This window comes from Corynebacterium glyciniphilum AJ 3170 (assembly GCF_007673095.1).
Lineage (GTDB): Bacteria > Actinomycetota > Actinomycetes > Mycobacteriales > Mycobacteriaceae > Corynebacterium.
On record NZ_VDYZ01000007.1, the window covers coordinates 1 to 57,399 of the forward strand.

At 66.6% G+C, this 57,399-nt stretch carries 54 protein-coding genes (1 of these 54 only partly in view); 32 read left to right on the top strand and 22 right to left on the bottom strand.

The window, feature by feature from the left end; translation table 11 throughout:
• Positions 1-282, bottom strand: a 282-nt coding sequence (locus FS507_RS07915) for a superoxide dismutase (RefSeq protein WP_145942254.1), incomplete at its 3' end; no start/stop codon positions are given.
• Positions 283-507: 225 nt separating this feature from the next.
• On the opposite strand from FS507_RS07915, the gene FS507_RS07920 reads away from it, so the two are divergent.
• Positions 508-1,473: an L-lactate dehydrogenase gene (locus tag FS507_RS07920; protein ID WP_145942255.1), complete on the top strand. Its 966-nt coding sequence runs from the start codon at positions 508-510 to the stop codon at positions 1,471-1,473.
• Between the two features lies 1 nt (position 1,474).
• On the opposite strand, the gene FS507_RS07925 is transcribed toward FS507_RS07920, so the two are convergent.
• A complete protein-coding gene (locus FS507_RS07925; protein WP_260853227.1) occupies positions 1,475-2,419 on the bottom strand; it encodes a patatin-like phospholipase family protein in 945 nt (314 codons plus the stop codon).
• 53 nt (positions 2,420-2,472) lie between these two features.
• On the opposite strand from FS507_RS07925, the gene FS507_RS07930 reads away from it, so the two are divergent.
• The 3 genes from FS507_RS07930 to tpx all read left to right on the top strand — a co-directional run bounded on the left by FS507_RS07930 (position 2,473) and on the right by tpx (position 4,739).
• Positions 2,473-3,255, top strand: a complete 783-nt coding sequence (locus FS507_RS07930) for a glycerophosphodiester phosphodiesterase (protein WP_145942256.1) — start codon at positions 2,473-2,475, stop codon at positions 3,253-3,255.
• Between the two features lie 68 nt (positions 3,256-3,323).
• Positions 3,324-4,214 carry a DUF5926 family protein gene (locus FS507_RS07935; protein ID WP_145942402.1) on the top strand — a complete coding sequence of 297 codons (891 nt, stop codon included), beginning with the start codon at positions 3,324-3,326 and terminating at the stop codon, positions 4,212-4,214.
• A 27-nt stretch (positions 4,215-4,241) separates the two neighbouring features.
• Positions 4,242-4,739, top strand: a complete 498-nt coding sequence (gene tpx / locus FS507_RS07940; RefSeq protein ID WP_075814929.1) for a thiol peroxidase — start codon at positions 4,242-4,244, stop codon at positions 4,737-4,739.
• 30 nt (positions 4,740-4,769) lie between these two features.
• Here the strand turns inward: tpx and FS507_RS07945 are convergent, their stop codons facing one another.
• The gene (locus FS507_RS07945; RefSeq protein WP_145942257.1) at positions 4,770-6,092 is read right to left on the bottom strand and encodes an LCP family protein; all 1,323 of its coding nucleotides are present in this window, start codon (positions 6,090-6,092) and stop codon (positions 4,770-4,772) included.
• Positions 6,093-6,147: 55 nt separating this feature from the next.
• On the opposite strand from FS507_RS07945, the gene FS507_RS07950 reads away from it, so the two are divergent.
• Together FS507_RS07950 and FS507_RS07955 are read left to right on the top strand one after the other, a co-directional pair.
• Positions 6,148-6,555, top strand: a complete 408-nt coding sequence (locus tag FS507_RS07950; RefSeq protein ID WP_186314609.1) for an SdpI family protein — start codon at positions 6,148-6,150, stop codon at positions 6,553-6,555.
• Between the two features lie 87 nt (positions 6,556-6,642).
• Positions 6,643-7,722 carry an ABC transporter substrate-binding protein gene (locus tag FS507_RS07955; protein ID WP_145942259.1) on the top strand — a complete coding sequence of 360 codons (1,080 nt, stop codon included), beginning with the start codon at positions 6,643-6,645 and terminating at the stop codon, positions 7,720-7,722.
• A gap of 8 nt (positions 7,723-7,730) precedes the next feature.
• On the opposite strand, the gene FS507_RS07960 is transcribed toward FS507_RS07955, so the two are convergent.
• The 3 genes from FS507_RS07960 to FS507_RS07970 all read right to left on the bottom strand — a co-directional run bounded on the left by FS507_RS07960 (position 7,731) and on the right by FS507_RS07970 (position 9,884).
• The gene (locus FS507_RS07960) at positions 7,731-8,195 is read right to left on the bottom strand and encodes a hypothetical protein (protein WP_145942260.1); all 465 of its coding nucleotides are present in this window, start codon (positions 8,193-8,195) and stop codon (positions 7,731-7,733) included.
• 267 nt (positions 8,196-8,462) lie between these two features.
• Positions 8,463-8,939 carry a hypothetical protein gene (locus FS507_RS07965; protein WP_145942261.1) on the bottom strand — a complete coding sequence of 159 codons (477 nt, stop codon included), beginning with the start codon at positions 8,937-8,939 and terminating at the stop codon, positions 8,463-8,465.
• A gap of 78 nt (positions 8,940-9,017) precedes the next feature.
• Positions 9,018-9,884: a GDSL-type esterase/lipase family protein gene (locus tag FS507_RS07970; RefSeq protein WP_145942262.1), complete on the bottom strand. Its 867-nt coding sequence runs from the start codon at positions 9,882-9,884 to the stop codon at positions 9,018-9,020.
• 401 nt (positions 9,885-10,285) lie between these two features.
• Between FS507_RS07970 and FS507_RS07975 the strand changes: the two genes are divergently transcribed.
• The gene (locus FS507_RS07975) at positions 10,286-11,932 is read left to right on the top strand and encodes an AMP-binding protein (protein ID WP_260853228.1); all 1,647 of its coding nucleotides are present in this window, start codon (positions 10,286-10,288) and stop codon (positions 11,930-11,932) included.
• Positions 11,933-11,954: 22 nt separating this feature from the next.
• Here the strand turns inward: FS507_RS07975 and FS507_RS07980 are convergent, their stop codons facing one another.
• Both FS507_RS07980 and FS507_RS07985 read right to left on the bottom strand, forming a co-directional pair.
• Positions 11,955-12,716: a CPBP family intramembrane glutamic endopeptidase gene (locus FS507_RS07980; RefSeq protein ID WP_145942264.1), complete on the bottom strand. Its 762-nt coding sequence runs from the start codon at positions 12,714-12,716 to the stop codon at positions 11,955-11,957.
• Positions 12,713-14,152, bottom strand: coding sequence for an amidase family protein (locus tag FS507_RS07985; protein ID WP_145942265.1), 1,440 nt, complete (start codon positions 14,150-14,152; stop codon positions 12,713-12,715). Before FS507_RS07985 ends, FS507_RS07980 begins: the two co-directional genes overlap by 4 nt.
• A 36-nt stretch (positions 14,153-14,188) precedes the next feature.
• On the opposite strand from FS507_RS07985, the gene pheA reads away from it, so the two are divergent.
• Complete coding sequence (pheA, locus tag FS507_RS07990; RefSeq protein WP_145942266.1) at positions 14,189-15,151, top strand: prephenate dehydratase; 963 nt, start codon at positions 14,189-14,191, stop codon at positions 15,149-15,151.
• Entirely contained in the window at positions 15,148-16,056 is a 909-nt protein-coding gene (locus tag FS507_RS07995) for a histidine phosphatase family protein (protein WP_145942267.1), read from the top strand. Before pheA ends, FS507_RS07995 begins: the two co-directional genes overlap by 4 nt.
• Here the strand turns inward: FS507_RS07995 and FS507_RS08000 are convergent.
• Both FS507_RS08000 and FS507_RS08005 read right to left on the bottom strand, forming a co-directional pair.
• Entirely contained in the window at positions 16,053-16,400 is a 348-nt protein-coding gene (locus FS507_RS08000) for a metallopeptidase family protein (protein WP_145942268.1), read from the bottom strand. The two genes, FS507_RS07995 and FS507_RS08000, sit on opposite strands and share 4 nt — an antisense overlap.
• The gene (locus FS507_RS08005) at positions 16,397-17,464 is read right to left on the bottom strand and encodes a septum formation family protein (protein WP_145942269.1); all 1,068 of its coding nucleotides are present in this window, start codon (positions 17,462-17,464) and stop codon (positions 16,397-16,399) included. The genes FS507_RS08000 and FS507_RS08005 overlap by 4 nt, the downstream gene beginning before the upstream one ends.
• A 140-nt stretch (positions 17,465-17,604) precedes the next feature.
• Between FS507_RS08005 and serS the strand changes: the two genes are divergently transcribed.
• Genes serS through FS507_RS08020 form a run of 3 tightly spaced genes read left to right on the top strand, consistent with a single transcriptional unit; the run spans position 17,605 to position 20,718 of the window.
• On the top strand, positions 17,605-18,873 hold the full coding sequence (gene serS / locus FS507_RS08010) for a serine--tRNA ligase (protein WP_145942270.1): 1,269 nt from the start codon (positions 17,605-17,607) through the stop codon (positions 18,871-18,873).
• 33 nt (positions 18,874-18,906) lie between these two features.
• Positions 18,907-19,818, top strand: coding sequence for a lysophospholipid acyltransferase family protein (locus FS507_RS08015; protein ID WP_145942271.1), 912 nt, complete (start codon positions 18,907-18,909; stop codon positions 19,816-19,818).
• Positions 19,819-20,718: an HAD family hydrolase gene (locus tag FS507_RS08020; RefSeq protein WP_145942272.1), complete on the top strand. Its 900-nt coding sequence runs from the start codon at positions 19,819-19,821 to the stop codon at positions 20,716-20,718.
• A gap of 114 nt (positions 20,719-20,832) precedes the next feature.
• On the opposite strand, the gene FS507_RS08025 is transcribed toward FS507_RS08020, so the two are convergent.
• The gene (locus FS507_RS08025; RefSeq protein WP_260853229.1) at positions 20,833-22,620 is read right to left on the bottom strand and encodes an RNA-binding domain-containing protein; all 1,788 of its coding nucleotides are present in this window, start codon (positions 22,618-22,620) and stop codon (positions 20,833-20,835) included.
• A 262-nt stretch (positions 22,621-22,882) separates the two neighbouring features.
• On the opposite strand from FS507_RS08025, the gene fabG reads away from it, so the two are divergent.
• Together fabG and FS507_RS08035 are read left to right on the top strand one after the other, a co-directional pair.
• A complete protein-coding gene (gene fabG / locus FS507_RS08030) occupies positions 22,883-23,635 on the top strand; it encodes a 3-oxoacyl-ACP reductase FabG (protein WP_145942273.1) in 753 nt (250 codons plus the stop codon).
• Between the two features lie 4 nt (positions 23,636-23,639).
• Entirely contained in the window at positions 23,640-24,092 is a 453-nt protein-coding gene (locus FS507_RS08035) for a MaoC family dehydratase (protein ID WP_260853230.1), read from the top strand.
• 19 nt (positions 24,093-24,111) lie between these two features.
• Here FS507_RS08035 and FS507_RS08040 read toward each other — a convergent pair whose 3' ends face one another.
• A complete protein-coding gene (locus FS507_RS08040) occupies positions 24,112-25,149 on the bottom strand; it encodes a zinc-binding alcohol dehydrogenase family protein (protein ID WP_260853231.1) in 1,038 nt (345 codons plus the stop codon).
• 70 nt (positions 25,150-25,219) lie between these two features.
• Between FS507_RS08040 and glf the strand changes: the two genes are divergently transcribed.
• Positions 25,220-26,395 carry a UDP-galactopyranose mutase gene (gene glf / locus FS507_RS08045; RefSeq protein ID WP_145942275.1) on the top strand — a complete coding sequence of 392 codons (1,176 nt, stop codon included), beginning with the start codon at positions 25,220-25,222 and terminating at the stop codon, positions 26,393-26,395.
• A gap of 118 nt (positions 26,396-26,513) precedes the next feature.
• On the opposite strand, the gene FS507_RS08050 is transcribed toward glf, so the two are convergent.
• The 5 genes from FS507_RS08050 to FS507_RS08070 form a co-directional block, all read right to left on the bottom strand.
• The gene (locus FS507_RS08050; RefSeq protein WP_145942276.1) at positions 26,514-27,176 is read right to left on the bottom strand and encodes a hypothetical protein; all 663 of its coding nucleotides are present in this window, start codon (positions 27,174-27,176) and stop codon (positions 26,514-26,516) included.
• 56 nt (positions 27,177-27,232) lie between these two features.
• Complete coding sequence (locus FS507_RS08055; protein WP_145942277.1) at positions 27,233-28,579, bottom strand: sensor histidine kinase; 1,347 nt, start codon at positions 28,577-28,579, stop codon at positions 27,233-27,235.
• Between the two features lie 3 nt (positions 28,580-28,582).
• A complete protein-coding gene (locus FS507_RS08060; RefSeq protein WP_145942278.1) occupies positions 28,583-29,260 on the bottom strand; it encodes a response regulator transcription factor in 678 nt (225 codons plus the stop codon).
• A gap of 147 nt (positions 29,261-29,407) precedes the next feature.
• A complete protein-coding gene (locus FS507_RS08065) occupies positions 29,408-30,391 on the bottom strand; it encodes an NADPH:quinone oxidoreductase family protein (RefSeq protein WP_145942279.1) in 984 nt (327 codons plus the stop codon).
• Positions 30,391-31,218, bottom strand: coding sequence for an SDR family NAD(P)-dependent oxidoreductase (locus FS507_RS08070; protein WP_145942280.1), 828 nt, complete (start codon positions 31,216-31,218; stop codon positions 30,391-30,393). Before FS507_RS08070 ends, FS507_RS08065 begins: the two co-directional genes overlap by 1 nt.
• A 262-nt stretch (positions 31,219-31,480) precedes the next feature.
• Between FS507_RS08070 and FS507_RS08075 the strand changes: the two genes are divergently transcribed.
• A complete protein-coding gene (locus tag FS507_RS08075) occupies positions 31,481-32,095 on the top strand; it encodes a TetR/AcrR family transcriptional regulator (RefSeq protein WP_145942281.1) in 615 nt (204 codons plus the stop codon).
• Positions 32,096-32,118: 23 nt separating this feature from the next.
• On the opposite strand, the gene FS507_RS08080 is transcribed toward FS507_RS08075, so the two are convergent.
• Positions 32,119-32,547, bottom strand: coding sequence for a VOC family protein (locus tag FS507_RS08080; RefSeq protein WP_145942282.1), 429 nt, complete (start codon positions 32,545-32,547; stop codon positions 32,119-32,121).
• 114 nt (positions 32,548-32,661) lie between these two features.
• Between FS507_RS08080 and FS507_RS08085 the strand changes: the two genes are divergently transcribed.
• A complete protein-coding gene (locus FS507_RS08085) occupies positions 32,662-34,374 on the top strand; it encodes a long-chain-fatty-acid--CoA ligase (RefSeq protein ID WP_145942283.1) in 1,713 nt (570 codons plus the stop codon).
• Positions 34,375-34,544: 170 nt separating this feature from the next.
• Here the strand turns inward: FS507_RS08085 and FS507_RS08090 are convergent, their stop codons facing one another.
• Positions 34,545-36,293, bottom strand: coding sequence for an ABC transporter ATP-binding protein (locus FS507_RS08090; protein WP_145942284.1), 1,749 nt, complete (start codon positions 36,291-36,293; stop codon positions 34,545-34,547).
• Positions 36,290-37,924 carry an ABC transporter transmembrane domain-containing protein gene (locus FS507_RS08095; protein WP_145942285.1) on the bottom strand — a complete coding sequence of 545 codons (1,635 nt, stop codon included), beginning with the start codon at positions 37,922-37,924 and terminating at the stop codon, positions 36,290-36,292. Before FS507_RS08095 ends, FS507_RS08090 begins: the two co-directional genes overlap by 4 nt.
• Before the next feature lie 199 nt (positions 37,925-38,123).
• Here FS507_RS08095 and FS507_RS08100 point away from each other — a divergent pair, with 199 nt between their 5' ends.
• The gene (locus FS507_RS08100) at positions 38,124-39,101 is read left to right on the top strand and encodes an ABC transporter substrate-binding protein (RefSeq protein ID WP_260853232.1); all 978 of its coding nucleotides are present in this window, start codon (positions 38,124-38,126) and stop codon (positions 39,099-39,101) included.
• 39 nt (positions 39,102-39,140) lie between these two features.
• Complete coding sequence (locus FS507_RS08105) at positions 39,141-40,214, top strand: ABC transporter substrate-binding protein (RefSeq protein ID WP_260853233.1); 1,074 nt, start codon at positions 39,141-39,143, stop codon at positions 40,212-40,214.
• Between the two features lie 25 nt (positions 40,215-40,239).
• Here FS507_RS08105 and FS507_RS08110 read toward each other — a convergent pair whose 3' ends face one another.
• Positions 40,240-41,238, bottom strand: coding sequence for an ABC transporter substrate-binding protein (locus tag FS507_RS08110; RefSeq protein WP_145942288.1), 999 nt, complete (start codon positions 41,236-41,238; stop codon positions 40,240-40,242).
• Positions 41,239-41,445: 207 nt separating this feature from the next.
• Here FS507_RS08110 and FS507_RS08115 point away from each other — a divergent pair, with 207 nt between their 5' ends.
• The 5 genes from FS507_RS08115 to FS507_RS08135 all read left to right on the top strand — a co-directional run bounded on the left by FS507_RS08115 (position 41,446) and on the right by FS507_RS08135 (position 45,966).
• Positions 41,446-42,339 (top strand): siderophore-interacting protein, encoded by an 894-nt coding sequence (locus FS507_RS08115; protein ID WP_145942289.1) that lies wholly within the window; start codon positions 41,446-41,448, stop codon positions 42,337-42,339.
• Positions 42,336-43,136, top strand: coding sequence for a helix-turn-helix domain-containing protein (locus FS507_RS08120; protein ID WP_260853234.1), 801 nt, complete (start codon positions 42,336-42,338; stop codon positions 43,134-43,136). Before FS507_RS08115 ends, FS507_RS08120 begins: the two co-directional genes overlap by 4 nt.
• Positions 43,133-43,936, top strand: coding sequence for an AraC family transcriptional regulator (locus FS507_RS08125; RefSeq protein ID WP_145942290.1), 804 nt, complete (start codon positions 43,133-43,135; stop codon positions 43,934-43,936). The genes FS507_RS08120 and FS507_RS08125 overlap by 4 nt, the downstream gene beginning before the upstream one ends.
• A gap of 10 nt (positions 43,937-43,946) precedes the next feature.
• Positions 43,947-44,927, top strand: a complete 981-nt coding sequence (locus FS507_RS08130) for an ABC transporter substrate-binding protein (RefSeq protein WP_260853235.1) — start codon at positions 43,947-43,949, stop codon at positions 44,925-44,927.
• 106 nt (positions 44,928-45,033) lie between these two features.
• Complete coding sequence (locus FS507_RS08135; RefSeq protein ID WP_145942291.1) at positions 45,034-45,966, top strand: NAD-dependent epimerase/dehydratase family protein; 933 nt, start codon at positions 45,034-45,036, stop codon at positions 45,964-45,966.
• A 21-nt stretch (positions 45,967-45,987) separates the two neighbouring features.
• Here the strand turns inward: FS507_RS08135 and FS507_RS08140 are convergent, their stop codons facing one another.
• Complete coding sequence (locus FS507_RS08140) at positions 45,988-47,766, bottom strand: acyl-CoA dehydrogenase (protein WP_145942292.1); 1,779 nt, start codon at positions 47,764-47,766, stop codon at positions 45,988-45,990.
• Positions 47,767-48,109: 343 nt separating this feature from the next.
• On the opposite strand from FS507_RS08140, the gene FS507_RS08145 reads away from it, so the two are divergent.
• From FS507_RS08145 to FS507_RS08180, 8 genes are all read left to right on the top strand, one after another.
• Positions 48,110-50,185: a glycosyltransferase gene (locus tag FS507_RS08145; protein WP_145942293.1), complete on the top strand. Its 2,076-nt coding sequence runs from the start codon at positions 48,110-48,112 to the stop codon at positions 50,183-50,185.
• The gene (locus tag FS507_RS08150) at positions 50,185-50,712 is read left to right on the top strand and encodes a phosphatase PAP2 family protein (RefSeq protein ID WP_145942294.1); all 528 of its coding nucleotides are present in this window, start codon (positions 50,185-50,187) and stop codon (positions 50,710-50,712) included. The genes FS507_RS08145 and FS507_RS08150 overlap by 1 nt, the downstream gene beginning before the upstream one ends.
• Positions 50,709-51,809 (top strand): decaprenyl-phosphate phosphoribosyltransferase, encoded by a 1,101-nt coding sequence (locus FS507_RS08155; RefSeq protein WP_145942295.1) that lies wholly within the window; start codon positions 50,709-50,711, stop codon positions 51,807-51,809. The genes FS507_RS08150 and FS507_RS08155 overlap by 4 nt, the downstream gene beginning before the upstream one ends.
• Before the next feature lie 140 nt (positions 51,810-51,949).
• Entirely contained in the window at positions 51,950-52,999 is a 1,050-nt protein-coding gene (locus FS507_RS08160; RefSeq protein WP_145942296.1) for an alpha/beta hydrolase, read from the top strand.
• A gap of 83 nt (positions 53,000-53,082) precedes the next feature.
• Positions 53,083-53,787 (top strand): PAQR family membrane homeostasis protein TrhA, encoded by a 705-nt coding sequence (trhA, locus tag FS507_RS08165; RefSeq protein WP_145942297.1) that lies wholly within the window; start codon positions 53,083-53,085, stop codon positions 53,785-53,787.
• Positions 53,788-54,058: 271 nt separating this feature from the next.
• Positions 54,059-56,032: an alpha/beta hydrolase-fold protein gene (locus FS507_RS08170; RefSeq protein WP_145942407.1), complete on the top strand. Its 1,974-nt coding sequence runs from the start codon at positions 54,059-54,061 to the stop codon at positions 56,030-56,032.
• Complete coding sequence (locus FS507_RS08175; RefSeq protein WP_145942298.1) at positions 56,029-56,556, top strand: DUF732 domain-containing protein; 528 nt, start codon at positions 56,029-56,031, stop codon at positions 56,554-56,556. Before FS507_RS08170 ends, FS507_RS08175 begins: the two co-directional genes overlap by 4 nt.
• A 133-nt stretch (positions 56,557-56,689) precedes the next feature.
• On the top strand, positions 56,690-57,399 hold the 5' portion of the coding sequence (locus tag FS507_RS08180; protein WP_145942299.1) for a cutinase family protein. The gene runs 220 nt beyond the window's last position; the window shows 710 of its 930 coding nt (coding positions 1-710); it begins with the start codon at positions 56,690-56,692; its stop codon lies off the right edge, out of view.

Sequence of the window (57,399 nt, forward strand, 5' to 3'; positions counted from 1 at the left end):
ACCGGTGGGCTCGCCGCCGCCGTTGGGGGAGAGGTTCTTCCAGAAGATGGAGTGGTTGGTGTGTCCGCCCAGGTTGAACGCGAGGTTCTTGGACAGCGCGCGGATCTGGTCGGGGTTGGTGCCTTCCTCGCGGGCCTTTTCGAGGGCGTCGAGGGCGGTGTTGGCGCCGGCGACGTAGGTGGCGTGGTGCTTGTCGTGGTGCAGCTGCATGATCTCGGCGGAGATGTGCGGCTCGAGGGCGTCGTAGTCGTAGGGGAGGTCGGGAAGCTCGTAGACAGCCATGTTCTCGATCCTTTCGTTGTCGGTAATCGTTTGTCCGTCCACCAGTGTGGTCAGTTTCCGTGCACCTCGCAATGATTTACCTATTGAATTAAGGAGTTCAATGGATTGAACATATGAATGGGTCCGCTAAAAGACATCCCACCTGCGGTGTTCCGTCTCTCGGCGTACGCTGGGGATTGATTCACCGTGGCCCACGCACGCCGACCGACACCCACAGGAGCAGCCATGAGAGCCAGCGCAGGTACGAGGATCGTTCTGATCGGGGCGGGGGACGTGGGCGTGGCCTACGCCTACGCACTGGTGAACCAGGGGCTCTGTGACCACCTCGTCATCATCGACGTGGACGAGCGTAAGACCTGGGGACACGTCCAGGATCTCAACCACGCGGTGCCCTGGTCTGGTCACGGGACACGCGTCACCCAGGGTGACTACTCCGACTGCGCCGACGCGTCCATCGTCTGCATCTGCGCCGGAGCCGCACAGAAACCCGGGGAGACCCGACTGGACCTCGTCGGCAAGAACGTGTCCATTTTCCAGGACATCGTCGGCAGAGTCCGCGACTCCGGCTTCGACGGTATCTACCTGGTGGCGTCCAACCCTGTCGACATCCTCTCGTACGCCACGTGGAGGATCTCCGGGGTTCCCTCGAACCAGGTCATCGGCTCCGGCACCATTCTCGACACCGCCCGGTTCCGGTCCGCCCTCGGGGAGTACTTCCAGGTCTCCCCGACCTCGGTCCACGCCTACGTCATCGGCGAGCACGGGGACACCGAGCTTCCGGTCCTGTCCGCCGGTTCTGTCGCAGGCGTACCGTTGCCTGTCCGGTTGGCGCAGTCCCCGGACGGTGGGGAGAGCGTCAGTGAGATCTTCCGGCGCACCCGCGACGCCGCCTACGAGATCATCAACGCGAAAGGGTCCACGAGTTTCGGCATCGGCGTCGGGATGGCCAGGATCACCCGGGCCGTCCTACGTAACGAGGATGTCGTCCTGCCGGTGTCAGCGCTGGTCGACGGCCAGTACGGTCGGGACGACGATCCCGCGATCTACATCGGTACCCCGGCCGTGATCAACCGTCGGGGTATCCGGGAGGTCATCGAGCTCGGTCTGGACGACACCGAGCAGGGGCAGTTCGACACCTCGGCGGACACGCTGCAGCAGGTCATGGATGATGCGGGAGTCTTCCGGCTCTAGCTCAGACCCGTAGGAAACGCCGGATCAGCGGCATCTCCTCGCGGGCCTGGGCCAGCCCCGCCTCATAGGTCTCCGCCAGCTCGTTGAGCTTGCGGGTGCCGTTACCCAGGGGCATCCGGTGCGGGGCGAAGATGTACGCCTTGCCCCGCCTCTCCTGCTCGAAGATCCAGTCCCGGGTCCGGTTGTACCGGGCGTGCCGGTCCAGCATCGACTGTGCCAGGGCCGGGTACTGGGGAAACGCCCGCTTCACGAACCAGGTGAACTTCGAGGCGCTCTTGCGGTAGGAGCGGGTGCGTGTCATCACCACGAGGAACCGGTCGAAGCCCTCCATCTCGATCGCGGAGTCGACCGGGATGCCTCCGGTGGAGCCGAACGCGCCGTCGAAGTAGACCTCGGTGCCGATCTTCGTCGGCGGCATGACGATCGGCAGCGACGCCGACGCACGCGCATGCCGCAGGAAGTCGTCCAGGCCGTGCATGTCCTCACGTGACCAGTGCACCGTTTCGCCGCTGCGGCCGTTGAACCCGGAGATACGGAAGTTCCCCGGGCTGGCGGTGATCGCGTCCCAGTCCGGCACCATGCTCCGGTCCTCGACCTGGGCGTCGGGGCCGAAGATGTAGCGCGCATTGAAGAACCCGTCGCCACGGAGGAACGGCCGGATCCCGCCGAAGAGCGGGTCTCCGGGGAAGACGGTGAAGTAGTCGCGTGCCAGCCGGGTGTCCTGCGAGAGGTAGGTGGCCACGTGCACGGCCGACGCGGAGTTGCCGTAGGCCCAGTCGAACTGGATGCCTTCCTCGAGCAGTGCCTGGACCATCGCCGAGGAGAATGCGGCGCGCATCGCCCCACCCTCGAACACCAGCGCGGTGTCGCTGACCGACCTGCTCGGGACGTCCCGTGCCGGGCCCCCGTGCAGAGGGGGTCGGACACCTGCCGGAAAATCTGCCACGGGGAGTCATACTACAGTGCATCGGTCCGCGCCATCGGCCGGATCGGGTAACAATGGGGGACGTGAAGATCATCGCGCACCGCGGGGCGAGCGGTTACCGGCCCGAACTGACCCTCGACGCCTATGAACTCGCCGTCGAGCAGCGGGCGGACGGCATCGAGTGTGATATTCGACTCACCGCCGACGGGGTCCCCGTGGTCATCCACGACGCCACGGTCGACCGCACGTCCGACGGTGCCGGGACCGTCGCGACGATGCCGTTGGCGCAACTCCGGGAATTCAACGTGGGAACAGCGGAACGCCCCCAGCGTATTCCGACGCTGCAGGAACTGCTCGGGTTCATCCAGGACGTACAGACCAGCGACTACCGGCCCGAGCTCTTCATCGAGACCAAACGGCTCGGCAGTGCAGGGGAGCGGGACGGACGTCTGGAGGCGGCGATGAACCGCGAACTGCATGCCGCCGGTCTGGCGGACGGTGGCCCGGGTGGCCCGGGCAGCCTGGTCCACCTGATCTCCTTCGACCACGGCTCCCTGGCCCGCTTCTCCGCCCTGAACCCGCAGATCCCCCGGATCTACCTGCGGAAGGAGTACTTTCTGTGGCGCATGCTGAAGCATGTCGAGCCGATGGGCGTCGCCCCGTCGCAGGGATTCTCGATGTACCGCGCACGGCAGGCACCGCAGCAGGTCGTCGGTGCCGGTGACCGTACCTACGTCTTCACCGCCAACCGGCGGGACGATCTCCTCTGGCTGCATCGCCACGGTGTCAGGTGGGCCGCCACCGACTACCCCGACCGCGCCCGACGGGTGATCGACGGCGCCGTGAGTCTTCCCTGACCGCTAGACTGTGGGCCGTGGCTAAGAAGAACAGGAAGAACAAGAACCAGGACGATCTGCCCGAGGGCATGAGCCGTCGCCAGGCGAAGCTCGCCAAGCGTGCCGCCGAGCGTGCCGCGCTGGAGCGCGACCCCCGCCCCTACGACGGGTTCTCCGCTGAGACCGACCTGATCGCGCTGCAGGAGTTCGTCCCCTCCGCGTACTTCACCGCGGAGACGGAGAAGGACGCCGGCTTCACCCGCACGGTGACGATCTGCACCGTCCTCCCCGGGGCGGCGGCAGCGCTCGTCCGGGCCGACGAGGAGGGCGGCGAGGCACTGGTCGCCCTGCAGACCCAGCACCGCGGTGACAACCCCAACCGGGACCTGGCCTTCGCCCTGAACTGGGCCAGGGAGGCGGCACCGGGCAGCAGCCTGGAGGTCGCCGTCGCCGACGGTTCCGAGCCGGCCCTGTCCTCCCTCCTGGTCGCCGACCAGACGCCGACGATCGAGGTGCGGGACGACTTCAACTGGTGGCTCACCGAGGACCAGCGCGACAATCCGCAGGTTGTCGCCTCCCTCGACCAGGCCAACGCCTCGGTCCTGCCCAGCGCGCGCGTGGACGCCGGGATCACCGGATCCGCCTGGTGGATCGACCCGGGAGAGAAGGCACACATCCGCTGGGTCCGGCCGGAGACGGAGGCGCAGCTGCTCCCCGCACTCGCCCGCGTCCACGCCGCAGGCCAGCTGAACCTCGGCGAGGACACGCGCTTCGCCGGAGTCTTCCGCACCCACGGCATCCTCGTCCCCGTGTTCGACCTGGACAACACCATGGACGCCAGCGAGTTCGCGGCGCCGTTGCAGGAACTGGACGCCCGGATCGCCACCGCGCTGTCCGAGATCGCGGACGGTGGATCCCTCACCGCGGAGGAGCAGAAGTCGCGTCAGACGATCATCGCCCGCGAGGTCACGATCCGCTGATCGGCAATCTGTGCCACCATGGGTGGCATGGCTGATACCGCATTCCAAGGAACCCCTGCCCACACCGTCGGTGACCTGCCCGCAGTCGGCGAGCAGGCACCCAACTTCACCACCGTGTCCGCCGAGCTCAAGGACGTCAACGGCGACTCGCTCCGCGGCAAGCGTGTGGTGCTGAACATCTTCCCCTCGGTCGACACCGGTGTCTGCGCCGCGTCCGAGCGGGAGTTCAACAAACGGGCCACCGACCTGGAGAACACCGCCGTCGTCTCCGTCTCGAAGGACCTCCCTTTCGCACTGGGACGGTTCTGCGCCGCCGAGGGCATCGAGAACGTGGAGGCCACCTCCGCCTTCCGGTCCTCCTTCGGTGAGGACTTCGGTGTGACTCTCACCGACTCCCCGCTCGCCGGTCTGTTGGGCCGCTCGGTGGTTGTCCTGGACACCGACGGCACCGTCCTGCACTCACAGCTGGTCCCGGAGATCACCACCGAGCCCGACTACGACGCCGCGCTCGCCGTCCTGAACTGACCGCAACCGGCCGGTGCCGACCGGCTTAAATCAGCGCAGCTCGCTGAAGAGCTCCTCGGCGGCGCCGTCGTCCCAGAGGACCACACTTCCCGCGTCCGTGTCGGCGAATCCGCCGACGGGGACGGTCTGCTGGTCCGCGCCGCGGATCATGCCGAGCGCGAGGCGCGCGAGGTGCCACACATGGTCGCTCTCGTCCACGGTCAGCGCGTCGGAGAACGCGTTGATCAGGGGAAGGGCCCGGAAAGGGTTGGCGAGGGTGCCGAACGAACCCACCTTCGAGACCACGGCGTTGAGGAACTCACGCTGGCGTTCCACCCGGTCCAGGTCACCGTTGGCTGAGGTGTACCGGGTGCGCACGTAGCCCAGAGCCGTCGGCCCGTCCATTTCCTGGCAGCCCGCCTCGACATTCAGTCCCGCCATCGGGTCGTCGATGGCTTCGGTCGGGCACAGTTCCACTCCGCCGACCGCGTCGACGATCTTCCCGAAGCCACCGAACCCGATCTCCATGTAGTGGTCCATGCGCATTCCGGTGGACCCCTCGACGGTCTGCTGCAGGAGCTGCGGGCCACCGAGGGAGAACGCGGAGTTGATCTTCCCCTCGCCGTAGCCGGGGATCGACACATAGGAGTCGCGGGGGATGGACACCATGGTCGGCTTACCACCGAAGGTGGGGACGTGGACGACGATGATCGTGTCCGTCCTGGCTCCGCCGTCTGAGAGGTCACCGGCGGCGTAGCGTTCGCCGTCCTCCTCACTCATCCCGGCACGGGAATCGGAGCCCACGAGCAGCCAGTTCGTCCCTGACGTATTGCCGATGCGGCCCTCGTAGTCGGTGAGTGCGTCGACCCGGTTGAGGTTCGAGTCGACCCACCATGCGGTGCCACCGGCGACCAGGATGACCACCAGGAGCAGCGCGCCGATGATCCGTAGGGGACGGATCCGCCGACGCTTGCGCGGCCGCCGGGACCGCGGCGGCGGACCGGACGGTTGCTCGAACGGTTGCCTGGGTGGTTGCTCGGGCGGCGGCTGCTGCCGGTACGGCCGTTGCGGCTCGTACTCCTGTCGGGGCGGCTGGTACGGGGCGGCCTGCGGTGGCTGTTCCGGTTGCCGGCGGTACTGCGGCGGCTGGGCCTGATTCTGCGGTCGGGCATGGTCCTGGCCAGCCGCCCGGTGCCGTGGTTCTGCCCTGTGCTCCCCTCCGTAGGCGCGGGTGGCGTCCTGCGGCGGCGGGACCGCACCCGAGGAACGACGGGGCACGGGACGCCCGTAACGGTCAAGGATCGGCCGACCGTGCCTGTCACGGGCGACAGGGTCTCCGGAGCGGCCGTCATTGTCGGGCGGGGTTGGTGACATGGGGACATACTACGGGCTGGACGGGTGGAAAACGGAGTCCCGTAGGATGCTGATCATGAGTGATGCATTGATGGCAGTGGCGTTTCCGGCGGTCATGGCGGTGGTTCTGTCCATGGTCATCTCGCAGGTGACGAAGGCTGCTGCGCGAGGCGACCTGCCACGATCCGGGGCGGTGGGGATCCGGACGTCCGCCACGAAGGCCAGTGACAACGCGTGGACGGCGGGCCACGAGGCGGCGGCTCCGATGGCCAGGTCGGTGACGTTGGGAACGTCCGTGCTGGCGGTGGTGATCATCATCCTGTCGTTCATCTTCGAGGGCGCGTGGGTGACCGCGCTGGGGATCGTCCCCTTTGTGGTTGTCATTGTCAGCCTCGTCCCCCTGGTACGTTCCGCGAACCGTGCCGCCCGCGCTGCTGAGGCGGGGAAGAAGACGAAGAAGACAGGGAAGAAGCGTAAAGGGTGAGAACCGCCTCCATCAGAAGTCAGGGGAGCCTTTCCTGGGTGTACGATAAGTCGGTCGACGTTTCCCTGACCGAGGAGAAGTATCCCCATGACTGTCACGATGGCGCCCGGACGTGGTGTCTGGCGGAGTAGAGACCGGCGATCCCGGGTGCGGACATCACTTGCCGCTCTCGTCGCCACCATGTCGTTGGTGTCCGCAGCCTGTTCCTCAGGTGACGGGGGAGGTGACTCCTCCACCGTCGATGAGGGTTTCACGCCGGTGACGTTCACCTCGCCCTGGGGCGACAGCACCCCGGAGGCCCGTCCGGAACGCATTGCCGCGGTGGGCTACAAGGACACCGACATCGTCGCTTCGATGGGTGAGTCTCCGGTGATTGTGCCCGCGAACACCGTTAAACAGGAGACGTGGACCCTTGACGCGTTGAGCGGGGATCCGGAGGCGACCTTCGAGTACACCGAAAGCGGGATGCCTCCGATGGAGGAACTCGCGGCGGCGGAGCCGGACCTGATCATCGCCAGTCAGCTCGACCTGAAGGATGTCTACGACCAGTTGTCGGACATCGCGCCGGTCATTTCCGCAGAGACCCAGGACGATGTCGCGGGCAACTGGCAGCAGACCCTCATCAACCTGGGCGAGGCGCTCGGCGAGGAGGAGCGGGCGGACGAGGTCGTCCAACAGACGGAGGACACCGTGGCCGCCGTCCGCAAGAAGTACCCCGAGTTCGCGGGTAAGACCGTGTCATTGATCCAGTACTTCGGGCTCGACGAAATGAGACTGCTCAACCCTGCCGGTGGCGATGCGGCGGCATTGTTCAGTGAGATGGGCTTCGAGGAAGACCCGGCGACCACGGAGCTTCAGGGTGTGCAGCTCGGCGGGGAACGGGTCGACGACCTGGCCGCCGATGTCGTCATTGTCCTCGACAATTCTGACGGGCGGATCGGCGAGCTCCAGGACAGTGCGGTGTTCCGTAGCATCCCCGCCGTCCGGGACGGCCACAGTCTGGTGATCACCAATAACGCCTTCACGGAGGGGAACGAGCCTTCGTTCGAGGCCAACGGTAAACACTATGAGGGCAACCTGGCCTGGGCCGTCGCCTACCCGGGGCCGCTCTCGTCGCAATGGGCGGTGGAGACGCTGACGCCGCTGTTGGCGGACACGGTCGGCTGACCGGGGGGCTATTCTCCGGCGACCGGAGTAAGTTCTCCGCTGCCACTATCGGTCCACCGTCGGGTACCGCTGGTGAACGGTCCTGCCTCGTGCTCCCGGAACCACCAGGTCTCGTCCGGCGACCAACCGGCCATCATTGTCTCTGCAGGTGCCGGATACTGCGCGCCGTCGGGAAGGGTGCCCACCGGAACTGTGCGGGTGGCTGTTCGCAGGTATCCGGCGACCGTCAGATGGACGGCATCCCACTTCTCCGCGACTGTGGACCAGTCCGGCACTGTCCATCGGCCGTCGCGTCCGGTGACTTTGAACCACTCTCTCCGTAGCGTGTACGTCTGATCGAGAGGGAATTCGTCGCACAGCCTGACCCAGTCCTCAGGTTCATTGACTTCGTAGATACGGGGATTCGGCGGCGGTGCGTACGGGAAAGCATGGGCTGTACTGCCGAACCGGTCCTCCTGGAGCGGAACTCCCACCGGCATCTCTGTACCGGGGAAGGTCCTGGTCGAGGGGAGCGCTGGCGCGGGAGGCGTTGTCCACCACGCTCCGCCGGAGCCGGAGAGGGGCGCCTCGGTTGCCGACCGACGGTACTTCTCCTCCGTCCTTTCCTGGTCGATTCGCCAGGTCGTGAGCTTCTCGAGGGTATCACCGTCACTGAGTCCACGGCGTTGTGCGCTCGGCGCGGGTTCACTGCTGTTGCCCCAGTAGACGAACCACTGGTCGTCAAGGTCGGCCGGGGTAGATCACCAGCGGGTATGCGGGGATCCCGCGATGAGGGAGACTGCATTCTCCAATGCCTCGCGCACGGGGGCAGTGCCGGCGAGGACATCCTGGCCCACGGGGTTCTGCCAGTACGCGGCGGATTCGACAGACGTGGTGAGCGCGGCCAGTAGCAGAGCGGGGTCCGGGGAGAGCAAGGTTGTACGGCGGATCTGCTCGGCAGCCTGTTCCGGGGTGATTCTGGAATCCGGGTCCGGTGGGGAACCAGGGGCCTCGTAGATTCGTGACGGGCTGTCGGGGGCAGCAGACGACCGGAACGCGTATGTCCGAGCCTCCGGAACAGGGGCCAGGTACTCGGCGGCCTGGCGGACCATACCCCACAGTGATTGCCCTGTTCCCTGGTTGTCGCGCCCCTGGCGTTCCTCGCAGGCGAGAACATACTCCAGCACCATCCGTCGGCCTGGGGGGCCCTGCAGCAACGTCGTTCCGTCCAGATTCATGTGTCCCAGCGTAAGCAACCGGGGCCCGACGGTCAGAAGAAGACCGTCGGGCCCCGGTTGCGGGGACACGGGGAAGTGTCAGGCGTTCGCGGCGGCGCGTCCCATGGCACGCAGACCGGTGTCGGTCATGTGCAGCGGGAGGTTACGACGCTCGGAGGTGGTGTCGATCAGGCCGACGACCCACCGGTCGTTCGAGCACATCTCGTGGCCGCGGCTCGGCCCCTTGAGGTCGACGAAGCTGCCGCCGGCACCGGTGGCTCCGTCACGCAGGGCACGTTCCAGAGCCCACTCGACGTCGGAGACCTGAATCAGGGCGCTCGGCAGCTGCACGTTCGGGATGACGTTGATCGGGCAGACCTGGCCGGCACCGTTGGTGATGTGCGGGAAGCCCAGCACCTTCACATTGGCGTTGGGCGCGAGGCGCTTGACGTGGGAGACGGTGCGGTTCACCGAGTCACGCAGCTGGCGCTCGATCTGCGGGACCGGCAGCTTGTCGCCGAGGATGTAGGGGTAGGTGTCGTTGGCGCCCGCCCAGATGACGACCTCGTCAGTGCCGGCGTCCAGTGCGCCGCCGCGGTTGGCCCGGTCTGCCTGCTCGGTGACGTGCATGCCACCGGTGCGGTAGGAACCGCCGGCACAGGAGTAGTTGTCGACGTGCTTGCCGGACGCCTGGGCGTAGGAGTTGGCGAACCGGTTGTCCGTGCCGCAGCCCGAACCGCTGAGGATCGGGTCGGGCAGGGGGAGGCCCTTGCCCGCAGCCCAGTTGTAGATGTCCGGGTTGGCGACGATGGAGTCGCCGAGGACGACCGTGTTGTTGGGTGCGGCCTGGCTTTCCGGTGCTGAGAGCAGCGTCCCGGACAGGGCGGCGACCGTGGCTACGGCGGCGGCTGCGATTCCGGCGATGCGGCGGCCTGCCCGCGATGCCGTGCGGTGTCGTGCGCTCATTACTGAGGTTCCTCTCCTGAAACGTGTCATGTGTCCCGACGTGTCCCCGACAAGCCGAAGACGGATTCGGTCTCCTGAACCGTTTCCTGGGACAACGACGTTACATTAACGTGACTTTATCCACTAATCATCCAAAATGTAACCCCTGTGGCTAAAGTTGCAATTGTTACGTATGTGACTGAGGGTGTCAGTCCGTGCCCGGGGCTGCCGGGTAACGCCAGGCCGCCTCGGCCCGGTATGGTAGGCGAAAGTAGTTTGACGACCCCGGCTCTGGCGCGCCGCCCCGACGTCCGCCCCTCGTCATGCCGCGCGTACGTTTCACGGGGGAGCACGAGACGACCACGTACGAGACCATCGAGACTACCGAGACCACCAACGACAGACTCAGAAAAGGAGCGACAGTGTTTGAACAGCTGTCCTATGACCTCAAAGGCGCCGTAAAAGGCGCCAAGGCCTTCGTGAACACAGGATTCCTCAAGGGATCCACCCCTGCCGGCGGTCTCGGGGTGGCTAAAGCGCTGGGACGCTACGGCACCAGTCTCGCCGGCCTTCTCGAGGGGACCACCGCCCGGTTCCCCTCCCGACTGGCGCTTGTCGACGACGACGGAGAGCTGACCTACCAGGAACTCACCAACTACTCCCGGCTCACCGCACACACCCTGGCCAGCCACGGCATCACCTCGGACAGCCGCGTCGGCATCATGGCCCGCAACGGGCGCGGATTCCTCTTCCCCCTGGCAGCCAAGGGGTACCTCGGATACACCGTCTTCCTGCTGAATGTCGGTGCCAGCAAGCACCAGATCGCCGAGATCGTCAAGGAGCACAAGCTCGACGTCATCTTCTACGACTCCGAGTTCGACGACCGGTTCCCCGAGGACCTCACCGACTTCGGCGCCACCCTCATCCACGCGGACGCCGCAGAGGGGCACCGCACCGACATCGACTACCCGACGATCGAGGACTTCTGGGCCAACCCCGGCCCCCACAACGACGCATTCCCGTCCCGCCCCACCCAGGGTGGCGTCATCCTGATGTCCTCCGGCACCAGCGGGACCCCCAAGGCGGTCCAGCACACCGAGCCCAGTTTCCCGGTCGGTGTGCTCGGGCCTGTCCTCAAGGGACTGAACGTCAAGGCCGGGGACCGGCTTCAGCTCACGGCGAGCCTCTTCCATGTCCTCGGCTGGGGCGCCGCAGTCCTGGCCATCACCGCCGGCTGCACGCTGGTGACCCAGCGCGTGTTCAAGCCGGAGGTCGTGCTGCAGCAGGTGCAGGACTACAAGTGCACCGGCATGCTCAGCTCCGCTGTCTTCCTCAAGGACGTCCTGGCCGTGGATGACGGGTCCTACGACCTGTCGTCGATGACGTGGATCCTCAACGCCGGCAACGCGATGAGCGAAGACCTCGTGCGCGGCCTGCAGGAGCGCTACGGCAACATCCTGTCCAGCGGCTACGGTTCCACTGAGGGCCTGCTGGTGGCCTACGCCACCCCGGAGGACCTCGCAGAGGATCCGCTCACCGCCGGACACCGGGTGTGGAACGGTCGCCTGGAACTGCTCGACCCGGACACCGGTAAGCAGGTGGCTCCCGGTGAGGTCGGCATCATCCACGCCCACAACGCCATGTCCATGAAGGGGTACCTCGGTAACCGGGACAAGCCCGACTACCGCGACGGCATGCTGGACCTGGGCGACAAGGGTGTCATCGACCCGGAGACCGGTCGCCTGCGCGTGCTGGGGCGCAACAACGACATGATCATCGTCGGCGGCGAGAACATCTGGCCGACCTCCGTGTCCGACATCATCGACCGGGTGGACGGCGTTGCCGAGTCCTACTGCGTCGGGGTGGAGGACGACGAGAAGTTCCAGCGCGTCAAGGCCTATGTCGTCACCGACGGCTCCGCAGACCTGAGTGAGGACGACATCCGCACCCACGTGCGGGAGAACTTCATGGCCCCGGCCGTGCCGCGCGACGTCGTCCTGATGGACCAGCCGCTGCCGCGCAACCCGATCGGCAAGGTCGTCAAGCGTGAACTGGAGGCCTTCGGCTGAGCGATGCCCCTCACCGGCGGTCTCACAGTCCCGGCGTGGACCCCAGTATCTGGTAGCCCACGAACGCCACAGTGTCGATCAGGCCGTGTGCGATGATCAACGGCCAGACACGGCCTGTGCGGTAGAAGAACCAGACGAAGACCAGCCCCATCGCCATGTTCCCCAGTCCGGCGGAGTACCCCTGGTAGAGGTGGTAGCTTCCGCGCAGCACCGCCGAGGCCAGGAACACCCACATCCACGGCACCCGGAGTTGGCGTAGCCGGCAGCACAGCCATGCCACCACGAGGATCTCCTCGGCGAATCCGTTCGCCCACGAGTTCAGGATCAGCAGCAGCAGATCCTGGACGCTGCGGTCCAGTCCGGTCGGGATGACCTCCTTGGACAGTCCCAGCTGTACCGCTCCGACATAGAAGACCAGTCCCGGAACGCCGATCAGCGCTGCCAGGCCGGCTCCGGGCAGTGCGTCACGCCACCGGGGGCGGAGGTGCACCCCGGACGCGCCGGGCCGTCCCACCAGAGTCGGCGGCACATGCCGCAGCAACAGGAACAGCGCCAGCCCGCCCCAGGCGACGAGCACCCCGGTGGAGATCAGCTGGAATGCAGGATCGAGCCAGGTCAGCGCCGACTGACGGGCGTTGAGGGTGGTGCTCTGCTCATTGAGGCCCTCCGGCATCGTGGCGGCCTCGAGAAGCCGCAACGCCGAGCGGGCCCCGGAGGCGCCGAAAGTGACGGCGAGGACGATGACCAGCTCCCACCGGAGCGCACGTCGGTCGGACCGGTTCATCGCCCGTCCCTGGAGGAGTCCTCGATCAACGACTCGACCAACGCCTCAAGGTCGCCGGGGCCGGCGACGGTCACGGCATCGAGAACGGAAGGGTCAGCATCCACCAACCGCCCCACAGTCTCCTGCAGGTGCTGTGCCAGGCCCAGGAGCTCGGCGGCGGAGACCCGGTCGGCGACGGCGCCCAGGTGGACCGAGACCGGCCACCGTCCGGGTGCGACGTCGGGTGTCACCAGGGGGACGGAGAGCCCCGCCCATCCGGTGAGGTTCCAGAGCGTGGCCCAGGGTGTCCAGGCGGTCTGCGCCAGGAAGTCCGTGGCGGGGTCGTTGACATCCGGCCCTGAATAGCGGGAAAAGGCACCGATGCCGGGTGGCGCGCACGCCAGCATCGGAGTCACGACCACGTCCACTGGTCCGTCGGTGTCGTCGTCCCACGCCGTGAGGACGTCCCCCGGCAGCGACGAGACCGCCTCTGTGGCGTCCGCTATCTCAGCGGGGGTGAGGTCCAGGCCCCGCCGCCTCAACCACGTCGGCATCGTCGTCGCAGGATCAGGCAGGTCACGGCACCGGACCGCCATGATCCGCGAGTACATGTCGAAGTGTTCCACCGGGTACGGGGCCGCCACCGGGCGGACACCGCTGACGGCGGGGTGGGTGACCAGCAGGGACGCGGCAGCCGCCGTGGCGTTGGCCACCGTCGGCTCCACTGCGGTGGCGGTGTGGAACGGACGGTTGGTGTGCCCCAGCCGTAGCGGCCGTGTCGGCGCGGACGGTGTTGACAGCGCAGAGATTCCGTAGGCGCGGGCCGTGAGGTCGAGATCGCGTGCGATGAATCCCTGCGCCGCCGGATTCGGCAGCCCACCGTCGTCCACGGTGTGTGCGGGTTTCAGCCCGGGCAGGCCCACTGCCGCTGCAGGCACGCGGATCGACCCGCCACCGTCGCTGGCGTGGGCGACGTCGACGATCCCGCGTGCCACGGCCACCGCAGCGCCGGACGAGGAGCCGCCGGACGTCATCCGTCGGTCGATCGGGTTCACCGGACCGGGACCGTGCGCGGGCTCGGTGTAGACCGTCGCCCCGAATTCGGCGGTGACACTGGCACCGACCAGCCTGGCGCCTTCCTCCAGAAGTCGCGTCACGGCGGTGTCGTCGGACTCCGCCACCACGGCATGTCCGACGGAACCGAAGGTCGTGACCTCACCGGCCACCCGGTTGAGGTCCTTGACCAGGACGTCCAGTCCCCGCAGCGGGCCGTGCTCCCGACGGTCCTCGTGAACCCGGTCGTAGATCCTGGCCACTCCCAGTTCCTCCGGGGTCAACCCGGTGCGCGCGCTCAGCCGGGTGAGTCGCAGCGACACGGCCTCGGTGCTGTTGGCGCTGCCGGTACTGCCGGTGTCTGGGGTGCCGGCAGTGCCTTCCCTGGGTGGTGGGGGATTCATGTCGGACACACTACCGGCGCCCGGTAGGTTGGTGTCATGAGTGACATCGAGACGGTGGCCTATCTCGGCCCACGTGGAACCTTCACCGAACAGGCCGTCCTGAACATGACGGCCGCCGGCCACCTGCCGGAGGATGTCGCCCACCGCACGGTGGCCTCCCCTGCGGAGGCCCTGGACCTGGTCCGGCAGGGTGAGGTCGACCGGGCCGTCGTCGCCCTGGAGAGCAGCGTGGACGGGCCGGTCACACAGACCTTCGACTCGCTGGCCGACGGAGCACCGGTGCAGATCCTGCGGGAACATGACGTCCCCGTCGTCTTCTCGATCCTCGTACGCCCCGGCACCCGGCTCGAGGACGTCCGGACCTTCACCACCCACCCCGTCGCACAGGCCCAGGTGCGACGGTGGGCGGCCGAACACCTCCCCCACGCGGAGTTCATCCCCGCAAGTTCCAACGGTGCCGCAGCTGCCGCTGTCGCCGCCGGCGAGGCGGACGCTGCGGCAGCACCGGCACGTGCCGGTGCCCTCCACGAGCTGGATGCCGTCGCAGAGGGTATCGCCGACGTGGCCGGGGCACACACCCGGTTCGTCCTGGTGGGCCTGCCCCAGGAGCCCACCGCCCGCACCGGACACGACCGCACCGCCATTGTCCTGCAGGTTCCCAATGTGCCGGCGTCACTGGTGATGGCCCTGATGGAACTGGCCACCCGCCGCGTCGACATGTCACGCATCGAGTCGCGCCCGACCCGGGAGAAGGCGGGAACCTACAACTTCCACGTGGAACTTGTCGGGCACCTGCAGGACGACGCCGTCGCCGAGGCCCTGGCGGGCCTGCACCGCTACTGCGACCGCATCCGGTTCCTCGGGTCCTGGCCACAGGAAGGGTGGGTCGGCGGTGTCGACGGTCCCGACGGCTCCGTGCCGCCCGACTACGCCGCCTCCTGGGACTGGATCCAGGGGCTGAGAGGCCTGGGGGATATGAGGGACGGTGGTCAGCCGTGAGTCGGCTGCTGCTGATCCGACACGGGCAGACCACGTCGAATGTCAGCCACGCCCTCGACACCAACCTGCCGGGGGCCGCGCTGACCGACCTCGGCTGGTCACAGGCCCGAGCCGCGGGGGAACGTCTGGCCGGAGAACGTACCGGGAATGCCCCGTTGGCGATGGTGTCGTCACAGGCGTTGCGTGCCCGCCAGACCGCGGCCGGAATCGCCCTCGGCGGCAGTGGTCGAGGTCTGCACCTGGAACGCACCGCGCCGGGCAGTGATTTCGCCGACGCCCTGGCGCAACTCGCGGAGCTCGAGGTCACCGACGGTCTCGACCACGCGGAGGTGGGGCCGGAGGAGTCCACGACAGCGGGCGCGCCGGCCGCTCTCGGAGGCGGCACGGGGACTCGCCCCACGCTGACCGACGGCGCTGCGGCAGCGCTGCACCGGCCGCTTCCCCTGGTGATGCCGGGTGCGGTGCCGGGGATCTCCGAGATCCCCGCCGGACAGTACGAGATGAGGGTGGATCCGGACGCGCACTACGGATACCACCGCACCTTCGCCGAATGGTTGGGCGGGTCGATGGACCTGCCCGTGCCCGGTGCATCCACCGGGCGTGAGGTTGTCGGACGGTACCTCGGCACACTGCTGCCGGTGCTGTCCACCGCCCAACGTGCCGGGTCGGATCTGGCGGTCGTCAGCCACGGTGCGGTGATCCGCCTGATCGCCGCCTACCTGGGAAGGGTGGATCCCGAGTTCGCGGTACGGACGCTGCTGCCCAATACCCTGCGGGTCGATCTGGAGGTCCCCGACCTGGGCGGCTCCCTTGCCCCGGAGGACCTCAGTGAGGCAGTCGCCGACGGGTGGAAGGTCACGGACTGGGCCGGGCACGGTGAACCGCCCCGGGCGGGGAGGAACTAACCCCACCCGAGTTCGTGCAGGCGGGCGTCGTCGATGCCGAAATGGTGGCCGATCTCGTGGACCACGGTGACCGCGACTTCCTCGACGAGCTGTTCGTGGCTCGAGCAGTACCGGCAGAGGGCGTCCTTGTAGATGCTGATCTTGTCCGGGAGGAACGTGGGCCATTCCACGGAGCGTTCCGTCAGCGCCACGCCATGGTAGAGCCCGAGGATCGACGGATCCTCGTCGTTGTGGTCCTCGACGACGATCGCGACATTGTCGAGGGCGTCGAGCAGCTGCCGGGGGATCAGGCGGAGACCACGGTCCACCAGGTCCTCGAAATCGTCGTCACTGACCTCGATCACGGTGCCTCGCTGCCGGAAGCGGAGTCGGAGTTGCTGTCGTTGTCGCGGCGCGGATTACGTTCCGGCTGCTTCTCCGGCGGATTGCCGTCGATGGTGAAGTCGCCGCGGACGTCTCCCTGCAGGTCGGCGAAGCCGCCACCGTCCCGCGCCTTGGTCAGCGCGCAGTTGACGGTGCGTGACCCGGCGTTCCAGGACTCCTGTGGCAGTGTCGTCCAGAAGGGGGTCAGCGTGGACTGGTAGAGGTTCTCGTCGTCTCCGCCACCGAGGAACTCGATGGCCGCGGCGGTGCACACGTCGTCGAGATGGTCGTTCTGCTGCTCGATCGTCGGCCACGCGCCGTCGAAGGTGTCCCCGAGATTCACCACCGAGGTCACCTGCCAGGAGTACGGGCGGTCACAGTCGGCGACGTCCACCGCGTCACCCTGGGCGCGCATGCAGGTCTCCGCCGGTTCGGCGGGCGACTGGTCGGTCTCTGCGGCACGACCGGTGGCTTCGGCGTAGTTGCCGTCGGCCTGGGGCACGGCCACCCCGCACAGCATCGTGCGGTCACCGCCGTCCCACGCGGCCTCCGGGGGCAGGATGGGGACGATGGAGTAGCGGCCCTGCGGGTCGAGGCGTCCGTCGAGGTACGTGCGGGTCGGCCCTTCACACAGCTCGGAGGTCAGCTGCCCCTGTCGCTCCAGGTCGGGTTGCGGGGCGTCCGGCCCGAACTCGCTGGTCGGGTACTGGGACAGGTCCTCGCGGGTGGCGACCTCGAAACGGTGGGGGGAGGCGCAGTCCACGACGGCGAAGTCGGTGGCGATGTCGCCGTCCTGCGACCAGTTCACGCAGTCGGCGGTGTCGGCGTCGGTGAACGCGACCAGTTCCGGGGCTTCTTCAGTACGGTCCGCGCCACGCTGGGCGACCACGGACGCGCCCTGGGGGGCGAAGTACTCGTAGGCGCCGGCCCCGACCGCTCCGGCGAGGGCCGCCGTGAGCAGCACGGTGACCGTCCTGCGGCGGCCTTTGTTCGGGCGTGCGTCGACAGGACGGTCGGATGCTGAGGACGGGGTGCTGGACGGCATAACACGCATTCTCTCACGGGGAGTGGACATCGTTAGACATCACTGGACGGCACTGGACATCACTGGACATCACTGGACAGCTCAGTCAGTGGCGGACAGCGCTGCACACGGTTGATTCCACTGTAGCTAAACTACGGGGCATGATTGATCTCAAGTTCCTGCGGGAGAACCCTGACGTCGTCCGTGAATCCCAGCGCACCCGTGGCGAGGACCCGGCACTCGTCGACCGGCTCCTGGAGGCCGACCAGCGTCGCCGCGAGGCCATCGCCGCAGCTGACACGGCCCGGGCTGAGCAGAAGGCGTTCTCGAAGACCATGGGTAAGGCCATGAAGGACGCGTCGGACGAGGAACGCGAGTCACTGCGTGCGGAGGGCAAGACCCGTTCCGCCGCGGTGAAGGAACTTGAGGACGCACAGTCGGCCGCGGAGTCGGACGTGCAGGACCTGCAGATGGCGTTGTCGAACGTCGTCAGCGGTGCCCCCGCTGGTGGGGAGGACGATTTCGTGGTGCTGGAGCATATCGGTGCGCCCCGTGAATTCGACTTCACCCCGAAGGACCACCTGGAACTGGGGGAGTCGCTCGGCCTGATCGACATGGAACGGGGTGCGAAGGTCTCCGGCGCCCGCTTCTACTTCCTCACCGGTGACGGGGCGTTGCTCCAGCTCGGCATGCTGCAGCTGGCGGCGCAGAAGGCGCGTGACCACGGCTTCCAGCTGATGATCCCGCCGGTGCTGGTGCGTCCGGAGATCATGGCCGGCACCGGGTTCCTCGGCGCGCACGCCGACGAGATCTACCGGCTCGAGGCGGACGACATGTACCTCGTCGGCACCAGTGAGGTCGCGTTGGCCGGGTACCACAAGGACGAGATCATCGACCTGTCGGACGGCCCGGTGCGCTACGCCGGCTGGTCGTCCTGCTTCCGCCGCGAGGCCGGCTCCTACGGCAAGGACACCCGCGGGATCCTGCGCGTGCACCAGTTCGACAAGGTCGAGATGTTCGTCTACTGCCGTCCGGAGGACGCCGAGCAGCAGCACCAGGAGCTCCTGGCGATGGAGAAGGACATGCTCGCCGCGGTGCAGGTCCCGTACCGTGTCATCGACGTGGCCGGTGGCGATCTCGGCTCATCGGCGTCCCGTAAGTTCGACACGGAGGCCTGGGTCCCGACCCAGAGCGCCTACCGCGAGCTGACCTCCACGTCCAACTGCACCACTTTCCAGGCGCGGCGTCTCAAGACCCGCTACCGTGATGAGGACGGCAAGGCACAGACGGCCGCCACCCTCAACGGCACCCTGGCCACCACCCGGTGGCTTGTCGCCATCCTGGAGAACAACCAGCAGGCGGACGGTTCGGTCGTCGTGCCCGAGGCACTGCGACCCTTCGTGGGGAAGGACGTCCTGACCCCGAAGTGAGCCGCGCAACACAACAAGGAGACATAACACGGCATGTGGATTCCCAAAGGCTTCGAGATCCCCACGGGCGTGCCTGACACGCCCGCCCACCCGGAATCGAAGGAGCTGTTCTACGGGCGGGTGATCATCCCCCTCGCGAAGTTCTGGATGCGTTATGTCCAGCGGCTCAAGGTCGAGATCTACCACCCGGAGCGTATCCCCACTGACGGCGGGGCGGTGCTCGCGGTGAACCACACCGGCTACTGGGACTTCGTTTTCGGCGGTATCCCCTCCGCGATGAACGGGGGACGCCTGGTGCGGTTCATGGCGAAGAAGGAGATCTGGGACAACCCGGTCGCCGGTCCCGCCATGTCGGGATGCCACCACATTCCGGTGGACCGTGCAGACGGGGCCGGTTCGGTCCGTGAGGCGACCCGCCGTGCCGCGGGTGGCGAGCTCATCGGAATCTTCCCGGAGGCCACCATCTCCCGGTCGTTCGAGATCAAGGAGTTCAAGGACGGTGCGGCGCGGATCGCCCAGGACGCCGGGGTGCCGTTGATCCCGGTGGTGCTGTGGGGATCGCAGCGTATCTGGACGAAGGGACGCAAGCCGATCTGGCGTCCCAAGGACGCCTCACTGATCCTGTCTGTCGGTGAGCCGGTGGATCTCAGTGGGTCGTCACGGGACGCCACGGACCGTCTCCACGAGTCGATGGTCGAGATTCTCGACACGTCCCGTGCGCGTTACGCGGAGGCGTTCGGGCCGTTCGAGGACGGCGAGTACTGGATGCCCGCCTCCCTGGGAGGGTCGGCACCGTCGTTGGAGGAGGCGACGACACGGGACCGCGAGGACGCGGCGAAACGCAAGGAGGAGCGGATCCGCCGGGACGCGGAGAAAGCGGCAGGCGTGACCCCCGAAAAGAAGAAGTCCCTGCTGGGGCGTCTGCGTGGGAAGCTGGGACGTTAAGTGACCGCGTCGGCTGTACCGGCCGCCCCCACATTGGTCGTCAGTGACCTCGACGGCACGTTGGTCACCTCGGCTGAGCGGGTGTCGCCGCGTGCCTGTGCGGTGATCAACCGCCTGGTGGCTGCCGGGACGACGTTCATTCCCGCCTCCGGCAGGCCCGCCCGGTGGATGCTTCCGGTGATTGAGCAGCTGGGACTGCGGCCGATGTGCGTGTGCGCCAACGGGGCAGTGGTCTACGATTCGGCGTCCGACCGGATCACCTACGCCGCCGAGCTACCGGCGGACGTTCTGGCCCGGGTCACCGCCACCATTTCGGAGGCGACGGGGCCCTGGTTGGCTGACCAGGGTCTGCCGCCGGTGACTTTCGCTGCGGAGCGTGCCGGGCGCAGCGCCTTTGACCGTGCTGACGAACTTTTCGCTGTACAGCCGGAGTATCCGCACGCCTGGGACACTGAGGAGCACTCGGTGGAGCCTCTCGACGCCCTGTGCTCGGTGCCGGCGGTGAAGCTGCTCGTGCGGCACGAGGCGATGGAGAGTTCGGAGCTTTTCGACCTGGTCAACCCGGTTGTTGATCCGACGGTCGCACACGTGACCTGGTCTTTCAGTGGCGGCCTGCTGGAGGTCAACGTCCCGGGCGTCTCGAAACTGTCCGGTGTGGCGCACGCGTTGGGGGATGTGGACGACCATGGGGCGGCACCGGGGGCACGGGTGGTTCCCGCGCTGGATCCGTCGCGCGTCGTGGCGTTCGGGGACATGCCCAATGATGTGGCGATGCTGCGGTGGGCGGGGACAGGCGTGGCGATGGGCAACGCCGTGGACGAGGTTATGGCGATCGCCGACCACTGCACCTCGTCGAACGACGACGACGGTGTCGCCGAAGTGCTGGAGCAGTGGTTCTGACTACTGGTTCCTCATAGCGGGCAGGGCGACAACTGACACTTGTGATGTCTGTGGAAGTTTAAAGTCTAACTTTTACGAGTGTTCGCCTCCTGCGTCCACCTGTATCGGTGTAAGTCAGGCCCGTCGGTAGCCGGTGGCGTGGTGTCCCTGGCCACCGACCATCGTGACAACGCCGGACCCCATGAGGCGGGAGAGTGCATAGCGGACGCTCGCGTCGGGCATTCCCACCCGTGACACGAGAGTGTGGAAGTCGATGGTCTCCTCTGTAGGCAGTGCGCTGTATACAGCCGGCCCGTTCTTGGTGATACGGCGAAGCCAGGTAGTGTCACCGGCGTGATCGGACGGTGGGGCCTCTGGGGCCGGACGTCGATATTCCGGTGTCCCTTCCGTGACCGGGCCCTCTGCGCCGGGGCCGCCGTCACCTGAAGGGCTGGAAGCCAGCATGATCCCGTCCGCGGTGACTGTGACGAGTCCCTGGTGTCGCAGGCTGTCGAGCTGGCTGTCTGCCTCTGTACGAGTCAGCGGGGAGAATTCCGTGCACATCTTGGGGATTGTCCATGCTTCTCCGTTGTCGAGGGAAAGGAGGAGCACCTTCTGGATATGCGACAGCCGGATGCCCGGTGCAAGCATTTCCAGACGTCGGATATCCTCCCCGGAGAAGATTGGACCGCGTCTCAGCAGAACAGTGAAATCGACACCGCGGTCGATGAACTTCGGCCGGTGGAGGTCTGCATCCCGGGTCTCGGCGAGCATCTCCCTGATGCCGCCGCCTTCTCCCTCGATGACGTTGGCGCCGTCGGCGGTTGTCAGATGCTTCGCCATTTCGTACAGGCGCTGATTGACTGCCTTCGGCCGGAACAGGCCAGATTCCAGTTCCGAGGAGGACAACCCGCGCAGACCGCCAGGGTTCACGATCATGAGAGTCTCTGGCGTTAACCGCACCTGGATCCGTGCACCTGTGCCGAGTGTCTCGGGTCCGAGATCACGGTGGACGAGAGCGTTCGCGACAACCTCACGCACAGCCCTTAACGGAAATTCCGAGCGCTGAGCCATGTGTCCGTCAGCGCGGTAAATATCATCGGTCCCCGTATTGTCCTCGATCCAGTCCTGCAACTCTTCGAGAAGCGAGGGGAGCGGTCCGTCGAAGTCACGACGGTTTCGTGTACGTACCCCACTGCCGTCACGGGGCATGCGTACTGCCGCAGTTGCCGCGAGGGAGGGAATCTTTCCTTGAGGGAAGAAGCCGAGGGCGAACAAGCCTGCGGTGGTCAGCTCGCCGTCGGCGGTGATGACTGAGGTGAGACGTAGCAGGTCGTCATCATCCACGTCGCGAAGTCTGCGGCTGCTTGCACGCACTGATGACAGATACTGCGGAAGAACCGTCTGGTCAAGGTCTTCGATGCTGGCCCCTGGAACGGCGACCATGTCGTAGGCGATGCGCTCGGAGTCATGGAGAGCGTCGATTTCAATCATCCGCAGATCATTCGGATTCATCTGGTAGTCCCCGTCGGCTTGACGTAGATATGCCCTGCCCTTGTAGAGGGCAGGTTTCTGAGTTGCGCCGAGCGCAGTCACCTCGACCACCACGATGGACGTGCCGTCAACCGTGACCGGATACGCTTCGATCTGGGGAGCAGGCGTGACCGCGTTCCGGGTCTGACTGGTGACCGCCTGGATCATGTCGCTCGGAGAGTCGACACCGGTGACCGTGAAGTTCTTCCTCTGACTGATGCCGAGAAAGACGGTGCCACCTTGTGGCATATTCGCGAAAGCGCAGATCGTTTCGGGAAGGGACGCGGGTACACCTCCCGCAGCCTCCTTCACTTCTACAAGTGTGAAGTCATCGCCGAAGCGGCGCATCTCGGAGAGGGTTGCGCGGATTCTCTCATCGGTCCAGTTCATGGGCAGAGTTTAGCGGATATACAAGTTTAAAGTCTAACTTTTACAAGTTATAGGAACACTTGTACTCACACTTGTACTGAGGTGCTTTCCCACAGGCATCATGGGCAGATGACCGGCAGGTGGGGCGGACCCAGGAATCTTGCCGTTCTCACGACCGCACGGCCATGATTCTTAGTAGTATCCTTGGTGGAAGGCATCGGCGGAGCGTCCAGGCTCTGTTTCGGTGAACACCACGGCAACCACGTCACCATAAGGAGTCCACATGTCCCAACGCACAGCAATCGTCACCGGCGCCGCCCGCGGCATCGGTGCGGAGGTGGCAGCACGTCTCGCCGACGACGGCATGGCGGTCGCCGTCCTCGACCTCGATGAAGGCGCGTGCCAGAAGGTCGTCGACCGCATCACAGACGCCGGAGGGAAGGCCCTCGCCGTCGGCGCGGACGTCTCCGACGAGGACGCGGTCAAGGCCGCCGTCGACCGGGTCGCCGACGAACTCGGCGCCCCCACCGTCCTGGTGAACAACGCCGGAATCATCCGGGACAATCTCCTGTTCAAGATGGGTACGGACGACTGGGATGCGGTGATGTCCGTGCATCTGCGGGGTGCGTTCCTCATGTCCCGCGCGGTGCAGGCCTACCAGACCAGGGAAAAGTGGGGCCGCATCATCAACCTGTCGTCGACCTCAGCCCTGGGCAACCGCGGGCAGGTCAACTACTCGGCGGCGAAAGCGGGTATGCAGGGATTCACCAAGACCCTCGCCATCGAACTCGGCAAGTTCGGTGTCACGGCGAACGCCGTCGCCCCCGGTTTCATCGCCACCGAAATGACGCAGGCGACCGCAGAGCGGGTGGGTGTGAGCTTCGACGACTTCAAGGCCGCCGCGGCCAAGGAGGTCCCCGTCCAGCGTGCAGGCGTCCCGGCCGACATCGCCCATGCCATCAGCTTCTTCGCCAGTGAGGGCGCCGGCTATGTGTCCGGACAGGTGCTGTACGTCGCCGGCGGGCCGAAGGACTAGAACAGTGCGTGTACTCAACGGACTCGATGAACTGCAGGCCGCCGTCGGCGACCACCTCGGCTACAGTGACTGGCTCGAGATTGACCAGGAACGGATCAACCAGTTCGCCGACGCTAGCGGCGACCACCAGTGGATCCACGTCGACCCGGAACGTGCGAAGGAAGGGCCGTTCGGCTCGACCATCGCCCACGGTTATCTGACGCTGTCACTGGTCTCGATGCTGGTGTGGCAGATCTACACCGTCAAGGGGACGACGATGGGAGTGAACTACGGGACGGAGAAGGTGCGTTTTCCCGCTCCGGTCCCCGTGGGTTCACGGATCCGTGCGGGGGCGGAACTACTCTCCGTCGAACCCGGCGGCGGCGGACAGCGTGTGGTGACCCGCGTGACGATCGAACGTGAGGGCGGCGACCGCCCGGTGTGTGTGGCGGACGTCGTCTCCGTCCTGAGGTTCTGAGACGCCGCGGGGACCGGACCTAGATCCGTACGACGAGTTTGCCGGTCACGTGCCCACGCTCGATCTCGCTGTGGGCCTCGGCCAGGGTGGCCGCGCTCATGCCGATCATCGTCTCGCCGACGGTGGGGATCAGCCGGCCGTCATCGACCATCCCGGCGATGCGGTCCAGGATCACACCCTGCTCATCGACGTCTTCGGTGTCGAACACGGTGCGGGTGAACATTGATTCCCAGTGGATCGAGATCGACTTCTGCTTGAACGGCGCGATCTGGAAATCCTCCGGATCGTCGATCAGACACAAACGCGACTGCGGTGTCATGATCTCGGCGAGTTCCTCGGCGTGTCCGGAGGAGTTGGAGGTGAAGACCAGGTCGATACCGTCCGGCTCGAGGTCGAGTACTTGTGGTGCCAGGTTGCGCCGGTGGTCGACGACCTCGTGGGCGCCCATCTCGACGACCCAGTCGCGCGACTCCTCACGGGAGGCGGTGGCGATCACCGTGAGGCCGGTGAGTGCACGCGCGAGCTGGATCATCACGCTGGGCACACCGCCTGCACCGCCGAGGACCAGCAGTGAACCGTTCGAGTCGATCGATGCGCCGAGACGCTCGAACAGGGCTTCCCAGGCGGTCAACGCCGTCAGGGGGAGCGAGGCTGCCTCGGTCGCCGAACAGGTGGTGGGACGGTGGCCGACGATGCGCTCGTCGACCGCGTGGAACCGGGCGTTCGTGCCGTCGCGCAGCTGGCTCCCGGCGTAGAACACCCGGTCACCGACCTCGAAACGTTCGACCTCCTCGCCGACTCTGCGGACGACGCCGGCAGCGTCGTAGCCGAGGATCGGCTGTTCTCCCCGCGCGAGGGCATCGCCCGAGCGGCGACGCATCTTCGTGTCGATCGGATTCACCGACACAGCCTGGATCTCGACCAGGAGGTCGTGCGGGCCGATCTCCGGAAGGGGGACGGTCACGTCGGTCAGACACCGGGGGTCATCCACGGGAAACTCACCGGTGACCGCGACGGCCGACATGGTGGTGGGCAGCTCGATTGCGCGGGAACTCATGGCGTCCCATAGTAGGGCCACCGGCATGGCGCCGCACCCGGGCAGGCCACGGGCTGTATCGTTACTGTTCATGAGTGACCGGAACAGTGAATATGATCTGATCGTCGTCGGGAGCGGGTTCTTCGGCTTGACGGTCGCGGAGCGCGCCGCCAGCCAGCTGGACAAGAAGGTGCTCGTGCTCGAGCGCCGCAGCCACATCGGCGGCAACGCCTACTCCGAGGCGGAGCCGGAGACGGGCATCGAGATCCACAAGTACGGTGCGCACCTGTTCCACACCTCGAACAAGCGGGTCTGGGACTACGTCAACCAGTTCACCGACTTCACCGACTACCAGCACCGCGTGTTCGCCATGCACGACGGCACCGCCTACCAGTTCCCCATGGGCCTGGGCCTGATCAACCAGTTCTTCGGGAAGTACTACAGCCCGGACGAGGCCCGGGAACTGATCAAGGAGCAGACCGACGGGCTCAACCCCGAGGACGCCGCCAACCTCGAGGAGAAGGGCATCTCCCTGATCGGCCGTCCGCTCTACGAGGCCTTCGTCCGGGACTACACCGCCAAGCAGTGGCAGACCGACCCCAAGGAGCTTCCGGCGGCGAACATCTCCCGCCTGCCGGTGCGCTACACCTTCAACAACCGGTACTTCAACGACACCTACGAAGGGCTGCCGGTCGAGGGGTACACCGCGTGGTTGGAGAACATGGCGAAGAACGCCAACATCGAGGTCCGCCTGGACACCGACTGGTTCGATGTCCGTGACGGGATCCGCGACGCCAGCCCGGACGCACCGGTGGTCTACACCGGCCCGTTGGACCTGTACTTCGACTACGCCGAGGGCCACCTCGGCTGGCGCACCCTCGACTTCGAGACCGAGGTGCTGGAGACCGGCGACTTCCAGGGCACCCCGGTGATGAACTACAACGATGCGGACGTCCCCTACACCCGCATCCACGAGTTCCGTCACTTCCACCCGGAGCGCAAGAGCTACCCGGACGACAAGACCGTGATCATGAAGGAGTTCAGCCGCTTCGCCGAAGGCGAGGACGAGCCGTACTACCCGATCAACACCCCCGAGGACCGCGAGAAGCTGCTGCGTTACCGCGAACTCGCCGATGCCGAGACCGCGGACAACAAGGTCTTCTTCGGCGGGCGCCTGGGCACCTACCAGTACCTGGACATGCACATGGCCATCGGAGCCGCGCTGAGCATGTTCGACAACAAGGTCTCACCGCTGCTGGAGGGGTAAGGGCGCGCGGGGCGAGGCTCTCCTGAAAACAGGCACCATCCTGTGCACGCGCTGGCTGTGATACGCGTGCCCAGGACGGTGCCTTCTTGTGCTGCGATATATGTCTGTCGGTCGTCTGTCAGTCGTCGAGGTCGGTGGCCACCACGGAGAAGTCGTCGGCCAGGTCGATATCGACCTCGCGTCCGTCCTGCCCCTGGACACTGACCTCGTAGGTCACGCCCCGGTCATCGGAGGCGGACACGGAGTCCACGACGCCGTCCCGGACACCGGCCTCACCGGACGCTGCCAGGGCCGCGTCGACCGCGTCGTCGAGCGCATCCAGGTCGAGGACCGGATCCTGCTGGTCGGACCTGTCTGCTTCCTCGGTCTCGACGCGCATGGCACCGTCGGCGGCGACATGGACCTCGGCGGATGCGCCGTCGTCGAGTTCAACCTCGACCTCGTGACCGGTCCCCTCGATGTCGACGGAGCTGGCTCCATTGCCACCGGCTTCGGCGACGGCCTGTTCCGCGGCGTCGCGGAATGAGGCGGCGTCCGTCCCGGCGGTGGCCGGTGCGCCGTCAGTGTCAGCCTGGTTATCGGCGGCGACGGTACGCACGCTGTCGGTACCGTCGTTACCATCATTGCCGGAGTTCTCCGAGACACCGTAGGCGACGCCGCCAGCGAGAAGCAGGGCGGCGATCGCGCCGGCTCCGATGGCCAGGCCCTTACGCTTCTTACGCGGTGTTGTGGTTGAGTCGGTGGTTTCTGTGTGTGCTGTGTTCCCTGTGTTTTCGGTCATGCACCCACTATGACCGGCAGGTACTGAACCCTTTCTGAAAGTTGCTGAAAGCGCCTTTATCTCTGCAGGGTAACGGTGAAAACTGCGCCTCCGTGCGTCGCATCTGCTGTGCTCTCGCCGACCGCCACCTGCCCGTGGTGGGCCTGGACGATCTCCTTGACGATGGCGAGTCCGAGGCCGCTCCCTCCGGCGTCGCGGGCACGCCCCTCATCCAGGCGGGCGAACCTGTCGAAGATGCGCTCCCGGTCGTCCTCCGGGACACCGGCACCGTCGTCCGCGACGGTCAGCATGACAGCTGAACCGGTGTGGTCGGCGTTGCGGAGACCGAGAACGACCCGCGACTCCGCATGACGGGCGGCATTGTCCACGAGGTTGCGCACCGCCCGGCCAAGCAGTCGGGGATTGCCCTCCACCTGGACCGCATCCACATCGGAGGTGTCCACGGTGAGCGCACTGATCCGCCCCAGCCGGTCCGCTTCCGCCAACAGCAGGTCGTCGAGGTCCACCAGCTCCGTGGGAGGCCGGTGGTTCTCGTCGAGCCGCGCCAACAGCAGCAGACCCTCCACCAGGTTCTGCATCCGCTCCCCTTCATCGATGACCACCTCGCTGAGTTCGTGCAGGGAGGTGGCGTCCGGGTAGGACGCCCCGAGTTCCGCGTGCTGGCGCATGGTCGCCAACGGTGAGCGGAGTTCGTGGGAGGCGTCGCTGATGAATCTGCGTTGCACCGCCTGGGAATGCTCGAGTCGTGCAAGCATGCGGTTCATGGTTGTCGCCAGTGCCCCGAGCTCGTCGTCCCCGGCGTCCACCCGGCGGGAGAGCTCCTCGGCGGTGATGCTGTCGACCTGACGGCGGAGGCGTTCGACCGGACGGAGCGCACGTCCGGTCACGATCCACACCACCGCACCCACCAGCACGATGACCAGTGGGACGGCCACGGCCAGCAGGATCGTCGTCGCGCCGACGGTCTCGTCGACGTGCTCGGTCGTCCGGGCGACGGTGAACGTCCCGGCGTCGGTGTCCTCGGAGACCACCAGGTAGGGCTCGCCGTCCACGGTGACCCGTCGGGACGACTCGCCGGGCTCCGGGAGCTCGTCAGCCTCGTCGTCATTGACCACGGTGCGGGTGTCGCCGGCAGCGTTGAACCGTACGAGCTGGTCATCGTCGACTCCGGTGATGATGCTCTCTGCCCGCGAGGGGTCGTTCTCGACCTGTGAACTGAGGGAGTCGAGGTCCTGCTCCGCGGACTCTTCGACGGACGTCGTGAGCACCCGTCCGAGCACCAGTACGGCGACCACCGCGCTGACGACGAGGATCAACGTGACGATGGCGGTCGCCCCTGCCGTGACCCGGGTACGGATCGAGTGGCGTGTCCCGTGACGTGTGGTGGGTCGTGTGCCGGGCACGACTTACCCACCCGTCCCGGACAGCCGGTAACCCACGCCCCGCACCGTCTCGATCGCGTGCCGTCCGAAAGGCCGGTCGACTTTGGCACGCAGGTGCCCGATGTAGACCTCGATGATGTTGACGTCCCCGGTGAAGGAGTCGCCCCAGATATTGGCGATGATCTCCTGACGGGTCACGACCTCCCCGCGGCGGCGCAGCAGGAAGTCCAGCACCGCCATCTCGCGCGAGGTGAGCGTGATCTCCTGATCGCCGCGGAACGCCTGCCGCGCAGCCGGATCGAGGGTCAGGTCACCGGCCTCGAGGACGGCGGGACGTTCCCGGGCCCCGCGCCGGGCGAGAGCCCGGAGACGGGCGATGAGCACCGGGAACGAGAAGGGTTTGGTCAGCCAGTCGTCGCCACCGGTGTCGAGGCCCTCGACCTCGTCCCATTCGCCGTCTTTCGCGGTGAGAAACAGGACGGGGGTGTGGTCGCCGTCGGCGCGCAGTGCCTGGCAGACGCGGTAGCCGTTCAGTCCGGGCATCATCACGTCGAGGACGATGACGTCGTAGTCTGCGTCCGACGCCATGTCCAGTCCGGTGGCGCCGTCATGGGCGACATCGACGACCATGCCTTCAACCTCCAGGCCGCGGCGTACGCCGTCAGCGAGACGCTTCTCATCATCGACCAGCAGAATCCGCATGGCGTCCAGTCTTGCACGGCCCGGCTGAACCGTTGCTGAAGCCGGAGGTGCCCTCTGGCCGTCATGGGAAATAGACACTATCCTGTCCACGCCACACCCCCGAACCGCGTGCACAGGATGGTGCCCATTTCCCGGCGAGGCGCACACTCAGGCCTGGTAGACCACGCGTCCGACGGTCGTGCCGTCCGCCAGCCGCTGCAGACCGTCCGGCACCTCGTCGAAGCTGAGATGCTCGCTGACCAGTGGCGCGACCTTCCCCTCATCGGCCAGCGCCGTCAGCTCCTCATGGCAGTGACGCACGGCGGCGGGGTCGAACTTGTTGTACAGGCCCCAGTGCAGCCCCAGGATCGAGTAGTTCTTGATCAGGGCGTGGTTCAGTGCGACCTCCTGGATCTCACCCCCGGCGAACCCGATCACCACGATGCGGCCCTCGAAGGCGATGCACTTGGTGGAACGGCGGTAGGTGTCCCCGCCCACCGGGTCGAAGACGACGTCAGCGCCGCGCCCGCCGGTCGCTTCCTTCACCACCGCCACGAAGTCCTCGGAGTGGCGGTCGACGACGACGTCCGCCCCCAGCTGGCGGGCGATCTCCGCTTTGTCCGGGCCGCCGACCACGCCGATGACGCGTGCACCGGCGGCTTTGCCGATCTGGATCGCCGCACTGCCCACGCCGCCGGCTGCGGCGTGGACGAGCAGTGTTTCACCGGCTTTCAGCTGGGTCCGACGGTGCAGGGCGAACCATGCCGTCTGATAGCCGATGAACAGCGACGCGGCCTGGCCGTCATCGAGTGACTCCGGGGCGGGGAAGCACGTCGCCGCGCTGAGGACGGCGTACTCGGCGAAGCCGCCGTAGGGGAGTTCCGACGTGCCGTAGACGCGGTCGCCTACGGTGATCCCCTCAACGCCCTCGCCGACGGCGGTGACATCACCGCAGAGTTCGACACCGGGGGTGAAGGGGAGGTCGGGGCGTACCTGGTACTTGCCCCGGCACATCAGGACGTCGGGGAAATTGGAGGCCGTGGCACGCGTCTTGACCACCACCTGCCCGGGACCGGGCTCCGGGATGTCCGTCTCCACGGTGGTGAGGATCTGCGACGGCTCCCCGAGTTCGGGTACCTGCCATGCTCTCATTACTGCTCCTTGCTCTCGATGGTCCGTGCGATCTTGTTCATGCCTGCGAGCCACCGGTCAGGTGTGGTGGCCCGTTTCGCGTAGTAGTCGGCCACTTCCGGGTGGGGGAGGATGTAGAAGGCGTCGCCCTGGAGGGCGTCCATGACGGTGTCCGCCACCTGCTCCGGGGTCAGCGCGGTATCCCGGCCGAGTAGCTCCTGGTACGGGCCGGTCCCGGCGAGCATGCGGGTCTGAACCCCCTGCGGGCAGATGGCCTGGACGACGACACCCTGGTGGCGGTAGGTGGCCGAGAGCCATTCGGCGAAGGCCACGGCACCGTGCTTCGTCGCCGAGTAGGCCGGAGCTCCCAGCATGGTCAGCAGTCCCGCCGCTGAGGCGGTCACCACGAAACGTCCTCGACCGCGCTCCACCCAGTCCGGTACCAGCAGTCGTGCCGCGCGGACGTGGGCCATCATGTTGACCTGGACGGACGTGTCCCAGTCTGCCTCGGCGGCGTCGAGACGGTGCCCACGGTCGACTCCCGCGTTGGCGAACCACGCGTCGATGCCGCCGTAGGTGGCGCGGGCCCGTTCCACGAGAGAGGCCACACCGACCTCGGAGGCGGCGTCGCCGACGACGACCAGCGCCTCGCCCCCGGCGTCGATGATCTCCTGGCCGGTCCGTTCCGCGCCGGCCTCATCGAGGTCGGAGACGACGACCCGGGCACCGTCCCGGGCGAGGTTGCGGGCGATCGCTGCCCCGATGCCGTTGCCGGCCCCGGTCACGACGACCGTTGAGCCTTCTGTGGTGAACGCCGCCGGCTGCCCGGCGTTGTGTGCTTCTGTCATCCTGAGTGGTGTCCTTTCGGGTGCCGTCCGTTCTCGCCGGAGGCGTGGCCCGGGTTATGTCCCGGCGGACAGCGGAGGGGTGACCGGTGCAGGTGACCCGAGAAGGGTACCTACTAAGCAGTTGCTTAGGTACACTCCACTGTGCACTGTGATGTCGACCACGTCAACCGTGGGTTCATGAGGTGCCTCACTGCATGTTGGGGTTGCCCGCCGGCGTTGCAGGAAGCACCGGCACCGACGCCGTCCGAGGGAGAAGACGACAGTGACTGAAGGCAAGAGCGGCGACAACCCGACAGCCCGTACCGCCGGTGCCAGGGACCGGCTTCTGTCGGCCGCCGCGGAAGCGTTCGCTGACCGTGGCTTTCACGGCACCACCACCCGTGACATCGCGGGGGCGGCGGGGATGAGTCCAGCAGCTGTCTACGTCCACTTCCCGTCGAAGGAGGAGTTGCTGTACCAGCTCATGCACGACGGCCACGTGCAGACACTGGAGGTGATGGACGACGCGGATCTTCCGGATGCCCCGGCACCGCAGCGGTTGGCGTCGGTGATGTCCGCCTTCGCCCGCTACCACGCGCTCGAACACACCGGGGCGAGGGTGGTGAACTACGAACTGGCGTCACTGTCGGCGGAACATGCTGTGGTGGTGTCCGCCTTACGACGCGAGGTCACGGCACGTCTGCGCGACATCGTGGATGCCGGTGTCGCAGAGGGTGAGTTCCGCACACCGGATTCACGCACGTGCACGGAAGCGCTGTTGTCGATGGGGGTCGACATCGCGCGTTGGTACCGTGACGGCGTCTACATCAGTCCGGACGAGCTCGCGGACTTCTACGCGCAGCTGGCACTGCGTTGTGTGGGGCGCGACCTGGAGTGACGCCCGGACGGGGTGTCAGCGGGTCAGGGCTGGTCGCCGGAGGAGATGTTCACCATCCAGGAGACCCCGAACTTGTCGCGGACCTGGCCGAACCAGTCGCCCCACATCTGCTTCTCCAGGGGGAGCATGACAGTGCCGCCGTCGGCCAGGGCTTCGAACCAGCCGGCGAGCTTCTCGTATTCGTCGGCGTCGCCACCGATGCAGAGGTCGACCGGAGGCGCGTCAAATTCACGCGGATCGGTGTCGGCGGTGTCACAGGCCATGAACGTCCAGCCGTCCGGAGTTTCCAGGTGGCCGTGCATCACCAGGGGCTCACGCTCCGGAGTGTCGGCGGCACCCGCCTGGCCGAAGGTGAGCGTATCCGCTTTCCCGCCGAAGATCTCGGCGTAGAGGGTCAGAGCTTCCGCAGCGGTGTCACGGAACTTCAGGTAGGGGTTGAGCCAGGTGGACATGACGGTGACCTCTCGGTGGTGGTGTCTGCGTCGTGGGGTCGTGGGGACGGTGGGCACCGTGAACGCCACGAGTACAGGGGGGTGACCCATATTACAGGCGTAACCTGACACAGTATGGACGACAGCAACAGCCACAGGACCTGGCGGCAGTACTACCCCGAATGGACCAGCCCTGAACTGGAGTACGACGGGGCCGACGAGCGCACTCTCGCCACCGTCTTCGACCATGCCGTACGGACGTGGCCAAATCGTCCGGCGATGACCTTCTTCGGCAGCACCCTCACCTACGCGGACTACGGACGCGACGTCCGCAAGACGGCGTCTATGCTGCACAACCGTGGTGTCCGGAAGGGTGACCGCGTGGCGATCGCGCTGCCGAACTGTCCGCAGGCGTTGATCAGCTTCTACGCGGTGCTCTCCCTCGGCGCCACTGCCACGCTGCACAACCCGCTCTACACCGCCCGCGAGCTTGCCGTCGCGTTCAAGGACCACGGTGCGAAGGTCGGCATCTTCTGGGACAAGGCAGTGGAGGTCGCCCGTGAACTGCGCACGGTCGCCCCGCTCGAGCAGATCATCCCGGTCACCGTCACCCGCGCGATGCCGGTCTACCTGCGTGCGGCACTGAAGCTTCCGGTCAAGCCCGTCAGGACCATGCGTGACAAACTGCAGGGCAGTACCGACGGACTCACGGAATGGTCCGACCTGGTCAAGGACGCCTCCGAATCCGAGGGGCGTGCGCTGATCGAGACGGCGGAGGTGGCGCCCTCCGATCCGGCCATCGTGCTGTACACCTCGGGCACCACGGGCACACCGAAGGGTGCGGCGCTGTCGCACGCCAACCTCTGCGCCAACATCATCCAGGGGGTCGCCTGGGTCCCGGAGCTGGGTCAGCGAGCGGAGCCTGAGCGGATGCTCGCGGCGCTGCCGATCTTCCACGCCTACGGGCTGACGATGAACATCACCCTCGCTCCGCTGATCGGCGGCACCGTGGTGCTGCTGCCGGCGCCGGAGAAGCCCCTGCTGGCCTCGGCGATGAAGAAGCAGAAGCCCACCTGGGTCCCTGGCGTCCCTGCGTTGTACCAGACGATCATGGACATCGCGGAGAAACAGAAGATCGACATCTCCGGGGTCAAGGCCAGCTTCTCCGGCGCTTCCGGGTTGCCGGTGGAACTGGTGAAGCGCTGGGAGAACATGACCGGCGGACTCCTGGTCGAAGGGTACGGGCTCACGGAGACCTCGCCGATCGTCATCGGCAACCCGATGAGCACCGACCGTCGTCCCGGATACGTGGGCATCCCGTTCCCGGACACTGATGTGCGGGTGGTCGACCAGGACGACCCCGCCCGCGAACTCCCCGACGGTGAGGCCGGCGAGCTGGTGGTGAAGGGGCCGCAGGTCTTCGGCGGCTACCTCAACCGTCCGGACGCCAATGAGAAGGTCTTCGTGGACGGTTGGTTCCGTACCGGGGACATGGCGGTGAAGGAGTCCGACGGTTTCGTCAAGATCGTCTCGCGCATCAAGGAGATGATCGTGACCGGTGGTTTCAACGTCTACCCGGCAGAGGTCGAGGAGGTGCTCACCGAGCATCCGTCCATCGCCCAGGCCAGTGTCGTGGGCCTGCCGCGTGACGACGGTTCGGAGACCGTCGCCGCCGGTATCGTCCTGGAGGACGGTGCCCGGTTGGACGAAGAGGTGCTCAAGGACCACTGCAGAGAGGGCTTGGCCCGCTACAAGGTGCCGCGGGTCTTCCAGGTGTTCGATGAACTGCCCGCCGACCAGCTGGGGAAGGTCCGCCGCGTGGAGGTGCGGGAGCAGATGCTGGGGTAGCAGGGACTCCTCCGGCTCCGGGCTCCTTCCCTCCCGCTGACGCAGCAACCCCACAGGTTGGTCCCACCGACCTGTGGGGTTGCCGGGACGTCGCAGGAGCCGCTGCAGTCACTCCGGCGGGTGCATACTCCACCCGAAGGCTCCGGGAGGGGTTGGCCCGCTACACGGTGTCACGGTGTCTGCATCTGCCACGCATCCCACAGCCGTGAGTAGTGCCCCTCGCGTGCCAGGAGATCGGTGTGCGTCCCTGCTTCGGCGATCGTTCCGCGGTCGAGGACCACCACCAGGTCCGCGTTGTGGGCCTGGGAGAGCTGGTGGGCGACGATGACCGATGTCCTCCCGGCCGTGACCGCGTTCACCGCAGCATCGAGCCGTGCGAGGGCGTCGCCTGTTCCGGCATGGGCGGTGGCCTCGTCGAGGACGATGACCGGCGGATCGGCGAGAAGTACCCGGGCCAGCGCCAGCAGCTGGAGTACCGACTCGTCGAGTGGACCGGTGTCATCGAGGTCGAGACTCTCTCCACGCTCCGGTGCCACGACCGCCAACGCCGCGAGGAGTTCGGCGTCCGTCGCATCCGGTGCGGCGAGTCGCAGGTTGTCCGCCACCGACTGCGAGAACTGGTGGAGCTCCTGGGTGACCAGCACGCAGGCAGGCGTCCCGTCCGCAGTGACCGCGTTGTCTGCGGTTGCGCGGCCGACGGTGACGCTGCCCCGGTCGGGTCGCAATGAGCCGGCGATGAGACGGGCGAGCGTCGACTTCCCGGACCCGGAGGCGCCGACCAGCACCACACGACACCCGGCGGGGATCGAGAGTGTGACGTGGTCCACGCCTGCTCCGGTGCCGCCGTACCGGAACGAGACGTCCCTGATCTCCACAGGTTGGGCCGACCTCCCGCCGCAGTCCGGTACCGTCTGCGGTTCCTGCACGGTATGTCGGGCCACCAGGACGCCGACGAGGCGTGCCAGGCCGACCTCCGCACGCTGAAGATCGTCGATGCTGGCCAGCAGGACGCTCACCGGGGCGAAGATCCGTTGGAAGAACAACGCGCCTGCGGTCGCGGCACCCACAGTGAGTGCCCCGGCGTCGACCCGCCAGAATCCCACGCAGATGACGGCGGCGAGACCGAGGAACTCCGCTGTGTTCAGGCCGCCGTTGAAGACATTGCGTACCTTTGTCGCCGCGCGGCCGATCTCCACCGAGGCGAGACTCCGCTCGGCGATGAGCCCCAGGCGTGCGTCCTCCCTGGTATGGGCGCACACCGTCTCTGACCCATTGACGGTTTCGATCAGCGCCTGACCGCGTTCGGCGTCCATCCGTTGCTGACGGATGTACAACGGCCGCGACCTCCGCAGGAAGACCGTCCCGGAGAGGAGCTGGACGGGGACGGCCACCAGTGCCGCGAGCGCCAGCCACGGATCCAGCACGGCGAACCCCAGTGCGGTGACCAGCAGAGTGAACAGTGCCTGGGTGGTGCGTGGAAGGACCTCGGTGACTGCGGTGGTCACGGATTCGACGTCGCCGGTGACGCGCGAGACGACATCCGAACTCCCGGCGTTCTCCACGTCCGTGGTGTCCAGGTTCACCGCGGCCTCGAGGACGTCTTCCCGCAACCCCGCCAGCACATCCTGCAACGTGTGGACCAGCAGGCGTCCACCCCACAGGAGGAGCACCGCGGCGACAACGCCGGCCACCACGATGCCGCCGACGGTGAGTGAGAGTCGCCCCAGACCGTGCCCGTCGATGACGTCGTCGACGATACGTCCCTGCAGAGCAGGGACCGCGAGAGCAGCGGCGGAGCCGACGGTGAAGGCTGCGACGACGGCGGCCAGGGCCCTCAGACGGTCGCCCAGCAACGCCCACACCGTGCGGAGTGTCTGTCGGACGGTGGCCTCGGGGAGGCGGGACTCCACCGCGCTCACAGGTCCACCACCGTGTCACAGTGGCTGAGGACCATACGGTCGGACGACACCACCAGTACGGCCCGGGCCCCGTCGCGACGGATGAAGGAGGTCACCCCGGCGGCCACGTTCCGGGACGTCACCGGGTCCAGGGAGATCGTCGGTTCGTCGAGGACGAGGACGGAACCGGCCGTGTGGAGGGCGCGGGCCAGCGCGACCCGCTGGCGTTGTCCGCCGGAGAGTCGGCGGCCGTCCTCCCCGACGGCGACCTCGGCGGACCCCAGGTGGTCGATCACGTCGTCGAGCGCGGTGGCGGCCGCGATGTCAGGGTCCGCCGGTTCGTCCGTGAAGGTCACGTTCTCCCTCAGGGACCCGGTGAACAGGGTCGCGCCCCGAGGCGGCACGGTGACCGTGTGCCGCCACATCTCCGGGCCCAGATCGAGGGCGTCCACTCCGCCGAGGAAGAGCTCGCCGCGGCGTGGAGTGGTACGGAATCCGAGGAGATCGGTTACCCGGCGCGCGTCTGTGGCATCCGCGACGTGCAGGCCGACAACGTCACCGGGAACCGCCGTCACCGCGGTGCCCGTGTCCGTCACCCAGGTCAGTGCAGTGCCGGTGGCCGCGGGGCCACCCGACGTGCCCCTCGCGCCGGGAAGCAGGAACTCCCCGGAGATGAACTCCTGCAGGCGTGCCGCGGAGGCGCGTTTGTAGGCCCAGTTCGCCCCGAACGTCCCGATGTGCGCCAGTGAGGCCTTGAAGAACTGCGCCAACCCGATCACCGTCACCAGCTCGCCGGGGGTGATGACTCCGTTGACGGTCATCCATCCGGCGGTGAAGGTCAGCAGTGCCAGGTAGAGCAGTGAGACGATGTCGCTGACCGCGTCGTAGTTGCGGAGTGAGACTGCCGATGCGACCGCGGCGTCGCGGGAGCGGGTGCTGGCCCGGCGGTAGCGCCGCACGATCTCCCCCTGGGCACCCAGGCCACGGAGGATGCGTAAGCCCGCCATGGCGTCGGTGGCGACTTCGCTGGCGTCGGCGACCGCGCGTTGTTCGCTCCGTCCGCGGGCGAACATCGGCCGGGAGAGCCGCTGCATCAGGACCAGGACGGCGACCGCGCCACCGAGGACCCCGACGCCCAACGGGACGGAGATGACCAGGAGGGCGCCGGCGGCGGCGACAAGCCCGGCCACCGTGGCGAGTTGCTGGGCGATGCTCCAGGCGACACCGGCCACCTGAAAGGTGTCGTTCGTGGTGATGGAGAGAATCTCACCGGTGGCGCGGGGCGCGTGGCGCCGGGGGTGGAGGGCCCGGCTGACGGCGAGTTGGCGCAGGTCGTGCTCGCCGTGGCCGTAGACCCGCACCATGCCGAGCATTGCCCGCTGGTAGGCCAGGGACATCAGCAGGAAGGCCCCGGCCAGGACACCGAGCCAGGTGACCAGCGCGTGGGCGTCGCCGGGCATGATCGCCCGGTCGATGAGGACACCGATGAGCACGGGGACGGCCGCCTCGCCGAGGTCGTGCACGATCAGTCCGCCGGTGCAGAGCGCGAGGCGTCCGGCGCGTCGGTCACGTGTCAGTGCGATGCGCAGAATCTGCCCGGTGGTGACGGTGGTGGGGTCCTCCGGCAGGTGGGTGTTCGGTGGGGTCCGCATGACAGTTCACGCTAGGGACGCCGGGAGTGCCCGGGCGGACGACAGTCGTCGTACAGCGGACACGGCGTCGGAACCGTTGTCCTGGCTGGTCGCCGTGTCCGTTCAGCGTCCCAGGATGACCGAATCGCGAAGGGTACCCTCACTAGAATCCTCCCCGTGTGCCGGGTATCCGGTGGATCCGTGGATGAGAGGAACAGCGATGCAGTCAGTCCGTACCAGAGCCCGTCGTGCAGGTTTAGCCCTGTTGACCGGAGCCGCCGTCCTGACGGCCGCGGCATGCGGGACGTCCGACGCAGGGCAGGACGACGACGGACATCGGACAGTCGACAGCGCCTACGGCGAGGTCGAGGTTCCGGAGGCACCGGAGCGCGTCGTCGCCGTCTCCTACGACACCCCGTGGCAGCTCAAGTCCCTTGACGTCACACCGGTGGGTGCTCAGGACTACGGCGACTACTCACAGGGTTTCACCGATGAGCAGATGGAGTTCGTGGAACAGGCGGATCCGGTCGGGAAGTTCTTCGACCTGGATATCGAGGCGGTGGCCGCTGCTGAACCGGACGTGATCGTCGGTGACGTCCTCGAGATCGACGAGGACATCTACACGAAGCTCTCCGAGATCGCCCCGACGGTCGTCGTTGAAGGGGAGAGCCGGGGAGACTGGAAGACCATCGTCGGTGAGATCGCCGCCGCGGTCGGCGCCGAGGATGCTCTCAAGGAGACCACGGCGGCCTATGAGAAACGGCTGGGGGAACTACAGGATGAGTACCGTGACGTGCTCGACACGTACTCCTTCGCCTCGATCGGGCCGATGGCGGATTCCGCGAACTTCTACATCAACTACCCCTCCGGGATCCTGGGCGCGGTGTACGAGGAAGTCGGTATGCGCACGGCACCGTCGGTCCCGACCGGTGAGTTCCCTAAAGGGTGGGAGGAGTACTCCACCGAGAAGATCGGAGAGTTGCTCGGTGAGGCCGACGTTGTCCTCGTCCCTGTCCTCGCGGACGGGACAGTGGACCCGGTCATGCAGGAGATCATCGACAGTCCGCTGTTCCGGCAGCTGAAGGCGGCGCAGGACGACCACGTCGTCAGTATTGACGGACTTGTCACCGACTACGAGTCTGCGACGGCGTATCTCGACGTCATCGAGGACAAGGTCCTCGCGCCGCTGCAGGACTGATCCCCACCACCCTTCCCGATCGGAGCAATCATGTCCCCTGTGACATTCCCTGTGACCAGGACCCGTCGTACCGTTGTCACCGTATCCCTGGCACTGGCGGTGGTGCCGACCCTGCTTGCCGGTTGCTCGGCCACGGATGAACCGAGACCGGATGGTTCGGCCACCGCAAGCGGCGGAGACACACGTGTCTTCGCCGAACCGGATGACGGGGCGTTCCCTGTCACGCTGGACCACGCGTACGGTGAAACGACGATCGAGGAGCAGGCGGAGCGCGTGGTCGTCGTCGGCTGGGCGGGAGCGGACCTCGCGGTCCAGCTCGGTACCGTCCCGGTGGTGCAGGGAGTGGCCGGGGGAGAGGGTGACAGCGCGGACTACCACCCCTGGTTCCGGGAGGCGGTCGAGGACCTCGGGGCTCCACTGCCGGCCACCGACCCGTCCCTGGAACGGGGCGAGGTCGACGTCGAGTTCGTCGCGACGCAGGAGCCCGACCTCATTCTCGCCATCAGCTCAGGCATAAGTGCCGACGAGTACGACCGTCTCTCCGACATCGCACCGACGGTCGCGTTCCCGGACGAGCCCTGGGGCACGTCCGCCGAGGACCACCTGACGATGGTCGGTGACGCTCTGGGCCGGTCGTCTGAGGCAGAGAAGATCACCCGGGAACTCGACGAGAGGGTCAGTGAGGTGGGGGCCGACCATCCCGAGCTGTCGGGTGTCTCGTTCCTCTACGGATTCCTCCCCACGGACGGGCAGACGGTGATCTTCTCCGAGGCGGACCCGCGTGTCAGGACCCTGGAGCAGTTGGGGCTGGTCCCCTCGTCCGACCTGGAGGAGCTCGCCCGGGAGGCCGACGGGGTGTCGAGCTTCAATGTCGCTGTCGAACGACTGATCACCACGGACACGGATATCTACGTGACGACCGTCGATCGCGCGGAGTGGGACGCCGCCGTGGCAGAGGACCGTGCCTTTGCCGCGTGGGACCCGGTCGCCGCAGAGAATGCGGCGGTCATCGACGACCCCGACGTCGGGCTGGCGCTGGCGACCTCCACTCCGCTGAGTCTCGCCTGGGCCGTCGAGGATATCGCGGACGATCTCTCCACAGCGGTGGATTGACCGTCGGTGCACTGAACCGCGCAGGTCAGGCGGAGAGCTGTTCGACGACGTACTCGGCGAAATCCGCTCCGACCTTCGAATAGCCGGCACGGTGGTTGTAGAGGAGTTGAGGGGTCTTCCCGTCCGCTACGGCCGGCAACCGCTTCCAGAGTGCGTCGTCGGCGACGGGGGAGTCAGGATTCTGGACCAGGATGACATCCGCCTCTGTGAGGATGTTGAGGTTCTCCTTGCTGTACAGCCGCAGCGACCCGTCGGGCTCGCGGGAGCCGCTGTCGGTGAGCAGTGAGAAGCCCAGGTCCGTGAGAACCTCAGGGGCAAGGTTCTCGTCCTCGAGAACGAACTGGTCGTCCTGCAGTGCCACTACGGCGACGGTTTTCCCTTTGTAGTCGGACAGTGTGCCGCGCCCCTCCTCAATTACGTGGTGGTAGTCGGCGATGCTCCGTTCCGCGTCCTCCCGCTTGCCCAGTTGTTCGGCCTGGTCCAGCAGGGGTTCCAACCATGCGTCGGAATTCTCGGCTCCGTCGGCCTCTGACATGGAGGTCAGGTCACCGTCGAGCCCCAACACCGGGGCGATGCCTTCCAGGCGTTCCTGTTGCCCGCTGTCGTAGGTGTCGAACCAGGCCGCGGTCGTGATGATCAGATCAGGGTCCATGTCCGCCACCGCCTCGGCATCGGGGGCGGTTGTGTCGAAGGGGTACCTGGTCACCGAGTCGGGGAGGTCATCGTTCACCACGTTGTTCTCGGCGGACTCTGCTGTGATCTCAGGTGTCGCGACGAGGTTGAGCCCGGTGATCTCCGCGAACTCGGGGCAGAGGCGGGTCTCGATACACACCACCCGCTGGGGGTCGGCGGGGATCTCCACCTGTTGGCCCGCGTAGTCGAAGGTGATGGTGTCTGCGGCATCAGTGTCACTGGCTCCACTGTCGTCGTCCGTTGCGCATGCGGTGAGGACGGTGAGGGATGTCAGGGATACGGCGCACAGGCCGGCGAGCACGCGCCCGGTGAAACGTCTTCTGGATGTCATGGCGTTGACGCTAACCGCAGGAGGATGTGCGAAACGGACAGGTTCTGTCTGGTGTACGACAGCGCCGCACGGTCCGGTTGCTGTACCGGTGGCACCTCCGCGAGGTCTCCTGTCTGTTCCGCGAAGAAATGAACACGTAGGGTTGCCTTAGCAAATGTAATGGGAGCAGGGGTCGCATGGGCCTCGCTCTGACAGCAGGAGACTGATATGAGTGCAGGTCAGGTAGATTCGCAGCCTCGGATCCACCGCGCGGACGTGACTGCGGTGACACGGGTGGGTAAAGCGATGGTCCGGGTCACCCTTGGCGGACCGGACATGGTCGACTATCCGACCACCGGTGTCGGTGACGAATGGGTGCGGGTCTTCTTCCCCGATGCGCCGGGAGAGGCCGTGCGTCTACCGCGGCTGGAAGGGCGCGGCTGGGTCTACGAGGACGGCGTCGAGCCGTCGGAGATGCGCACCTACACCATCCGCGACTGGCGTCCCGGCGAGGTGGACGTCGACTTCGTCGTCCACGGCACGGGTGTAGCCACGACCTGGGCGACGTCGGTGGACGTCGGTGGGCAGGCCGGTCTGACGGAGCCGGTCGCCGTGTACCGGCGGGCGGAGGACGCGGGCCACCAGTTCCTCTTCTGCGATGAACCAGGGCTTCCGGCGGCCTTACGGATCTGCGAGGAGGCGCCGGAGGGGCTGGCGTCCACCCTCGTGTGTGAAGTTCGGGACAGCGGCTATGAGATTCAGCCTGCCCGGGACGACATCGAATGCATCTGGTTGCCCGGTGCAGGAAACGGTGTGTCACCCTCTCGACTACCGGACGTCCTGTCCGGGATGGACATCCCGCAGGGGGCAGCGGTGTGGGTGGGTACGGAGTCACGGGTGTCACGGACCCTGCGCCGTCAGCTCAGGGAGGAGAAGGGTCTGGCACGGACTGCGGCGACGACGATGGGGTACTGGGTTCATGACAAGGAGGGGTGGATCGCCGCCTACGACGCATTGGGTGAGGAGTTCGCCGACAAGGTCCGCACCCTGTACGACAGCGACAGGGACCCGGACGAGGTCGCCGACATCGTCGACGGGCTCTACGAGAAGAACGGGCTGTGACCGTCCTGCACGAGGCTCCCGAGGAGCTGGTCACCGACGCCCTGATACCCGGGGATTACCTGTTGACCATGCGCGAACTCTGTTACCCCAGTCCTCTCGAGCCGGAGATCTGTTCTTCCGTAGACCACCTGCACGACCGGCATCACGTGGTGTTCTGGCCGATGCGGGGCAGTGCCCACATCGACGTGGACGGCTACCGCCACCACCTGCCGCTCGGGCACGGGATCTTCGTTCCGGCCGGGACGGTCCATCGCGCAGACACGAGCCCGTCGACCACGTTGACGGCCGTGTACATCAGACCGTCGGCATGGGAGGGCCAGGACGACCGGGTCCGGGACGTGGCCGTGAACTCCGCGACCCGGGAGATGCTGGTGCTCCTGGCATATAAGGGGTTGAGTCGTGACCAACGGTTCCGGGCGCAGCGGCTGTGCCTGGAGTTCATGTCGGAACCGTCCCTGCCGGGCCTGGAGCTCCCGCTACCGGACGGTCGCCTGATCCAGCCGATCACCCGTCATATCCTGGAGCGACCGGACGATGCGCGTTCCCTGGACGACTGGGCGTGGATCCTGAACACCAGCGGACGCACGATCGCCCGTGCATTCCGGGCGGACACGGGGCTGACCTTCAGCGAGTGGCGGACAGTCGCGAGGATGTCGGCGGCGGTTCGGCTGTTGGCGGACGGGGTGCCGGTGGGTACCGTGTCTCGGAAGGTCGGTTACACCTCCGCCAGCGCCTTCAGTACGGCGATGAAGCGTGTCACGGGCCGGGGGCCGCAGTACTTCCGGGCGACACGGTGACCCGCTATCTCCTCACCACCGTTGAATTTCCGACGTCGCGTCTGCGAACGTGGAGAGACGAGGTTCACCGTCGAGACGAACTGATCTGGGTAACAACCGGGGCGGTTACCGTGCACACCCCCTCGGGTGTATGGGACTGCCCTCCGGGGCGTGCGATCTGGGTCCCGCAGGGTATGCCGCACACCATTGACGCCGCTGCAGACAGCGTCGTGCAGGCCACGTTCTTCACCCCCGGAGCGGTGACCGAGGCCGTCACCGAGGGGGCCGTGCGGCTGTCCCCCGACGAAGCCGCCGTCGTCGAGCTACTGCCCGCCGTACGCGAGCTGCTGGTCCTCAACGCCGGACGCGAGATGCCTGACGTCAGTCGACTGCGCCTGCAGCACCTGGTGCTGGATCTGCTCTGCCCGGTGACGGACACCGTGGTTGAGGTTCCGATGCCGGAGTCTCCCAGGTTGCGCACCGTGGCCTTCCGTATCCTGTCCCGGTTGGACGCGAAGGACTCCACCGCCGACTGGGCGGAACTGATCGGCGTGCCCCAACGAGAACTCGTCCGTTCCTTCATCCGGGAAACCGGGCTGTCCCCCATCCAGTGGCGTATCCGGGCCCGCGTGAGGGCGTCGCTGCCGCTCTTGTACTCCGGGATCCCGGTGGCGTCCACGGCGAGACGTCTGGGCTACCGGAGCGCCGGGACCTTCTCCGAGCATTTCCGCGACGTGATGGGAGGAACCCCGGGGGCCTACGCCCGGAACCGGATGAAAACCGGGGAAACCGGGCCGGATACCGGTGCCGTATCCGGTTAGCATCATCCCCGTGAAAACAACCAGGTCAATTTCTTCGCCGTCTTCGTCCCGTCGTTCTGCCGCCGGCGCTCTCCTCCTCGCGGTCACGGTCGTTCTTGCCGGGTGTTCCGGTGCTGAGGAAGGTTCCGGTTCACACACCGGTGACACCAGGACGGTCACCGATGCCCTCGGCGAAGTCACCGTCCCCGCCGATCCGCAGCGTGTGGTGTCCACCGACTTCTTCTCGTCGAGCGTGCTCGTCGATGTCGGGATAACCCCTGTCGGGGTGATGGAGGGAGTCGCGGAGCCGGACAGCCGTCCCGACCGTTACGTGGAGACGTTGGGCGGAGTGGAGCAGCTGAGCACCTACGCTGAGATCGACGTGGAGAAAGTCGCACAGCTCGATCCAGATCTGATCATCGTCGACGCTGAATTTCCGGAACCGGAGACCCTTGAGCGGCTGGAGACGATCGCTCCGCTGTTCCACGTGGACCTCAGCGGAGACTGGGCGGACCGGGCCCTCAGCATCGCCGACGGCGTCGGACGCCTGGACGAGGCGGAAGCGCAGCAGCGGGACTACCGTGAGCGGGCGGACGCGGTCTCCGAGGAGTACCGGGATGTCCTGGACGCCACGCCGCTGGCCATCGTGTCGATCAACACCACGGAGAACACCTGGGCGTCCTACGCTCCCGGCGGATGGCCGACACCGGTCTGGATGGACGTGGGGGCGACCTTCCGCACCCCGACCCAGGGAGAGGCCGACACTGCCGATGACTGGGCATGGGTCTCGGACGAGGAACTGTCGAAGCTCGACAACGCAGGAATGATCATCGTGCTCGAGAAAGAGCAGCTGGCCCGGTATGCGGACAACCCGGCCTGGAAGCAGCTGCCTGCCGTGCGGAAGAACCGGGTGTTCACCGACTTCCCCTCGCCGGCGACATCCTCTTTCCGATGGGGGATGGACAACCTCGACTCCGTCGAGACGATCCTGTCCGAGGTCCGTGACGCCTGATTCTGCGTGCGTGAGGGGAACGCGGCCGGACTAGTGTTGACAATGATTACATTGATGTTTACGGTGTCATCATAGTGAGACAGACAGTCGACGAAAGGCACGACCCATGCAGACCATTCTCGGCGCGAACGGGCAGATCGGAACCGAGCTCGCCCGCGAGCTGCACGACAACTACACCACCGACATCCGGCTCGTCAGCCGTCACCCGAAGAAGCTGCACGACACCGATGAACTGATCGCGGCTGACCTCATGAATGCAGGGGAGACCGACGCTGCGGTCGCGGGCAGCGACATCGCGTACCTCACCGTGGGCCTGCCCCCGGACAGTGAACTCTGGGCCGAGCAGCTCCCCACCATGATGAAGAACACCATCGACGCCTGCGAGAAGCACGGCGCCAGGCTCGTCTTCTTCGACAACACCTACATGTACCCGATGACCAGCGAGTCGCAGACGGAGAACACACCGTTCGCCCCGAACGGCAGTAAGGGCCGCACCAGGGCCGCGATGGCCACGATGCTCCTGGAGGCCATGGAGCAGGGCAGGGTCGAGGCCGTCATCTGCCGCGCCCCGGAGTTCTACGGTCCCGGCAAGACCCAGAGTTTCACCAACTCCCTGGTGTTTGACGCCGTCGCGGAGGGGAAGAAGGCTCGGGTGCCGTTGAGCGCCGACACCAGGCGCAGTCTCATCTGGACTCCGGACGCCAGCCGGGCCATGGCCCTGATCGGCAACACCGACTCCGCCTACGGCCAGACGTGGCACCTCCCCGTCGACAAGGAACGCGTCACGTACAAGGACCTCGTCCGTCTCGCTTCACAGGAGTGGGGACGTGAAGTCGGCTATTCCGTGGTGCCGAAGGTCGCGTTCGCTGTCGGGCGCCTGTTCAGCAAGAACGTCCGAGAGCTCTGGGAGCTCCTGCCGCGCTATGCGGTGGACAATATCTTCGTCTCCGACAAATTCGCCGAGGCGTTCCCGGACTTCCGGGTCACCACGTACGCCGAAGGCGTCGCTGCGCTCCAGCGGGAGCGGGCGACGTCATGACCCCGGCCCGGCAGAGATCCGTCAGAGGACGCTCTCGTCCAGGTCGTTGAAGAGTGAGTCGGGGTTCCCCAGTCGGTCGAGGACGGGGTCGACCTTTGGTAGTTCGCGGGTGAAGAAGTACTCGGTGGCAGCCCGTTTGCCGGCCGCCAACGGCGAACCTGCGGCGTCGGCGGCGCGCACCATGTCCAGCCAGATCCAGGCGACGACGATGTGACCGGTGGCCTCCAGGTAGTCCGTGGCATGTGCCAGTGCGGCTGCGGCATCACCGTCCTTCCACAGGGCCTGGGTGACGCTGACGAGGTGTTGCAACCGGTCGGCGAGGGCGGACGAGTAGTCCGGGAACGTGTCGGCGGTGGCCGTGACCGTCGCCGTGACGGTGTCGACGAGCAGTTGCAGGCCCGCACCGTTCTTCATCACGACTTTGCGTCCCAGCAGGTCCTGGCCCTGAATGCCGTGCGTTCCCTCATGGATGGGGTTCAGACGGTTGTCGCGGTAGTACTGCTCCACGTTGTAGTCGCGGGTGTAGCCGGCGCCGCCGAGCACCTGGATCGCCAGGTCATTGGCTGCGGGGCCGTACTGGGAGGGGAAGCTCTTCACGACGGGGGTGAGGACGTCCAGAAGCAGTTCCAGACGGTCGCGTTCATCGCCCGAGGCGACGGACGCGAGGTCCACCAGGTGCGCGGCATAGAGACACAGTGCCATGGAGCCTTCGGCGTAGGACTTCTGTGCCAGCAGCATGCGGCGTACATCGGCATGCTCGATGATCGGCACCTGGGGCTGGGCCGGATCCTTCGCCCCGACCGGACGTCCCTGGGGGCGGCTCCGGGCGTAGTCCAGCGACTCGAGGTACCCGGTCATCGCCAATGCCGCGGCACCGGCACCGACACCGATCCGTGCCTCGTTCATCATGTGGAACATGTACTGCAGGCCACGGTTCTCCTCGCCGACGAGATAGCCCACTGCGCCCGCAGAGCCACCGGGGGTGTGGGCGCCTTCGCCGAAGTTCAGGAGGGTGTTGGTGGTCCCGCGGTAGCCCATCTTGTGGTTCAGGCCAGCCAGGACGACGTCATTGCGCTCCCCGGACTTCAGGAACTTCGGGACGATGAAGAGACTGAGACCCTTCACGCCGGCCTCCGCCGGGCCGGTGCGGGTGAGCACGAGGTGAATGATGTTGTCGGTCATCTCGTGGTCGCCGCCGGAGATCCACATCTTCGTGCCGCTGATCCTCCAGACATCGTCCGGGTCCCCGTCGATCTTCCGGGCGCGGGTCTTCACGTCCGACAGGGATGATCCGGCGTGCGGTTCAGAGAGACACATCGTCCCGCTGAACTTCCCGGCGAGCTGGGGGACGGCGTAGTCGGCGATCTGTTCCGGGGTGCCGTGCGCGATCAGCAGCGCGGCGTTCCCCATCGTCAGCATCGGGTAGGCGGAGGAGGAGATGTTGGCCGCCTGGGCCCAGGCGAAGCATGCGCGTGAGACGGTGAAGGGCAGGTCGACTCCACCGTGCTCCTCTCCGAAGGAGGCGGCGGCGAGCCCGGACTCGGCGAAGGCCCTGAGTGCCGGGGCGATCGCCTCGTGGGTGTGCACCCCTGAAGCGTCGAATGTCGGTTCATCCAGGTCCGAGGCGCGCAGGTGGGGGCGGAACCATGTTGCGGCGAGGTCACGCGACGCGTCCAGCATGGCGTCGAATGTCTCGCGGGAATGGTCGGAGAACCTGTCGTGCTCGGTCAGCGACTCGACATTGAGCCAGTCGTAGAGGAGGAAGGAGAGGTCGTCGCGGGAGAGGATGTCAGCTGCCATGCTTTCCGATGGTAAACGACCCGGCATACTCCCGCGTAGTTTTCAGGCTCGGGTCTGTCGGAGCCTGCGCGGCAGACCCGTCTGTCAGCCGGGCAGGGGTACGGTACGTTCTGAGGGCTGAAATCGACCGTCACCTCTGCCGTCTCACCGGCAGGTCTGCCACCTCGCCGCACTGCCGAGCCCGAATCCCGGCCCGGTCGCGCATTCCGCTCTGCACCCGACCCGCCGCACCTCGCAGGCGATTCACAGCAAGATTCAGCGTGCCCGACTACGTCTGCACCGCTCCGATGGGGAATAATCGTCGGCGTACAACTGTCTAGTGTGAGGCCGGCGTAGAAAATAAATGAGCGCAACCACCGAGATCAGCCAGTCCAGGGATGCCGACACGTCTCCTGAGCAGCAGGACCACCAGTACGATCCCCGGCGTCTCGCCCGGATCATCCTGCCGAAGCGTGGCGAGCCGAGGGACGTCCGCTCCCTCTACATCGTCGAGGACGAGGGGTCCCAAGGGCGGGTCACGGCCCTGAGCCGCACTGCCGCACGTATCCCGGCCGGGGCCGAGGTCAGTTTCGAGACGTACTTCAACGGTTTCCCGGCCTCTTACTGGCGCCGTTGGAGCCAGCTCGACGAGGTGCAGCTGCGGGTCGACCTGACCGGTGACGCCCGCATCGACATCTACCGTTCGAAAATCGACGGCTCGCGCATCGCCGTGACCGGCGGTCTCGTCGAGGTCGACGAGACCGGGCACGGAGTCGCCGAGTTCACGATGTCCCTCGCGCCTTTCGAGGACGGTGGCTGGATCTGGTTCGACATCACCTGTGAGTCGGAGACCACGATCCACAGCGCCGGATGGTTCGCCACCGAAGATGCCGCCGAGCAGCGCGTCGTCTCGGATACCGTGGTGACCGACCCCTCTACCGGGGAGAAGAAGACCCTCAAGGAGGGCGACCTCCTGCCGGCACCCGAGCCGCGGGTGACCATCGGCATCCCCACCTTCAACCGTCCGTCCGACGCCGTCGCCGCGCTGGAGGCGCTGTCGTCCGATCCGGTGGTCGACTCCGTCGTGGACGCGTTGATCATGCCGGACCAGGGGACGAAGCACCCGAAGGACGAGCCGGGCTTTCCGGCCGTCGAACAGCACTACGGGGACCGGCTGCGTATGCCGGTCCAGGGCAACCTCGGCGGTTCCGGCGGCTACTCGCGCATCATGTACGAGGCCCGCCACCCGGAGCGAGGCACTGACAGCCCGTTCATCCTCTACATGGACGACGACATCGCCATCGAGCCGGACAGTGTGCTGCGTGCCCTGGCGGCGTCGCGGTACGCGTCCTCCCCGATGCTGGTCGGTGGGCAGATGCTGAACCTGCAGGAGCGCAGCCACCTGCACACCATGGGTGAGATCATCGACCGCGGCAGTTTCATGTGGACGGCTGCACCGCACACCCACTACGACCACGACTTCTACAACCACCCGCTGCGCGACCGCGGCGAGTACGGCCGGACCCCGTCGGGGGAGTACCGGGACTCGAAGGACCTGCACCGTCGCATCGACGCCGACTACAACGGCTGGTGGATGTGCATGATCCCGCGGGTCGTCGCGGACACCATCGGTCAGCCGTTGCCGCTGTTCATCAAGTGGGACGACGGCGAGTTCGGGCTGCGCGCCCGCGACCACGGGTTCCCCACCGCGTCCTGGCCCGGTGTCGCCATCTGGCACATGGCGTGGTCCGACAAGGACGACGCGATCGACTGGCAGGCGTACTTCCACCTGCGTAACCGGCTCATTGTCGCCGCGCTGCAGCACGAAGGCAGCCCCACGGGCATCATCGCCTCGATGACGAAGGCCACCGCCAAGCACCTGATGTGCCTGGAGTACTCCACCGTGGCGATCCAGAACGAGGCGATGAAGGACTTCCTCGCCGGGCCGGACCAGCTCTTCGAGATCCTGGAGACCGCCCTGCCGCGCATCAACGCACTGCGCAAGCAGTACCCGGACGCCGTGGTCATCCCGTCGTCCTCCGTCCTGCCGCACGCGGACGGTGGCCCGGCGAAACTGACCGACATCCCGTTGACCCCCGTGGCCAAGGTCACTCGGCTGGCCAAGGTCGTGGCGAACAACCTCCGCCAGGCCGATCCCCACCACCATGAGGTTCCGCAGGTCAACCTGCCTCCGATCGAGGCCCGCTGGTTCTCGCTCGGCCGACTCGACGGCGTCACCGTGACCACGGCTGACGGCACCGGCGTGGTCTACCGCAAGCGTGACCGGGACAAGGCCCGGGAACTGGCGCGGGAGTCCGCCCGTCTGCAGAAGGAGGTGGCGACCCGCTTCGACGAGATGCGGCAGCGCTACCGTGTCGCGCACCCCGAACTGACCAGCGTGGACGCCTGGGCCCAGATCTTCGAGCCGGGGGAGAGCTGATGAGCGGGACGGAGGCGGACGTCCTCGTCGCTGTGCAGGACGCACTCCTCACGGACTCCTCCGACCGGGTCGTACTGGGCGCGGCCCGGGGGCTGAGTCACTTCGGTGAGCACGCACTGGGCTGGTTCGCGCTGGCCGGCGCCGGCGCCGTGGTCTCGGCCGCCCGTGGACGGACGGCTGCACCGTGGGTGGAACTCGGGGTGTCCGCATTCACCGCCCACGCCGCCTCGGTCGTCCTGAAGAGGATCGTCCGTCGCCGACGCCCGTCGGACCCGCGGATCCGTGTCGGTGTCGGCACTCCGTCGCGGCTGAGTTTCCCCTCGTCCCACGCGACGTCGACAGCCGCAGCGTTGACGGCGCTGAGCCGGATCACCGGCTCGCGCCTGCCGCTCGCCGGCGTGCCGGTGATGATGGCCTCCCGCCTCGTCCTCGGCGTGCATTACCCCACCGACGTCCTCGCCGGAGTTGTCCTCGGTGTGGCGACGGAGAAGACCGTCCACCGAACTGCGAAGGAGATCAAGCGATGACTCGTCCCGGGACGGATCCGGAATTCGACCCCACCGAGACCCACGACACCAATGAGCGTCCGGGTGAACGCCAGGCGTTCATCGGTTCGGAACCGCACACCTCCGGGCTCGAGGAGCCGGCGGCGTGGGAGGACCAGACCTACGCCCGGCAGGAGTCAGAGGAGACTGCTGCAGGGGCAGGCCACCGCGCGCCCCGGAATCTCCCCGAGGCGATGATCAAGGCGCTCCGCCCCAAGCAGTGGGTCAAGAACGTCCTGGTGGTCGCGGCCCCGGCTGCCGCCGGCGGCGACCTGCTCTTCCAGGGGCGGGTGATCACCGACATCATCATCGCCTTCGTCGTGTTCTGTCTCGGCGCATCGTCGATCTACCTGGTCAACGACGCCAAGGACGTGGAGTCCGACCGTCAGCACCCCACGAAGCGGTTCCGCCCCATCGCGGCGGGTGTCCTGCCGGTGGGGCTGGCCTACGCCATGGCGGTCATCCTCATCATTGCCGCGGTGGGCCTGAGTTTCCTGGCCTCCAACGGCGGATCCCTGGCGATCGTCATCGGCGTGTACATCGTCCTGCAGCTGGGGTACTGCTTCGGATGGAAGCACCAGCCGGTGATCGACATCGCGTTGGTGTCGTCGGGGTTCATGCTGCGCGCCATGGCCGGTGGTGTGGCGGCGAGCATCGACCTCTCACAGTGGTTCCTGCTGGTCGCGGCCTTCGGTTCGCTCTTCATGGCGGCCGGTAAGCGGTACGCGGAGCTGAAACTGTCGCTGCGCTCGGGTGCGAAGATCCGCAAGTCGCTGGAGAGTTACACGCCGACCTACCTGCGGTTCGTGTGGACGCTGTCTGCCACGGCCGTGGTCCTGGCCTATGCCCTGTGGGGTTTCGACATGAGCCAGCAGCACCCCGGCCACGCCTCGGTCTGGTACCAGGTCTCGATGGTTCCGTTCACCGTCGCGATCCTGCGTTATGCCGCGGACGTCGACCGTGGCGAAGGTGGCGCGCCGGACGAGATCGCGCTGAGTGACCGGACGCTGCAGGCGCTGGCCCTGATCTGGGTCGCGACGATTGCGGTCGCTGTCTACGTGATTCCGGCTGTCACCTAGCTGGATGAACCCTGGCGTAACGCTTGGTGTCGCCTTGACGATATTCTTGGCGGAAAAGATCACTGTTTGGTAACGTTCCGAACACTGTAGGCACCGACGGCAGCGACGACGCCGTCTGAAAAACGCAAGCAAAGGAAAACATGACGACTGCCACCGGAAAGCACCGGTCCGCGACCGGCTCGCTGGGCCGCAAGATCATGGCCCTGATCGTCGCGATCGGCACGGCCTTCGGGTTGGCCAGTGTCGTGGCTCCGAGCGCCTCCGCCGACGACCGTGGGATTCTCGGCCCCCGTTGCAGCTGGGCGAACTACAACTTCTACGTCCAGAACTGCTGGTTCTACTCCGCGGCGATGGGCCAGGACATCCAGGTCCAGATCAAGCGCTCCAACAGCGACGCAGCGATCTACCTGCTCGACGGGCTGCGCGCCCGGGACGACTGGAACGCCTGGACCTACCTGGGCCACGGCGTCGACCAGTTCGTGAACGATGACGTCAATGTCGTCATGCCGGTCGGCGGCGCCTCCCAGTTCTACGCGGACTGGATCGGACCGTTCAACGGCTCCACCACCCCGAAGAAGCCGCGGTGGGAGACCTTCCTGACCAGCGAGCTGCCGGCGCAGCTGGCACAGAACTTCGGCATCAGCCAGAACAGGAACGCCCTGGTCGGACTGTCGATGGGCGGTACCGCCGCGATCAACCTCGCGTCCCGCCACCGCAACCAGTTCAAGCAGGTCACCTCGCTCTCGGGCTACCTGAACACCACCGCACCGGGCATGTACATGGCCCTGCAGTTCGCCATGAACGAAGGTTCCCCGGGTGCGAACATCTGGGACATGTGGGGCCACCCGGTGCACCCGACCCGCTTCGCCAATGACCCGCTGCTGAACGCCCCGAAGCTGGGGGGCATGCCGGTGTACGTCTCCGCCGCAGCCGGTATCCCCGGTCCGCGGGACGACTTCATGGCCAACCCGGTCGGCGGTATCGCCGGTATCGGCCTGGAGTGGGCGTCGCGCGGTTCCACGGCGACCTTCGAACTGGCCGCCCGGGCCTCCGGTGCGAACGTGACCGCCAGCTACCCGGCCGTCGGCGTGCACAACTGGACGCTGTGGACCCCGGAGCTGCAGAAGGCTCGTCCGAAGATCCTCGACGCACTGAACGTGTGCTACCGCGCAGGACAGGTGGTCTGCTGATCAGCAGGTAGCTGACGAATCGGACCGTCACGGCCCGGGAGATGACTGACATCTCCCGGGCCGTAGGCATACACTGAACAAGTATGGAAACAGAAGCGAACGGTTCAGGGGAGCGCCGCGGGTTGCGGCCGGTGGACCGAGGAGCGCGCCCCTATCTGCGTGGGCGCCTCCACGAGAATGCTGCGTGGTATTTCGGTGGGACGGGTACAGCCCTGACCGCCACGGCGTTCATCCTCCACGGCAACACGACCCTGTCGTGGGTGACCGCGCTGTACACCCTCTGCCTGATCGGACTGTTCGCGGTGTCTGCGCTGTACCACCGTGCACCGTGGCGCAGTGAAGCCACCGTGCGGGCGTGGCGGCGTGCCGACCATTCGATGATCGCGATATTCATCGCGGGCACCTACGGTCCCATCGCCGTATTCGCCTTCGACTCCTGGTCGGACGGGTTGTGGATACTCCCGGTCTGCTGGGTGCTCGCCATCGCTGCGGTGGCGATGAACATCTTCTGGATCGGACATCCACGCTGGCTGGATGTCATCGTCTACCTGGCGCTCGGGTGGCTGGCGGTCCTGAAGCTGGGCGGTTTCATCGGGGCGATTCCCGTGGTGCCCGGCATGCTCATCGTGCTGGGTGGCGTCATCTACTCCCTGGGTGCCGTGGTCTACGGACGCCGACGGCCGAATCCGTCGGCCCAGTGGTTCGGCTTCCACGAGGTGTTCCACGCTGCGACGATCGTGGCCGGGGGACTGCACCATGTGGCGATCTGGATACTCGTTCTGGTGTAGGTGGGGGTGCTACACTTTCGACAGAAACTAAGTCTCAAGTAAAACTTCAAGGTTTTGGCGTGTTGTCCCGGGAAACCGGCGACCTGATTGCCATAATTGCCGGTGTTGCCGTCACGGTTGACCGTGGCGGACACCGGTTCCGACCGGACGTCGGCAGTGGGAGGGGAACCCGTTGCCGGGGCCCGGTGGGGACGGTGGGGCATGTCGCGCCACCGTCGCCGACACTGCCGATGCCGTCGAGACGTACCTACGAAGGAAGAACGCCACCACCATGAGAATCGCTGCGAATACCCGCACCGGGAAGTCCCCCGCCAGCCGTCCGTCCCGACGGACGTCACGGCGCGTCGGTGCCGCCGTCCTGGCGCTGCCGCTGTCGGTGGCGCTCGCCCTTCCCCTCGCGGCCCCGGCCGCTGCGCAGGGCCCGGGATCGGGCACCAGTTATCTCGAGCCTGACGAGATCCCGGAGCGCAAACCGCAGTCTGTCGAGGCAGGGCAGGACCTTCCCGGACTGCCCGAGGGCGTCGACGTCGACCGCATCGAGTGGATGTCCGACCGGTGGGCGAACGTCTACATCAACACCCCCTCCATGCCGGAAGAGCCGGTGCTGGTGCAGATTCTCCTGGCGCGCGACTGGTACAGCCAGCCGGACCGCGACTTCCCCTCGGTCTGGGCATTGGACGGCCTGCGGGCGCGCGATGACGAGTCAGGCTGGACGCTGGCCACGAACATCCAGCAGTTCTACGCCGACAAGAACGTCAACGTCGTCATGCCGGTCGGTGGCAACTCGTCCTTCTACACGGACTGGGACCAGCAGCCGGAGGACGGCAAGACCTACAAGTGGGAGACCTTCCTGACCCAGGAACTCCCGGCTGTGCTGCGCGAGGGGTGGCGAACCTCTGAACAGCGTGCCGTCACCGGCATTTCCATGGGCGGTACCGCCGCGATGAACCTGGCGCAGCGGCACCCGGAACTCTTCCAGTTCGTCGGGTCTTTCTCCGGCTACCTGGACACCACGTCGACCGGCGTTCCGCAGGCGATCAACTACGCCACGAACGACGGTGCCGGCTATGACGCGCAGCGCATGTGGGGCCCGTACGGGTCCGAGCGGTGGAATGAGAATGACCCGAAGCAGCACACCGGCAACCTGAAGGACATGACGGTCTACGTGTCCGCCGGTAACGGCAATGCGGGACCCTACGACGAGGAGGGCCCGATCCCCGGCTATCCGGCGAACCCTGCGGCGTTCGGACTCGAGGCGATGTCGCGGATGACGACCCAGACATTCGTCCGTGCGGCGCAGGCTGATGACGTCGATGTCATCGCCAAGTACCGGGACTCCGGCACGCACGACTGGCCGTACTGGCAGTACGAGATGACGCAGGCGTGGCCCTACATTGCCCAGACTTTCGGCCTGTCCGAGGAAGACCGTGGCGTGAAGTGTGCTGCCGTGGGCAAGATCGCCGAGGCCGAGAAGCGTCAGCGCAGCCAGAACCTCGGGACCTGCACCACCAATGAGTACGACGCAGCCAACGGTGGCAAGGTCCAGGACTTCCGTAACGGACGTGTCTACTGGAAGAAGGACGCCGACAAGGCATGGGCGACCTGGGGTCGTATCGGTGCCCGCTACTCCGCGATGAACGGGCCGTCCAGCTGGTTGGGCTACCCGACCAGTGAGGAGCAGGCTCTCAAGGGCGGGTTCCTGCAGCGTTTCGAGAACGGCATCATCTACTGGACGCCGGAGACGGGTGCGGTCGAGGTGAAGTCTGACATCGTTGATGCGTGGGGCAAGCACGGCTGGGAGACCGGAAGCTTCGGTTACCCGACGGCTCCTGCGCAGCAGGTTGCCGGCGGCGGTGCCGTCCAGCAGTTCCAGAACGGTGTCGCCGTGCGGGACAAGGACGGCAAGGTCCGCATGGTCGAGGGCAAGATCGGCGAGAAGTACATCGAGGCCGGCGGCCCCGCCGACTCCGGCCTGGGCTTCCCCCGTTCCGAGGAGAAAAAGGTCAGCGGCGGTTCGTTCACTGAGTTCGAGCACGGGAACATCTACTGGTCAGCCTCCACCGGTGCCCACGTCATCAAGTACGGAAAGATCTTCGACGCCTGGGGCGAGGACAAGTGGGAGCAGGGCCGCTTCGGCTGGCCGGTCGAGGACCAGCAGGGCATCCCCGCAGGTGGCGAGGTCGTGAAGTTCCAGAACGGCGAGATCCGCGAGATCAACGGCAACATCCAGAAGGACCCGCGATGAGTATCCGAAACTCTGCTGTCAGAAAGGTCGGCTCGGTGGCGGCCGCTCTGGTGCTGGTCGGTTCCGTGGCGGCCTGTGGTGGCGACTCCACCGTGGACAGCGACGATGACGCGCAGGGCAGCAGCGTCCCCAGCGTGAGCTCATCACCGTCGGGCTCGGAGACATCTTCGCCGACCTCGACCTCGGCCCCGGCGCCAGACACCGGGTCGGACGGGGACGCTCCGCGTGACGGAGAGGTCAACGAGGTCGAGGAGCCCGGTGGAGAGGCCGCGCCCCGTACCAGTGAAGACGACGCATTCCTCGATCAGCTGAAGGACAATGACATTGATCTGGAGGATTCCGCGATCCAGGACCAGGTCATCGCCGCCGCGCGGGAGCAGTGCCTGGCCAACGAGGAAGGCCGTGACGGTTTCGCCGTCCCGATGATCGCCGGCCAGCTCGAGGTGCAGGAACTCACGACGCTCTCTGCGGAGGATGCTGAGCGCATCATCGTTGAGGCAGCGGAGAGCAACTACTGCGGCTGATCCGGCTGCTCCTCTCCACCCGCCCCGGAAGTGTTACCACCTCCCGGGCGGGTGCACTCGTACGGGACGGTCCGTCAGTCCTGACCGGAGGCTGCCAGATCTCTGCCAGGAACACCGGGTACTCTGACTGGCCATGAGAAAGTTCCTCACCATCGCGGCGGCCCTCATTCTCGCCGTCGTCCTGGTCATCGGTGTCGGCACCTGGATCAACCGTGGCCCCGATGACTCCGCAGGTCCCGGGCCGACCCGGACCACGGATCCCGAGCAGCCGACGTCCTGCCCCGACTACCAGCTGTTCGCCGCACCCGGCACGTGGGAGTCGACGGTAGACGACGATCCGATCCACCCGTCGTCGCGCCCACACTCGCTGCTGCTCAACGTCACCCAGCCGTTGCAGGAGGAGTACGGCGACGGGGTGGACGGCGGCCAGCTCAAGAGTTGGACGCTTCCCTACGCCGCACAGTTCCGCAACATCCAGGCGCTGCGCGAGATGTCGTACGACGACTCGCGTAACCAGGGGTACGCGAGGCTCGAAGGCGAAATGACGGCCGTTCACGAGAGCTGCCCGGCGACCCGCATGATCATCGTGGGATTCAGCCAGGGAGCGGTCCTGGCCGGCGATCTCGCCACCGCCATCGGCAACGGGCAGTCCACGGTTCCCGCTGACGCGGTCGCCGGCGTCGCCCTGATCGCCGACGGACGACGCGAGGACGGCAAGGGCGAGCTCGTGGGCAGCCCCGACGTCACGGGAATCGGCGCGGAGATCGCCTTGAGCTCGGTCGGTGCGCTCATCGGACCGATCGTGCCGGGTGCGTCGATGCGAGGCCCCCGGCCGCAGGACTT

Bases quoted from the DNA above. Each gene is read 5' to 3' on its own strand.
- FS507_RS07920 (WP_145942255.1), top strand. From the start codon at position 508: ATGAGAGCCAGCGCAGGTACGAGGATCGTTCTGATCGGGGCGGGGGAC.
- FS507_RS07930 (WP_145942256.1), top strand. From the start codon at position 2,473: ATGGGGGACGTGAAGATCATCGCGCACCGCGGGGCGAGCGGTTACCGG.
- FS507_RS07935 (WP_145942402.1), top strand. From the start codon at position 3,324: ATGAGCCGTCGCCAGGCGAAGCTCGCCAAGCGTGCCGCCGAGCGTGCC.
- tpx (WP_075814929.1), top strand. From the start codon at position 4,242: ATGGCTGATACCGCATTCCAAGGAACCCCTGCCCACACCGTCGGTGAC.
- FS507_RS07945 (WP_145942257.1), bottom strand. From the start codon at position 6,092: ATGTCACCAACCCCGCCCGACAATGACGGCCGCTCCGGAGACCCTGTC.
- FS507_RS07950 (WP_186314609.1), top strand. From the start codon at position 6,148: ATGAGTGATGCATTGATGGCAGTGGCGTTTCCGGCGGTCATGGCGGTG.
- FS507_RS07955 (WP_145942259.1), top strand. From the start codon at position 6,643: ATGACTGTCACGATGGCGCCCGGACGTGGTGTCTGGCGGAGTAGAGAC.
- FS507_RS07965 (WP_145942261.1), bottom strand. From the start codon at position 8,939: ATGAATCTGGACGGAACGACGTTGCTGCAGGGCCCCCCAGGCCGACGG.
- FS507_RS07970 (WP_145942262.1), bottom strand. From the start codon at position 9,884: ATGAGCGCACGACACCGCACGGCATCGCGGGCAGGCCGCCGCATCGCC.
- FS507_RS07980 (WP_145942264.1), bottom strand. From the start codon at position 12,716: ATGAACCGGTCCGACCGACGTGCGCTCCGGTGGGAGCTGGTCATCGTC.
- FS507_RS07985 (WP_145942265.1), bottom strand. From the start codon at position 14,152: ATGAATCCCCCACCACCCAGGGAAGGCACTGCCGGCACCCCAGACACC.
- pheA (WP_145942266.1), top strand. From the start codon at position 14,189: ATGAGTGACATCGAGACGGTGGCCTATCTCGGCCCACGTGGAACCTTC.
- FS507_RS08005 (WP_145942269.1), bottom strand. From the start codon at position 17,464: ATGCCGTCCAGCACCCCGTCCTCAGCATCCGACCGTCCTGTCGACGCA.
- serS (WP_145942270.1), top strand. From the start codon at position 17,605: ATGATTGATCTCAAGTTCCTGCGGGAGAACCCTGACGTCGTCCGTGAA.
- FS507_RS08015 (WP_145942271.1), top strand. From the start codon at position 18,907: ATGTGGATTCCCAAAGGCTTCGAGATCCCCACGGGCGTGCCTGACACG.
- FS507_RS08025 (WP_260853229.1), bottom strand. From the start codon at position 22,620: ATGAACTGGACCGATGAGAGAATCCGCGCAACCCTCTCCGAGATGCGC.
- fabG (WP_145942273.1), top strand. From the start codon at position 22,883: ATGTCCCAACGCACAGCAATCGTCACCGGCGCCGCCCGCGGCATCGGT.
- FS507_RS08040 (WP_260853231.1), bottom strand. From the start codon at position 25,149: ATGAGTTCCCGCGCAATCGAGCTGCCCACCACCATGTCGGCCGTCGCG.
- glf (WP_145942275.1), top strand. From the start codon at position 25,220: ATGAGTGACCGGAACAGTGAATATGATCTGATCGTCGTCGGGAGCGGG.
- FS507_RS08050 (WP_145942276.1), bottom strand. From the start codon at position 27,176: ATGACCGAAAACACAGGGAACACAGCACACACAGAAACCACCGACTCA.
- FS507_RS08060 (WP_145942278.1), bottom strand. From the start codon at position 29,260: ATGCGGATTCTGCTGGTCGATGATGAGAAGCGTCTCGCTGACGGCGTA.
- FS507_RS08065 (WP_145942279.1), bottom strand. From the start codon at position 30,391: ATGAGAGCATGGCAGGTACCCGAACTCGGGGAGCCGTCGCAGATCCTC.
- FS507_RS08070 (WP_145942280.1), bottom strand. From the start codon at position 31,218: ATGACAGAAGCACACAACGCCGGGCAGCCGGCGGCGTTCACCACAGAA.
- FS507_RS08080 (WP_145942282.1), bottom strand. From the start codon at position 32,547: ATGTCCACCTGGCTCAACCCCTACCTGAAGTTCCGTGACACCGCTGCG.
- FS507_RS08085 (WP_145942283.1), top strand. From the start codon at position 32,662: ATGGACGACAGCAACAGCCACAGGACCTGGCGGCAGTACTACCCCGAA.
- FS507_RS08095 (WP_145942285.1), bottom strand. From the start codon at position 37,924: ATGCGGACCCCACCGAACACCCACCTGCCGGAGGACCCCACCACCGTC.
- FS507_RS08100 (WP_260853232.1), top strand. From the start codon at position 38,124: ATGCAGTCAGTCCGTACCAGAGCCCGTCGTGCAGGTTTAGCCCTGTTG.
- FS507_RS08110 (WP_145942288.1), bottom strand. From the start codon at position 41,238: ATGACATCCAGAAGACGTTTCACCGGGCGCGTGCTCGCCGGCCTGTGC.
- FS507_RS08115 (WP_145942289.1), top strand. From the start codon at position 41,446: ATGAGTGCAGGTCAGGTAGATTCGCAGCCTCGGATCCACCGCGCGGAC.
- FS507_RS08135 (WP_145942291.1), top strand. From the start codon at position 45,034: ATGCAGACCATTCTCGGCGCGAACGGGCAGATCGGAACCGAGCTCGCC.
- FS507_RS08140 (WP_145942292.1), bottom strand. From the start codon at position 47,766: ATGGCAGCTGACATCCTCTCCCGCGACGACCTCTCCTTCCTCCTCTAC.
- FS507_RS08145 (WP_145942293.1), top strand. From the start codon at position 48,110: ATGAGCGCAACCACCGAGATCAGCCAGTCCAGGGATGCCGACACGTCT.
- FS507_RS08150 (WP_145942294.1), top strand. From the start codon at position 50,185: ATGAGCGGGACGGAGGCGGACGTCCTCGTCGCTGTGCAGGACGCACTC.
- FS507_RS08155 (WP_145942295.1), top strand. From the start codon at position 50,709: ATGACTCGTCCCGGGACGGATCCGGAATTCGACCCCACCGAGACCCAC.
- FS507_RS08160 (WP_145942296.1), top strand. From the start codon at position 51,950: ATGACGACTGCCACCGGAAAGCACCGGTCCGCGACCGGCTCGCTGGGC.
- trhA (WP_145942297.1), top strand. From the start codon at position 53,083: ATGGAAACAGAAGCGAACGGTTCAGGGGAGCGCCGCGGGTTGCGGCCG.
- FS507_RS08170 (WP_145942407.1), top strand. From the start codon at position 54,059: ATGAGAATCGCTGCGAATACCCGCACCGGGAAGTCCCCCGCCAGCCGT.
- FS507_RS08175 (WP_145942298.1), top strand. From the start codon at position 56,029: ATGAGTATCCGAAACTCTGCTGTCAGAAAGGTCGGCTCGGTGGCGGCC.